Annotated in this window: 51 protein-coding genes (2 of these 51 cut by a window edge); 36 read left to right on the top strand and 15 right to left on the bottom strand. The window is 66.1% G+C overall.

From position 1 onward, the window contains the following. The 8 genes from carB to DFO47_RS10480 form a co-directional block, all read left to right on the top strand. Positions 1-1328, top strand: partial view of a carbamoyl-phosphate synthase large subunit gene (gene carB, locus DFO47_RS10515; protein WP_133831590.1) — the final stretch only. Its footprint begins 1996 nt before the window's first position; 1328 of the gene's 3324 nt are visible here — the last part of the coding sequence; its start codon lies off the left edge, out of view; its stop codon occupies positions 1326-1328. Further along, positions 1321-2181: an orotidine-5'-phosphate decarboxylase gene (pyrF, locus tag DFO47_RS10510; RefSeq protein WP_018761419.1), complete on the top strand. Its 861-nt coding sequence runs from the start codon at positions 1321-1323 to the stop codon at positions 2179-2181. Before carB ends, pyrF begins: the two co-directional genes overlap by 8 nt. A 111-nt stretch (positions 2182-2292) precedes the next feature. Beyond that, positions 2293-2610, top strand: coding sequence for an integration host factor, actinobacterial type (gene mihF, locus DFO47_RS10505; RefSeq protein ID WP_026264488.1), 318 nt, complete (start codon positions 2293-2295; stop codon positions 2608-2610). A gap of 46 nt (positions 2611-2656) precedes the next feature. Beyond that, positions 2657-3250: a guanylate kinase gene (gene gmk / locus DFO47_RS10500; protein WP_018761417.1), complete on the top strand. Its 594-nt coding sequence runs from the start codon at positions 2657-2659 to the stop codon at positions 3248-3250. A gap of 16 nt (positions 3251-3266) precedes the next feature. Then, complete coding sequence (gene rpoZ / locus DFO47_RS10495; protein WP_026264487.1) at positions 3267-3527, top strand: DNA-directed RNA polymerase subunit omega; 261 nt, start codon at positions 3267-3269, stop codon at positions 3525-3527. Between the two features lie 38 nt (positions 3528-3565). Continuing rightward, on the top strand, positions 3566-4804 hold the full coding sequence (gene coaBC, locus DFO47_RS10490) for a bifunctional phosphopantothenoylcysteine decarboxylase/phosphopantothenate--cysteine ligase CoaBC (RefSeq protein ID WP_133831589.1): 1239 nt from the start codon (positions 3566-3568) through the stop codon (positions 4802-4804). Positions 4805-4880: 76 nt separating this feature from the next. Then, a complete protein-coding gene (gene metK, locus DFO47_RS10485) occupies positions 4881-6116 on the top strand; it encodes a methionine adenosyltransferase (protein WP_018761414.1) in 1236 nt (411 codons plus the stop codon). A gap of 90 nt (positions 6117-6206) precedes the next feature. After that, positions 6207-8279 (top strand): primosomal protein N', encoded by a 2073-nt coding sequence (locus tag DFO47_RS10480; protein ID WP_133831588.1) that lies wholly within the window; start codon positions 6207-6209, stop codon positions 8277-8279. Positions 8280-8335: 56 nt separating this feature from the next. On the opposite strand, the gene DFO47_RS10475 is transcribed toward DFO47_RS10480, so the two are convergent. The 4 genes from DFO47_RS10475 to DFO47_RS10460 are packed head-to-tail and all read right to left on the bottom strand — an operon-like array spanning position 8336 to position 12201. Continuing rightward, positions 8336-9412: a glycosyltransferase family 1 protein gene (locus DFO47_RS10475; RefSeq protein ID WP_133831587.1), complete on the bottom strand. Its 1077-nt coding sequence runs from the start codon at positions 9410-9412 to the stop codon at positions 8336-8338. Beyond that, a complete protein-coding gene (locus DFO47_RS10470; protein WP_133831586.1) occupies positions 9409-10338 on the bottom strand; it encodes an alpha/beta hydrolase in 930 nt (309 codons plus the stop codon). The genes DFO47_RS10475 and DFO47_RS10470 overlap by 4 nt, the downstream gene beginning before the upstream one ends. Positions 10339-10346: 8 nt before the next feature. Continuing rightward, positions 10347-11216 carry an aldo/keto reductase gene (locus tag DFO47_RS10465; protein WP_109044556.1) on the bottom strand — a complete coding sequence of 290 codons (870 nt, stop codon included), beginning with the start codon at positions 11214-11216 and terminating at the stop codon, positions 10347-10349. Positions 11217-11235: 19 nt separating this feature from the next. Continuing rightward, positions 11236-12201 (bottom strand): sugar-binding domain-containing protein, encoded by a 966-nt coding sequence (locus DFO47_RS10460; RefSeq protein ID WP_026264485.1) that lies wholly within the window; start codon positions 12199-12201, stop codon positions 11236-11238. 126 nt (positions 12202-12327) lie between these two features. On the opposite strand from DFO47_RS10460, the gene DFO47_RS10455 reads away from it, so the two are divergent. From DFO47_RS10455 to holA, 8 genes are all read left to right on the top strand, one after another. Then, positions 12328-14154, top strand: a complete 1827-nt coding sequence (locus DFO47_RS10455; protein ID WP_208294392.1) for a glycerol-3-phosphate dehydrogenase/oxidase — start codon at positions 12328-12330, stop codon at positions 14152-14154. 89 nt (positions 14155-14243) lie between these two features. Further along, the gene (locus tag DFO47_RS10450) at positions 14244-14993 is read left to right on the top strand and encodes an MIP/aquaporin family protein (protein ID WP_026264481.1); all 750 of its coding nucleotides are present in this window, start codon (positions 14244-14246) and stop codon (positions 14991-14993) included. A gap of 40 nt (positions 14994-15033) precedes the next feature. Beyond that, positions 15034-16548, top strand: a complete 1515-nt coding sequence (gene glpK, locus DFO47_RS10445; protein WP_109044557.1) for a glycerol kinase GlpK — start codon at positions 15034-15036, stop codon at positions 16546-16548. Between the two features lie 355 nt (positions 16549-16903). Further along, positions 16904-19426, top strand: a complete 2523-nt coding sequence (leuS, locus tag DFO47_RS10440; RefSeq protein ID WP_133831585.1) for a leucine--tRNA ligase — start codon at positions 16904-16906, stop codon at positions 19424-19426. Between the two features lie 86 nt (positions 19427-19512). Beyond that, positions 19513-20502: a DegV family protein gene (locus DFO47_RS10435; protein WP_133831584.1), complete on the top strand. Its 990-nt coding sequence runs from the start codon at positions 19513-19515 to the stop codon at positions 20500-20502. 48 nt (positions 20503-20550) lie between these two features. Continuing rightward, on the top strand, positions 20551-21453 hold the full coding sequence (locus DFO47_RS10430) for a helix-hairpin-helix domain-containing protein (protein ID WP_243835431.1): 903 nt from the start codon (positions 20551-20553) through the stop codon (positions 21451-21453). Between the two features lie 538 nt (positions 21454-21991). Then, positions 21992-23521 carry a ComEC/Rec2 family competence protein gene (locus DFO47_RS10425; protein WP_133831583.1) on the top strand — a complete coding sequence of 510 codons (1530 nt, stop codon included), beginning with the start codon at positions 21992-21994 and terminating at the stop codon, positions 23519-23521. Beyond that, positions 23455-24471 (top strand): DNA polymerase III subunit delta, encoded by a 1017-nt coding sequence (holA, locus tag DFO47_RS10420; protein WP_133831582.1) that lies wholly within the window; start codon positions 23455-23457, stop codon positions 24469-24471. The genes DFO47_RS10425 and holA overlap by 67 nt, the downstream gene beginning before the upstream one ends. A 166-nt stretch (positions 24472-24637) precedes the next feature. Here the strand turns inward: holA and rpsT are convergent, their stop codons facing one another. Together rpsT and DFO47_RS10410 are read right to left on the bottom strand one after the other, a co-directional pair. Next, on the bottom strand, positions 24638-24898 hold the full coding sequence (rpsT, locus tag DFO47_RS10415; protein ID WP_018761400.1) for a 30S ribosomal protein S20: 261 nt from the start codon (positions 24896-24898) through the stop codon (positions 24638-24640). 169 nt (positions 24899-25067) lie between these two features. Continuing rightward, on the bottom strand, positions 25068-25559 hold the full coding sequence (locus tag DFO47_RS10410; protein ID WP_018761399.1) for a type II toxin-antitoxin system PemK/MazF family toxin: 492 nt from the start codon (positions 25557-25559) through the stop codon (positions 25068-25070). A 178-nt stretch (positions 25560-25737) separates the two neighbouring features. Here DFO47_RS10410 and lepA point away from each other — a divergent pair, with 178 nt between their 5' ends. Together lepA and hemW are read left to right on the top strand one after the other, a co-directional pair. Next, positions 25738-27594, top strand: a complete 1857-nt coding sequence (lepA, locus tag DFO47_RS10405) for a translation elongation factor 4 (protein WP_026264477.1) — start codon at positions 25738-25740, stop codon at positions 27592-27594. A gap of 25 nt (positions 27595-27619) precedes the next feature. Continuing rightward, positions 27620-28849, top strand: coding sequence for a radical SAM family heme chaperone HemW (hemW, locus tag DFO47_RS10400; RefSeq protein ID WP_018761397.1), 1230 nt, complete (start codon positions 27620-27622; stop codon positions 28847-28849). Between the two features lie 69 nt (positions 28850-28918). On the opposite strand, the gene DFO47_RS10395 is transcribed toward hemW, so the two are convergent. Together DFO47_RS10395 and DFO47_RS10390 are read right to left on the bottom strand one after the other, a co-directional pair. After that, positions 28919-29329, bottom strand: a complete 411-nt coding sequence (locus DFO47_RS10395; RefSeq protein WP_018761396.1) for a DUF4870 domain-containing protein — start codon at positions 29327-29329, stop codon at positions 28919-28921. 119 nt (positions 29330-29448) lie between these two features. Continuing rightward, complete coding sequence (locus DFO47_RS10390) at positions 29449-30300, bottom strand: DUF3097 domain-containing protein (protein WP_133831581.1); 852 nt, start codon at positions 30298-30300, stop codon at positions 29449-29451. Between the two features lie 173 nt (positions 30301-30473). On the opposite strand from DFO47_RS10390, the gene hrcA reads away from it, so the two are divergent. From hrcA to DFO47_RS10375, 3 genes are all read left to right on the top strand, one after another. Continuing rightward, on the top strand, positions 30474-31487 hold the full coding sequence (gene hrcA, locus DFO47_RS10385) for a heat-inducible transcriptional repressor HrcA (RefSeq protein WP_109044563.1): 1014 nt from the start codon (positions 30474-30476) through the stop codon (positions 31485-31487). Between the two features lie 84 nt (positions 31488-31571). Beyond that, entirely contained in the window at positions 31572-32699 is a 1128-nt protein-coding gene (dnaJ, locus tag DFO47_RS10380) for a molecular chaperone DnaJ (RefSeq protein ID WP_109044564.1), read from the top strand. Between the two features lie 2 nt (positions 32700-32701). Continuing rightward, positions 32702-33478, top strand: coding sequence for a 16S rRNA (uracil(1498)-N(3))-methyltransferase (locus tag DFO47_RS10375; RefSeq protein ID WP_133831580.1), 777 nt, complete (start codon positions 32702-32704; stop codon positions 33476-33478). Here the strand turns inward: DFO47_RS10375 and DFO47_RS10370 are convergent. Continuing rightward, entirely contained in the window at positions 33465-34385 is a 921-nt protein-coding gene (locus DFO47_RS10370; RefSeq protein ID WP_133831579.1) for a GerMN domain-containing protein, read from the bottom strand. The genes DFO47_RS10375 and DFO47_RS10370 overlap by 14 nt on opposite strands. A gap of 383 nt (positions 34386-34768) precedes the next feature. Between DFO47_RS10370 and DFO47_RS10365 the strand changes: the two genes are divergently transcribed. The 5 genes from DFO47_RS10365 (at position 34769) to DFO47_RS10345 (ending at position 40281) form a co-directional block, all read left to right on the top strand. After that, positions 34769-35857: a PhoH family protein gene (locus DFO47_RS10365; RefSeq protein ID WP_026264475.1), complete on the top strand. Its 1089-nt coding sequence runs from the start codon at positions 34769-34771 to the stop codon at positions 35855-35857. Further along, positions 35854-36327 carry an rRNA maturation RNase YbeY gene (ybeY, locus tag DFO47_RS10360; protein WP_133831578.1) on the top strand — a complete coding sequence of 158 codons (474 nt, stop codon included), beginning with the start codon at positions 35854-35856 and terminating at the stop codon, positions 36325-36327. The genes DFO47_RS10365 and ybeY overlap by 4 nt, the downstream gene beginning before the upstream one ends. After that, positions 36324-37655, top strand: coding sequence for a hemolysin family protein (locus tag DFO47_RS10355; protein WP_018761388.1), 1332 nt, complete (start codon positions 36324-36326; stop codon positions 37653-37655). Before ybeY ends, DFO47_RS10355 begins: the two co-directional genes overlap by 4 nt. After that, positions 37639-38598: a GTPase Era gene (gene era, locus DFO47_RS10350; RefSeq protein ID WP_018761387.1), complete on the top strand. Its 960-nt coding sequence runs from the start codon at positions 37639-37641 to the stop codon at positions 38596-38598. Before DFO47_RS10355 ends, era begins: the two co-directional genes overlap by 17 nt. A 96-nt stretch (positions 38599-38694) precedes the next feature. Beyond that, entirely contained in the window at positions 38695-40281 is a 1587-nt protein-coding gene (locus DFO47_RS10345; protein ID WP_133831577.1) for an LCP family protein, read from the top strand. A 103-nt stretch (positions 40282-40384) separates the two neighbouring features. On the opposite strand, the gene DFO47_RS10340 is transcribed toward DFO47_RS10345, so the two are convergent. Further along, positions 40385-42337, bottom strand: coding sequence for a M13-type metalloendopeptidase (locus tag DFO47_RS10340; protein WP_133831576.1), 1953 nt, complete (start codon positions 42335-42337; stop codon positions 40385-40387). Positions 42338-42589: 252 nt separating this feature from the next. On the opposite strand from DFO47_RS10340, the gene leuA reads away from it, so the two are divergent. The 3 genes from leuA (at position 42590) to DFO47_RS10325 (ending at position 46018) form a co-directional block, all read left to right on the top strand. Further along, positions 42590-44329, top strand: coding sequence for a 2-isopropylmalate synthase (gene leuA, locus DFO47_RS10335; protein ID WP_018761384.1), 1740 nt, complete (start codon positions 42590-42592; stop codon positions 44327-44329). 85 nt (positions 44330-44414) lie between these two features. Beyond that, complete coding sequence (gene recO / locus DFO47_RS10330; RefSeq protein WP_018761383.1) at positions 44415-45167, top strand: DNA repair protein RecO; 753 nt, start codon at positions 44415-44417, stop codon at positions 45165-45167. A 2-nt stretch (positions 45168-45169) separates the two neighbouring features. Beyond that, complete coding sequence (locus DFO47_RS10325) at positions 45170-46018, top strand: isoprenyl transferase (RefSeq protein ID WP_133831575.1); 849 nt, start codon at positions 45170-45172, stop codon at positions 46016-46018. Here the strand turns inward: DFO47_RS10325 and DFO47_RS10320 are convergent. Next, entirely contained in the window at positions 46009-46968 is a 960-nt protein-coding gene (locus tag DFO47_RS10320) for an alpha/beta hydrolase (RefSeq protein ID WP_133831574.1), read from the bottom strand. The two genes, DFO47_RS10325 and DFO47_RS10320, sit on opposite strands and share 10 nt — an antisense overlap. 93 nt (positions 46969-47061) lie before the next feature. Here DFO47_RS10320 and DFO47_RS10315 point away from each other — a divergent pair, with 93 nt between their 5' ends. Beyond that, positions 47062-48132 carry a quinone-dependent dihydroorotate dehydrogenase gene (locus DFO47_RS10315; RefSeq protein ID WP_133831573.1) on the top strand — a complete coding sequence of 357 codons (1071 nt, stop codon included), beginning with the start codon at positions 47062-47064 and terminating at the stop codon, positions 48130-48132. A 71-nt stretch (positions 48133-48203) separates the two neighbouring features. Here the strand turns inward: DFO47_RS10315 and DFO47_RS10310 are convergent, their stop codons facing one another. Next, positions 48204-48806, bottom strand: a complete 603-nt coding sequence (locus DFO47_RS10310) for a DUF3043 domain-containing protein (protein ID WP_018761379.1) — start codon at positions 48804-48806, stop codon at positions 48204-48206. Between the two features lie 93 nt (positions 48807-48899). On the opposite strand from DFO47_RS10310, the gene DFO47_RS10305 reads away from it, so the two are divergent. The 5 genes from DFO47_RS10305 (at position 48900) to DFO47_RS10285 (ending at position 54082) form a co-directional block, all read left to right on the top strand. Then, on the top strand, positions 48900-50339 hold the full coding sequence (locus DFO47_RS10305) for a dipeptidase (protein WP_133831572.1): 1440 nt from the start codon (positions 48900-48902) through the stop codon (positions 50337-50339). Between the two features lie 158 nt (positions 50340-50497). Continuing rightward, positions 50498-50887 (top strand): iron-sulfur cluster assembly accessory protein, encoded by a 390-nt coding sequence (locus DFO47_RS10300; protein ID WP_133831571.1) that lies wholly within the window; start codon positions 50498-50500, stop codon positions 50885-50887. 186 nt (positions 50888-51073) lie between these two features. Then, positions 51074-51946, top strand: a complete 873-nt coding sequence (coxB, locus tag DFO47_RS10295; RefSeq protein ID WP_026264471.1) for a cytochrome c oxidase subunit II — start codon at positions 51074-51076, stop codon at positions 51944-51946. Positions 51947-51956: 10 nt separating this feature from the next. Next, complete coding sequence (ctaD, locus tag DFO47_RS10290; RefSeq protein ID WP_018761375.1) at positions 51957-53684, top strand: cytochrome c oxidase subunit I; 1728 nt, start codon at positions 51957-51959, stop codon at positions 53682-53684. Beyond that, positions 53681-54082 carry a cytochrome c oxidase subunit 4 gene (locus DFO47_RS10285; protein ID WP_018761374.1) on the top strand — a complete coding sequence of 134 codons (402 nt, stop codon included), beginning with the start codon at positions 53681-53683 and terminating at the stop codon, positions 54080-54082. Before ctaD ends, DFO47_RS10285 begins: the two co-directional genes overlap by 4 nt. A gap of 63 nt (positions 54083-54145) precedes the next feature. Here DFO47_RS10285 and DFO47_RS10280 read toward each other — a convergent pair whose 3' ends face one another. After that, the gene (locus tag DFO47_RS10280) at positions 54146-54448 is read right to left on the bottom strand and encodes an HPr family phosphocarrier protein (RefSeq protein WP_166651706.1); all 303 of its coding nucleotides are present in this window, start codon (positions 54446-54448) and stop codon (positions 54146-54148) included. A 160-nt stretch (positions 54449-54608) separates the two neighbouring features. Here DFO47_RS10280 and DFO47_RS10275 point away from each other — a divergent pair, with 160 nt between their 5' ends. Beyond that, positions 54609-55379 (top strand): GntR family transcriptional regulator, encoded by a 771-nt coding sequence (locus DFO47_RS10275; protein ID WP_018761372.1) that lies wholly within the window; start codon positions 54609-54611, stop codon positions 55377-55379. Between the two features lie 108 nt (positions 55380-55487). On the opposite strand, the gene DFO47_RS10270 is transcribed toward DFO47_RS10275, so the two are convergent. Together DFO47_RS10270 and DFO47_RS10265 are read right to left on the bottom strand one after the other, a co-directional pair. Beyond that, a complete protein-coding gene (locus DFO47_RS10270; protein ID WP_133831570.1) occupies positions 55488-57158 on the bottom strand; it encodes a ubiquinol-cytochrome c reductase cytochrome b subunit in 1671 nt (556 codons plus the stop codon). Further along, positions 57136-57671 carry the 3' portion of a Rieske 2Fe-2S domain-containing protein gene (locus tag DFO47_RS10265; RefSeq protein ID WP_026264469.1) on the bottom strand. The gene runs 535 nt beyond the window's last position, so only the last 536 of its 1071 coding nucleotides appear in the window; its start codon lies beyond the right edge, outside the window; its stop codon occupies positions 57136-57138. The genes DFO47_RS10270 and DFO47_RS10265 overlap by 23 nt, the downstream gene beginning before the upstream one ends.

Here is a 57671-nt window from a genome sequence, read left to right as displayed (position 1 = left end):
CCATCGACCTCGCCGAGCACCGTGGCGCCTTCTCCCGCGTGCTGGACAAGGCCGGCTTGGTGGCGCCGAAGAACGGTACGGCCGTCTCCTTCGAGGACGCCAAGAAGATTGCCGATGAGATTGGCTACCCCGTCCTGGTCCGCCCGTCCTACGTGCTGGGCGGCCGCGGCATGGAAATCGTCTACGACGAGCCGAACCTCTCGCGCTACATCGCCAACGCCACCGAGATCACCCCGGACCACCCGGTCCTGATCGACCGGTTCCTGGAAGACGCCGTCGAGATCGACGTCGATGCCCTCTTCGACGGCACCGACATGTACCTGGGCGGCATCATGGAACACATCGAGGAAGCCGGCATCCACTCCGGTGACTCCGCCTGCGTCCTGCCGCCCATCACCCTGGGCAGCAACGTCATTGAACGGGTCCGCGTGGCCACCCGCGCCATCGCCGAGGGCGTGGGCGTGCGCGGACTGATCAACATCCAGTTCGCGCTGGCCTCGGACGTCCTGTACGTCCTGGAAGCCAATCCGCGCGCCTCCCGGACCGTGCCGTTCGTGTCCAAGGCCACCGGCGTCCAGATGGCCAAGGCCGCCGCGCTGATCGGCACCGGCGTGACCATCAACCAGCTGCGCAGCGCCTACAAGATGCTGCCCGAAACCGGCGATGGATCCACCCTCCCGCTGGACGCGCCCGTGGCCGTCAAGGAAGCCGTGCTGCCGTTCAGCCGGTTCCGGACGGTCGAGGGCAAGGTGGTGGACTCCCTGCTCGGGCCCGAGATGCGTTCCACCGGCGAAGTCATGGGCATCGACAAGCACTTCGACACCGCCTTCGCCAAGAGCCAGGCGGGCGCGAACAACGCCCTGCCCACCGAAGGCAAGGTCTTCGTGTCCGTGGCCAACCGGGACAAGCGCTCGGTGATCATGGGCGTCAAGCGGCTCTCGGACCTCGGTTTCGAGATCGTCTCCACCGGTGGCACCGCCGATGTCCTGCGCCGCAACGGCATCCAGGCCACCCCGGTACGCAAGGTGGCCGAGGGCAGCAGCGCCGAAGGGGAAGGCACCATCGCCGACCTCATCGTCGCGGGAGAGATCGACATGGTCTTCAACACACCGTCCGGCGGCGAAGCCCGCAGCGACGGCTACGAGCTCCGGGCCGCGGCCACGTCCATCGGCATTCCGTGCATCACCACGGTGGCCGAGTTCAACGCCGCCGTCCAGGCCATCGAAGCCATGCGCACCTACGAGTGGTCCGTCACCAGCTTGCAGGAGCACGCGGCTGCCCTCGCCGAGTCGCAGCAGAAGGCGAAGGCGGCCCTGCAGCATGCCTGAGCAGGTACCGGGCGCCGGCCGGGAGTCTTTTGGCTCCCGGCTGGGCGCCGCCATGGCATCCCGCGGTCCGCTCTGCGTGGGCATCGACCCGCACCCGGCGCTGCTGGAAAGCTGGGGCCTGGACGACGACGCCGCCGGGCTGAGACGGTTTTCGCTGACGGTCCTTGAGGCCGTGGCTCCGCTCGCTGCCGCGGTGAAGCCCCAGGTGGCCCTTTACGAACGGCATGGATCCGCCGGTATTGCCGTGCTGGAAGAGGTCCTGGCCGGGGCCCGCGAGCAGTCGGTGCTCAGCATCGCCGATGCCAAGCGCGGGGACATCGGATCCACCATGGCCGCCTACGCCGACGCGTGGCTCCGTGACGGCTCCCCGCTGGCGGCGGACTCGGTCACCCTCAGCCCCTACCTGGGGTTCGAGTCCTTGCGGCCGGCGCTGGACCTTGCCGCGGACACAGGCCGGGGCGTGTTCGTCCTCGCCCTGACGTCCAACCCGGAAGGCGCCTCCGTCCAGCACGTTGGCGGCAGCGATTCGGTGGCGCGCAGGATCACCACCGCCGCAGCCGCGGAGAACGCCCGCTACGCAGGAAACCTGGGGTCCGTGGGCCTGGTGGTGGGCGCCACCGTTGGCACAGCGCTGACGGACCTCGAGCTGGACCTCGCAGCAGTCCGCGGCCCCATCCTGGCGCCAGGCCTTGGCGCCCAGGGAGCTACCCCTGCCGACCTCCGGGCCACGTTCGGCGCCGCGTACCCGCTGGTCCTGGGAACCTCCAGCCGGGACATCCTCTCGGCGGGACCCCGGCCGGGCGGATTGCGGGAAGCTGCCCAGCGCACCTTGGACGGGCTGCGGGGACAATAGTCCGCCAATTCCCCGGATGCATTGCTTCAGGCTGCACCAAAGGGTATTTTCAGGACAGGTCCAAGGGCGGCCGCCCTTGGATGAAATCCGCCGACTCCGGGGGTGTCCGTGATGGTCCTGCGACCTTTATCTGCGACTGAACGGGCCGAGGCCCTGGGCAAGGCGGCGGCGGCAAGGGCCACCCGGGCAGCGGCCAAGGAAAGCCTTCGAAACGGGGACAGGTCCGCGGCGGACATCATTGGCTCAGCCCTTGAGGACGACGCCCTGGCCCGGATGAAGGTGTCCGAACTCCTCGAAGCCCTTCCCGGCATCGGAAAGGTGCGGGCCGCGGCCATCATGCAGCAGTTGGGCATTGCGGCCTCCCGCCGGGTCCGCGGGCTGGGCGTCCACCAGCGGCGGGCGCTGGTAGATTTTATAGACGAGCATTAGCGCAGGCCGGCCGCCTGCGCTTCCCCACCTCCAGCAAAAGGAATACGTGAGCAAGAAACCCGGACTGACAGTCCTCGCAGGTCCGACGGCTGTTGGCAAAGGCACCGTGTCCACCTACATCCGGGACAACTACCCCGAAGTCTGGCTTTCCGTCTCGGCCACCACCCGCGCCCCCCGGCCCGGGGAAGAGGATGGCGTCCACTACTTCTTCAAGTCCAAGGAAGAATTCGAGCAGCTCATCGCCGACGGTGAACTGCTGGAATGGGCCGTGGTCCACGGCCAGAACACCTACGGCACGTTGAAGAGCACCGTGAACCGGGCGATCGCCGAGGGCCGCTCAGTCCTGCTGGAGATCGACCTGCAGGGCGCCCGCCAGGTCAAGGCGGCAGTCCCGGACGCGCAGTTCGTCTTCCTGGCGCCGCCGACGTGGGACGAGATGGTCCGCCGGCTGGTGGGCCGGGGGACCGAAACCCCCGAGGAACAGCAGCGCCGGCTGGAAACCGCTAAACTGGAACTTGCTGCTGAACCGGAGTTCGACCACACCGTCATCAATGATGACGTCCGCCGGGCAGCGGACGAGCTTGTTTCACTCATGGGGCTGACCCCGCATCCACATCTGCCGGAACCGTCAGCCCGCTAGGAATTTGGAGAAATTCGTGTCTACGAACCTTGAAGGCATCATCAACCCGCCGATCGACGATCTGCTGAAGGTAGCGGATTCCAAGTACGGCCTGGTGATCTTCGGTGCCAAGCGTGCTCGTCAGATCAACGCCTACTACGCCCAGCTGCACGAGGGCCTGTTCGAGTATGTCGGCCCCCTGGTCGATACCAAGCTGAACGAGAAGTCGCTCTCGATCGCCCTGCGCGAGATCAACGAAGGCAAGCTGGTTTCCACGCCGATCGAAGCCGCAGAGTAGTCCTGCAACCGAACTGACTTGCTGTTGACGGAGGTCACGTGCGCATAGTCCTCGGAGTCGGGGGAGGGATTGCCGCCTACAAGGTGGCGTCGCTCCTCCGGCTTTTTACTGAAGCCGGCCATGACGTCACGGTGATCCCCACCGAGGCGTCCACCCGGTTCGTCGGTACGGCCACCTGGGAGGCGCTGTCCGGCAACCCGGTCAGCAACAGCGTTTTCGATGACGTGCACCTGGTCAACCACGTACGGCTGGGCCACGAGGCCGACCTCGTGGTCGTCGCACCCGCCACGGCCGACCTCCTTGCCAAGGCAGCCACCGGCCAGGCCGGCGACCTCCTGACCAACACGCTGCTTATGGCCCACGGCCCGGTGCTCTTTGCCCCGGCCATGCACACGGAGATGTGGCAACATGCCGCCACGCGCGCCAACGTGGAAACTCTCCGCGGGCGTGGTGCTGCAGTCCTTGAACCCGCCTCCGGCAGGCTGACAGGGGCAGACTCGGGACCGGGCAGGCTCCCGGAACCCCAGGCCATCTTCGACGCCGCCATGGCGCTGGTGCAGGGCCGGTCCGATTACCAGCTTCCGCTGGCGGGACGCACCGTCACCATCAGCGTCGGCGGAACCCGGGAACCCCTGGACCCGGTCAGGTTCCTCGGCAACCGGTCCTCCGGCAAGCAGGGCGTCGCGCTGGCCGTTGCCGCGCGGAATGCCGGGGCCACCGTGCGCTTGCTGGCAGCCCACATGGAGGTCCCGGCGCCGGCAGGGGTTGAGGTGCAACGTGTGGAGACGGCCCTGGAGCTCCGTGAGGCCGCACTGGCTGCAGCAGCCGATTCCGACGTGATCATCATGTCCGCTGCCGTGGCCGATTTCCGGCCCGCAGAAGTCTCGGACACCAAAATCAAGAAGCGGGACGACACCGCCGACCCCGTCATCACCCTGGTCCGCAACCCGGACATCCTGCAGGAACTCGTGGAGAAGCGCAACGCATCCCGTGCCGGAAGCGGCCAGCTCGTCGTCGGCTTCGCCGCCGAAACGGGAGACAGCCAGGGCGACGTCCTGGCTTACGCCCAAGCCAAACTGCAGCGCAAGGGCTGCGACCTGCTGGTGGTCAACCACGTGGGGATGGACAAGGTCTTTGGCCAGGACTCCAACGCGGTGGTCATCCTCTCCCGGGCCGGCTCCGAACCACAGGAGGCGTCCGGGACCAAAACCGAGGTTTCGGAAGCCATCATCAGGCGCATCAGCTTTGAACTGAACCACGTTTCGCCCCGCGCCTGAAGTGTTTCAGGCCACGTTTGCTTAGCACAGGGACATCTCCCGCCTGGCAAGCAACACCAACCAGTAAGGTAGTTGAGTGACTTTACCGCTGCACCTTCCCCAGGCCCACGGGGCCACGCCCGCCGCACTCCGGCTCTTCACGTCCGAGTCGGTCACCGAGGGCCATCCGGACAAGATCTGCGACCAGATCAGCGACGCCATCCTGGACGCGCTGCTGGCAGCCGACCCCGAGTCGCGCGTGGCCGTGGAAACCATGGCCACCACGGGTCTGGTGCACGTGGCAGGCGAAGTCACCACCGACGCCTACGTCGAGATCCCGCAGATCGTCCGTGAGACCATCCTGGGAATCGGCTACGATTCCTCGGCCAACGGCTTCGACGGCGCCCGGTGCGGCGTCTCCGTCTCCATCGGACAGCAGTCCAACGACATTGCCGGCGGTGTGTTCAACTCACTCGAGGCGCGCGAGGGCCGCCAGGAGGACGATTACGACCTCCAGGGCGCAGGGGACCAGGGCCTGATGTTCGGCTACGCCAGCGACGAGACCCCTTCCTACATGCCGACGCCGATCTGGCTCGCCCACCGGCTGTCCGAACGACTCACCGAGGTCCGCAAGACGGGCCAGCTGGCCTACCTCCGCCCGGACGGCAAGACCCAGGTGACCGTTGGCTACGACAAAGACGTCCCCGTCTCCGTGGAGACAGTAGTGATCTCCAGCCAGCACGCCGACGGCGCAAGCCTCGAGCAGCTCCGCGCGGACCTCGCCGCCATCGTGATCGAACCCGTTCTTGCCGGCGCCAACCTGGACCTCTCGCGCACCGCCAACATCCTCAACCCGGCCGGTGAGTTCGTTATCGGCGGACCGGTTGGGGACGCCGGACTCACCGGCCGCAAAATCATCGTGGACACCTACGGCGGCATGGCCCGCCACGGCGGTGGCGCCTTCTCCGGCAAGGACCCGTCCAAGGTGGACCGCTCTGCTGCCTACGCCATGCGCTGGGTTGCCAAGAACGTGGTGGCCGCAGGACTGGCCAAGCGCGCCGAGATCCAGATCGCGTACGCTATCGGCCAGGCCCGGCCCGTGGGAACGTACGTGGAGACGTTCGGCACCGAGACCGTGGACCCGGCCAGGATCAGCGCCGCCATCGCCGAGATCTTCGACCTCCGCCCGCGCGCCATCATTGACGCCCTTGACCTGAAGCGGCCCATCTACGCAAAGACCGCCGCGCACGGGCACTTCGGCCGCGACGATCCTGACTTCACCTGGGAACGCCTGGACCGGGTGGATGACCTGAAGGCATTCTTCAACGCCTGACAGTCCCCGTGAGGCGTCCGGAAGACCAATGTCAGTGCCCGGTGCTTGGCTGTCCTTGTCCAACCCGGTAGCTGAACGGAGGTAACCGCCATGGTTGCTGACAGTTCCGTCCAGCCATCGTTGCTGCAGGGATTTCCGGTTCGGACTCCGTCCGCCGGAGCCATGGCAGCACAGCTGCCGGTGGCGCGGGTTCTCGTGGAGTCCTCCCTCCCGCACCTGGACCGGCCTTTCGACTACGCCGTCCCGGCCTCCCTTGACCGGGAGGCCCGGCCCGGGGTGCGGGTCAAGGTCAAGTTCAACGGCCAGGACCTCAACGGCTTCCTCCTCGAACGGATGGCGGAGTCCGACGCCGGACATGCCCTGGTGCCCCTGGCCAAGGTCGTTTCACCGGTTCCGGTCCTCACGCCCGCCGTCCGGGACCTGGCCACCGCAGTCGCCGCCCGGTACGCCGGTACCGTCAGCGATGTCCTCCGCCTCGCCGTTCCACCCCGCGTCGCCAGGCTGGAGAAGGAATACCCGGGCGCCTACGCGGAAGCGGAAGTCGGAACCACTCCCGCCGCCGCCGGCCCCTCAGCCTGGGCGGACTACCGCACCGGTGCGGCCTTCCTGCGGCACCTGGCCGCCGGTGGAGCGCCGCGCGCGGTGGTCAACCCGCTCCAAGGCTACGGACCCGCCGGGTGGCCGCACCTCCTCGCCGAAGCCGCTGCCGCCGCCTACACCTCGGGCCGCGGCGCCCTGCTGGTGGTGCCGGACTACCGCGACCTTGACCGCCTCGAGGCAGCACTCAAGGACGTGCTGCCGGATGACGCCGTGGCACGGCTCACCGCAGACGACGGCCCCACGCCCCGGTACCGCAACTACCTTCGCCTGCTGGCCGGCACCGCCAAAGTGGCCATCGGCACCCGGTCTGCCGCCTTCGCACCGGTACCGGACCTCGGCCTGGTCGCCTGCTGGGACGACGGGGACGACCTCCACATCGAGCAACGCGCGCCCTACCCGCACGCCCGGGAAGTCCTGCTCCTGCGGGCGGAACAGGAAGGCGCCGCCTGCCTCCTGGCCGGGCACTCGCGCAGCACGGAGGTCCAGCGGCTGGTGGAGTCCGGGTGGGCCATCCCCGTGAGCACCCCGCGTAACACCCTGCGGGCCACCGTTCCGCGGGTCGTCAGCACCGCCGACACCTTCGAGCAGGCCCGCGACCCGCTCGCAACGGTCGCCCGGCTTCCGCACGCGGCCTGGCAGGCCGCCAAGGAAGGCCTGGAGCGCGGACCTGTCCTGGTGCAGGTGGCCAGGTCCGGCTACGCGCCGTCACTGGTCTGCGAAACGTGCCGCGAGCCGGCACGCTGCGGAACCTGCCAGGGGCCGTTGGCGCTGGCAGGCACGTCGGCGCTTCCCCAGTGCCGCTGGTGTTCGACGCCGGCACCGGACTGGAGCTGCACCCACTGCGGCGGCCGGCGGCTCCGGAAAGGGGCCACCGGGGTCCTGCGTACTGCGGAGGAGCTGGGGAGGGCTTTTCCCGGCAAAACCGTCGTTACCTCCTCCGGTGACCAGGTAAAGGCCAGGGTGGGGGAGGCAAAGGCCCTGGTGGTGGCCACGGTGGGGGCGGAGCCGGTCGCGGCCGGCGGCTATGCAGCGGCCCTGCTCCTGGACGGCGACTCCCTGCTGCGGCGGGAAACCCTCCGCGCCGGCGAGGACACGGTCAGGCGGTGGCTGAACGCCGCGGCACTGGTGCGCCCTGCCCCGGACGGCGGACTGGTGGTGGTGACGGCCACGGACACCGCTGCCACAGGCGCCCTGCTCCGTTGGGATCCTGCCGGCTATGCCCAGCGGGAGCTGGCCCTGAGGATGGAACTCCAGTTGCCCCCGGCGGTCCGGATCGCATCTGTCACCGGGCCGCGACCCGCCGTCGAACACTTCACGGCCGCCGTGGAGGCCGGGCTCGGCAGCGCCGGAATAACGGTGCGCACCGCAGGCCCGGCGCCGCTGGTGCTGACCGCTCCGCCGTCCGGGAGGCGCTCGGCCGAGGACGTCCGGACCCTGCTGTTCTTCCCGTATGGCCAGGCGGCCGCCGTCGTCCGTGTCCTGCGGGCCACCCGGGCAGCCGCGGCCGCCAAGCGGACCGTGGAGCCGGTACAGTTGCGCCTGGACGGCGTGGACGTCCTGTAACGGGTTGGCAGCACGGTGCTTGTTGCCTCGCCTGCGTCACCGGACTGGAGACGCGCTCAGCGCCGCCTGTTCGCCACCACTTCGTGTGCCGCATCCACCAGTTGCCTCGCCGATTCGTCCCAGCTGAATTCGGCGGCCCGCGCCACGGAACGCCGGGACATGTCCTGCCAATGCCCGTCATCCTGCAACTGCGCCACCGCGTGCGCGAACTGTTCGGGGGAGCCCGGGTCCACGTACAGGGCTGCGTCCGCGCCCACCTCGCGGAAGATCGGGATGTCGCTGGCGATCACCGGCGTCCCCACAGCCATGGCTTCCACCAGGGGGAGCCCGTAGCCCTCGGCCCTGGACAGGCTTACCAGTGCGGTGGCCCGCCGCAGCAGCCCGTCATATTCCTCGTCGGTGACGCCGTTGTGGAACACCACGGCGGCGCCCGGCGGCACCAGGCCTTCGAGTTCCGCGCGCCGTTGTGGACTGATCCGGCTCAGCAGGTGCAGGGTGTAGCCGGGCAGCCCGGACATGCCGGCCACCATGGTTTCCACATTCTTGTAGGGCATGAACGAGCCCATGTAGATGAGCGTCGTGTCCGCGCCGTCACCCGGGGTGCGGTGGACCTGGGCCGGCTGGGGGGCGTTGGCGATGATGCGCACCGGCCGGCGGGTCAGGCGGTACTTGGCGATGAGCGCCTCCGTGGTCCGGCTGATGGTGGCCACCGTGTCGGCCCGGTTCAGCAGCAGCCGCTGGGGCCAGAACGCCTTGTGGTAGAGGCGCCAGAGCAGCCTGACCGGGGCCGGCAGGAATCCCGGGGGAGCGGGGTGCTCGTAGTAGATGAGGTCGTGCAGCGTCAGGATCAGGCCGTACTTCCTGCCCCAGGTGCCCATGGTCTGCATGGGGCACACCACCACATCGGCGCCGAGGCCGTTGACCCTGCGGGCCACGAACAGCTCCAGCGGTGAGAGCGGACTGTTGATCAGCGTGTACGGAACATCCGGCAGGAGGGCGAGCTGGCGGACGTCGGAGACCAGCATGGAGACGTCTGCGATTTTCGCCGTGGCGGCGATCAGGCTGGCCCCGTAGCGGCTGATGCCGTCATGGTGGTCGGTGCGGGTAAAGCGGGCGTCGATAACTATCTTCACGCGGGATGATCCTTCAGGAAGCTGCGGATGTGGCGGGCGGCGGGCTCCGGCGTTTCGTAATGGATCAGGTGTCCGACGCCGGGAATCACCTTCAGCTCCCCGTCCGGCAGCAGTGCCAGGAGGCGCTGCTGGCTGGGAAGCGTGGCTATTTCGTCCCTTTCGCCGGCCACCAGCAGCACGGGGAGGTCCAGCCGGCCGGCCACCTGGGCCACGTGGTTGCTGACCGACGCCGTGAAGGACTCCAGCAGGCTGTCGCGGTCGGCGAAGGAACTGAAGTACGCGTGGTGCTGGCCGTGGATGAATGCCCGCAGTTCCTTGTCGCGTGTCTTGGCCATGGTCTCGCTCATGACGCGCACAATCAGCCGGTTGCGCAACAGGGCCAGCCCCGGTTTGCGGGGGAGCCTTGCCGCCAGCCGGTAGTACAGGACTGCCAGCCGCGTCATCACGCCTTTGGGCCCCTCCAGCGCCGGGGCAGCAATGGGGTTGATGAGGATCAGGGGGCGGACTGCGCCGGGGTGGCCGGCCACAAAGTGCGCTGCCACGATCGAACCGAAAGAGTGGCCCAGCAGGACGGTGTCCGGTCCCAGCCCACGGGCCGCCATGAAGTCGCTGACGAACTGTCCGTAGCGTTCCACCGAATGCTCGTCCTGCCCGAAGGCGTCGGACCTGCCAAAGCCCGGCAGGTCGGGCATGATGATGCGCATGTCCGGCAATTGGTCCGCGACGCGCAGGAGCCCGTGATGGTCGCCCCGGAAACCGTGGATCACCAGGATGGTGCGGGTTTCCGGTGTTTCCTTCAGCGGCTCGTAGGTCCAGAACGCCACGCTGCCGCCGTCGAGGGTTACGGTGCCGGCCGAAGTCCGCGCTGCCAGTGCGGCACTCACGTATGCCGGCGCAGGGGAGGTCCCCGGGTTCACGGTATCCATGCCCGCGCCTAGTTGACGTTGTCCGGGTGCGAACCGGTGCGCTGCCCACGGTCCAACGCAGTAATCGCGGCGAGGTCCCGTTCGGAAAGCTCGAACCCGAAGACGTCCAGGTTCTCCCGGATGCGGGCCTCCGAACTTGCCTTGGGGATGGCAATGTTGCCCAGCTGCATGTGCCAGCGCAGGATTACCTGCGCCGGGGTCCTGCCGTGCTCGGCGGCGCAGGCTTCGATGACCGGATCCGCAAGCACCTGGCCGCGGCCCAGCGGGCTCCATGCTTCGGTCCGGATACCCAGGTCAGCGTGCTTGCTGCGCAGTTCTTCCTGCTGCAGCCAGGGGTGCAGTTCGATCTGGTTCACGGCAGGAACCACTTCGGCGCTTTGCAGGAGCCGGTCAAGGTGGGCGGGCTGGAAGTTGCTGACGCCGATGGCGCGGACGCGGCCTTCGCGGTAGAGGGTCTCCAGTGCGCGGTACGTTTCCGGGAACAGCCCGCGCCGCGGGCATGGCCAATGGATCAGGTACATGTCCACGTAGTCCAGGCCCAGGTTGACCATGGAGTCGTCGAAAGCACGCAGCGTGGAGTCGTAGCCGTGATGGTCGTTCCATACCTTGGTGGTGATGAAAACGTCCTCCCGGGTCAGGGAAGGGGACAGCTCCCCGGACCCGCCGCTTCCGGTTCCGTCGCCAAGCTGGGAACTGATGCCGCGCGCGACGCCTGTCTCGTTTCCGTACATGGCCGCGGTGTCGAAGTGGCGGTAGCCTGCCGCGAGCGCCGTGGCCACCAGGCCTTCTGCGTCCGCCGCCGGCACCTTATACAGCCCAAAGCCAAGCTGGTCGATCAGCACGCCGTTGTTCAGGCTGAGCCGGGGTGAGGTTCTCATGGAAACGACTCTACCCACTTCAGCTTGTCAGGCCCTCGTAATCGACCAGCCGGCGGGCGGTGGCTTCGTCCAGGATCAGGTCCGTGGCCAGCCTCGCGGCCAAGGCCCCGCGGAGGCCGTTGATCTTGGAGACACCTGAGACCACGCAGATCCTCCGGCGCACCTGGCGCAACTGGGCAAGTGCCGGCCCGGTGGAGCGTTCGTTCAGGACGATCCCGTTGGAGGAACCGTCGGCCCGGAAGAACACGGTGGCTACGTCGCCCACCACGTCCGAGTTGGCCAGCGCGTTCAGGTCCTCCTCGTCGAGGTATCCGCCCGCGTAGACGTGGCTGGGGTAGTCGGCGTGCACCGAACCGACACCGAAGATGGCAATGCTCATCTTGGCCTGGAGTTCCAGGACGCGCTGCACGCTGCGTTCATTCCACATGGCCGTCTTGGTGGCGGCGTGGTCGAAGAAGGCCGGGACGGGAAACTGCTCCACCCGTGCGCCGTAGGCGCTGCCAAACCTTCGCATGATGTCACTGGCGTAGGTAATGCCCGTGGTGTGCATGTTTCCTGCGCCGTTGAGCTGGACGATAACGCTGTCGTGGGTGATCTTCCGGGTGAGGTGCCGGCTGACCGCGCTGAGGGTGGATCCCCAGGCAACGCCGATGATGGCATTGGAGTCCACCAGGGGACCGATGGTGCGTGCGGCCTGCATGGCCACGCGGTCCAGGGTTTCGGCTTCGTTGAGCGTCCCCAGGACCGGTACAACGTGCACGTCAAGGTTGTACCTGCGCCGGATCATGCCTTCCAACTCCGGGCCGGTATCGAGCGGATTGCGGATCTGGATCTGCACCAGCCCCGATTCCCTGGCGGCGGACAGGAGGCGTGAAACGGTGGACCGGGAGGTACGCAGTTCGCGTGCGATCGCATCCATGGTGAGGTCCTGCAGATAGTACATTTGTGCAGCTCGGAGGGCATCTGCGTCCCTGGAGAGAGTCATCTCATTTCCCATCTGCACGTTTGTGCATAGTGCTTGACTCCATTTTCCATATCTCCAAAGAATAGAGCAGAACGGCGGCACGCCACGGTGGCAGCCGCATCACTCAAAGCCCCAAGGGAGTTTGTTTTGGGACCCAAGGAACCAACTGTCCAACTGTCTGCCGGCGCGCCCCGGGCCGGAGCCGAACGCTCATCGGTACACAGCCTCCGGCGCAGGCCGCACGCCAAAGTACTCGTGGTGGGCGGCGGCATTAACGGGGTAGGTACGTTCCGCGACCTGGCTTTGCAGGGCGTCGACGTCGCGCTCGTGGAACGCGGAGATTACTGCCAAGGGGCCAGCGGCGCATCCTCGCACATGATCCACGGCGGGATCCGCTACCTCGAAAACGGCGAGTTCCGCCTGGTGCGCGAATCCGTGGTGGAACGCAACCGGCTGCTGAAGATCGCGCCGCATTACGTCAAGCCGCTGCAGACCACCATTCCCATCTTCAGCACGTTTTCGGGCATCCTGTCCGCGCCTATGCGCTTCCTGACCCACAAGCAGCAGGGCAAGCCGAAGGAGCGCGGTGCGTTCCTTATCAAAGTCGGGCTGAGCCTCTACGACTCGTTCTCCCGCGACGGCGGCACCGTGCCGCGGCACCAGTTCCGCACGCACAAGGCCGCCCTCAAGGAGTTGCCCGCCCTCCGTCCGGACGTCAAATACACTGCCACCTACTTTGATGCCTCCGTGCACAACCCGGAGCGGCTCACCCTCGACGTCCTGCAGGACGGCGTGAAGGCCGGCCGCCCCGCGGGGACGGAGCAGGCCCACAACGAACAGGGCAACACGGCGCGTGCCAGCAACTACCTGTCCCTGCAGTCCATGTCTCCGGCACCCAACCCCGGGACCGGGCGGGGCAGCACCGTCCGGCTCCGTGACGAACTCACCGGCGAGGAGTTCGATTTCACGGCGGACGTCATCGTAAACACCACCGGCGCGTGGGTGGACCTCACCAACGGAGCCATGGGTGCCGCGTCATCCTTCATGGGCGGCACCAAGGGCTCGCACATCGTGCTTGACCACCCGGGCCTCCTTGCCGCGTGCCGGGGCCGCGAAATCTTCTTTGAGCACACTGACGGCCGGATCGTCCTGATCTACCCGATGGGTGACCGGGTCCTGGTGGGTACCACCGACGTCGACGCCGACATGTCCGAGGACGCCGTCTGCACCGACGACGAGATTGCGTATTTCTTCGACCTGATCGGGCACGTTTTCCCCTCGATCGACGTGACACCTGAACACATCGTGTATACGTTCTCCGGGGTCCGTCCCCTGCCACGCCATGACGCCACCCAGCCTGGCTTCGTCTCCCGCGACTACCGCATCGAACGCCGCACCTCCGGACAGGACGCGGGCTCCGCCGTCGTCCTGAGCCTGGTAGGCGGCAAGTGGACAACGTTCCGCGCCCTCGCAGAGCACCTCGCCAACGACGTCCTCGCTGAACTCGGCATGCAGCGCAAGGTTTCAACCGCGCAGCTGCCCATCGGCGGCGGTGCCGGATTCCCCGCTGACGACAACGGCGTCCAGCAGTGGATCAAGGCGCACATGTCGGCCGGCCGGGACGCGGACCGCACGGCGGGCCTGCTGACCCGCTACGGAACGCGGGCCGAAGACGTGATCGGGTACCTCGACGCCGCCCCTGACCAGGCGCTGCGTTCCACCCGTGAGCTCAGCGTCCGGGAACTGGAATACATGGCGGCACACGAACAGGTGGGCCATCTGGTGGATGTCCTGATCCGGCGCACCTCCCTGGCCTTCCGGGGACTCGTCACCGGCGAGCTGCTCAACGAGCTCGCCGAGGTGCTCTCCGGACCGCTCAATTGGGACGCTGCGACGCGGACCGCAGAGATCAAGCACGCCCAGGACGTGCTGCAGCGTTTCCACCGGGTGGAAACGCACAGCCTGGTCTCCTGAGGCCGGGCGGGGCCGGGGGAGCGAGTCACCCCGGCCCAACGGCCCTCCACCCGCGGAGGGCCGACAACTAAAAACAGAAGGAGTCAAAGATGTCTCTAGGAATAGTTTTCCTCTCCGAAGTCTTTGGTACCGGCATGCTGACCCTCTTGGGTTGCGGCGTCGTTGCCAACGTGGCTTTGCGGGGAACAAAAGGCAACAACGGCGGGTTCCTCATGGTCACATGGGGGTGGGGAATAGCCGTCTTCGCGGGTGTCTTCGTTGCCGCCAAGTCGGGCGCGCACCTGAATCCCGCCGTCACGCTCGGCCTGTTGCTTAACGGCAAAGCCGAGTACGCTCCGGGAGTCACCGTGGATTTCGCCTCCACCCTGACCTACTTTGGCGGCGAAATGCTGGGCGCGTTCCTCGGCGCCGTGGTCTGCTGGCTGGCATACAAGCAGCACTTCGACGACGAACCTGAGCCCGCCGGCAAGCTCGGCGTGTTTTCCACCGGGCCGGCCATCCGGTCCACGCCCTGGAACGTCATTACCGAGGTCATTGGCACCTTCGTGCTGGTGCTGGTCATCCTGACCCTCGGCGGAACCCCCTCCGGGCTCGGCCCGCTCGCCGTTGCCCTGCTCGTGGTAGGCATCGGTGTTTCCCTCGGCGGCCCGACGGGCTACGCCATCAACCCCGCGAGGGACCTTGGACCCCGCATCGCCCACGCATTGCTTCCCATTAAGGGCAAGGGCTCCAGCGACTGGGCTTACTCCTGGGTGCCCGTCGTCGGACCCTTGATCGGCGGCGCACTCGGTGGCCTCGTGGCCCGCGTTGTCCCCATCATCGTCACAGCAGCATCCTGAACCCACCCGACAGATCAACAAACCGGACAAGGACGTCATCATGAACCAGTACGTAATCGCTATCGATCAGGGCACCACCAGCACCCGCGCCATCATCTTCGATCACAGCGGCGCCATTGTCTCCTCCGGCCAGATGGAACACGAACAGATCTTTCCGCAAGCCGGCTGGGTGGAGCACGACGCCACGGAAATCTGGAACAACACCCGTGAGGTCATCGGCTCCGCGCTTTCCAAGGCGAACCTGACTCGGCACGATATTGCCGCCGTCGGCATCACCAACCAGCGCGAAACCGCCGTGGTGTGGGACAAGACCACTGGCAAGCCGGTCTACAACGCCATCGTGTGGCAGGACACCCGGACCCAGGACATCGTCGATGAACTGTCCAAGGACGGCGGCGGAGACCGGTTCAAGCAAAAAGTGGGGCTCCCGCTGGCAACCTACTTCTCCGGGACCAAGATCAAATGGATCCTGGACAACGTCGACGGCGCCCGCGAAAAGGCAGAGGCCGGGGACCTGGTGTTCGGCAACACCGACGCCTGGGTCCTGTGGAACCTGACAGGCGGCGTGGACGGCGGCGTTCACGTCACCGATGTCACCAACGCGTCCCGCACGCTGTTCATGGACCTTGACACCCTCCAGTGGGATGACGAAATCCTTGGCATCTTCGGCGTGCCGCGCAGCATGATGCCGGAAATCAAGTCCTCCTCCGAGGTCTACGGCGAGGTCCACGGATCCCAGCTGCTCCGCGAGACACCGGTAGCAGGGATCCTGGGCGACCAGCAGGCGGCAACCTTCGGGCAGGCAGCCTTCGACACCGGCGAAGCCAAGAACACCTACGGCACCGGCTGCTTCCTGATCTTCAACACCGGCGAGGAGATCGTCCACTCCAAGAACGGGCTTCTCACCACCGTTGGCTATAAGCTCGGCGACGCCAAGCCGCACTACGCCCTCGAAGGATCCATCGCCGTCACGGGTTCCCTCATCCAGTGGCTGCGGGACAACCTGGGCATGATCAGCAGCGCGCCGGAGGTGGAGACCCTGGCCGCGGCCGTAAAGGACAACGGCGGCGTGTACATCGTCCCCGCGTTTTCCGGTCTCTTCGCTCCCTACTGGCGCTCGGATGCACGTGGCGCGATCGTCGGCCTGACCCGCTTCGTCAACAAGAACCACATCGCCCGGGCTGCCCTGGAAGCCACCGCGTTCCAGACCCGCGAAGTGCTCGACGCCGTCAACGCGGACTCCGGCGTGCCGCTGAGCGAGCTGAAGGTCGACGGCGGCATGGTCGCCAACGATGCCCTCATGCAGTTCCAGGCGGACATCCTGGGCGTTCCGGTGATCCGGCCCAAGGTCGTGGAAACCACGGCGTTGGGCGCCGCCTACGCGGCCGGCCTCGCCGTCGGCTTCTGGAAGGACCTGGGCGAACTGTCCGCCAACTGGTCCGAGGACAAGCGGTGGGAGCCGCAAATGGACAAGGCGGAGCAGGAGCGCCAGCTGCGCCTCTGGAAGAAGGCCGTGACCAAGTCCATGGACTGGGTTGACGAGGACGTGAAGTAGGCCGACGAGCCGATGCCTTCACTGTTGAGGGGGCCCCGCCCGCTTCGCGGACGCCCGAAGCCGCTCCCGGGCCCCCTCAACAGTTCGGCATTTCCGGGCCGGCCGATTCAGCCGCTCGTGGCGACTTACATAACGCTGGCAAGCCGTGCGCTAAAGTGGTGGTATGCGTGCGATCCTCCTTCTTAGCTAGCCGCCCGGCATCCCGGCCAGACTCCCGGATTGCCGAGCGGCAGCCCCTCCGTGTGAGGGGCTTTTGTGTGTCCGGGACGAAGTGCGGGCCCGGAGCAGGGGACCGAAGGATCAGGCGCGACCCGTCCTGATCGGACAAGATCGAAAAGAATAGAAGAGGCCAGCAGTGGGCGTTCAGCCGGAGACAGAGACCGGAACAGCAACAGTATCGGCAGGGCCCGAAGAGGGCACCTACAGTTTCACCGCCATGGAGGCCAAATGGCCCCAGGTGTGGGAGGACCTCAAGGTCTTCACCCCGGTGGACGACGGGTCCCGGGAACGCCGCTACGTGCTTGACATGTTCCCGTACCCCTCGGGCGACCTGCACATGGGTCACGCCGAAGCGTTCGCCATGGGCGATGTGGTGGCCCGCTACCTCCGCCAAAAGGGCTACGACGTCCTGCACCCGATCGGGTGGGACTCGTTCGGCCTGCCCGCGGAAAACGCAGCCATCAAGCGCAACGCCCACCCCAGTGAGTGGACGTACGCCAACATCGACACCCAGGCAGCCTCATTCAAGCGGTACGCGATCTCCGCCGACTGGTCGCGCCGCCTGCATACGTCCGACCCCGAGTATTACCGCTGGACGCAGTGGCTGTTCAAGCGCTTCTACGAGCGCGGCCTGGCCTACCGCAAGGACTCGCCGGTTAACTGGTGCCCCAAGGACCAGACCGTGCTGGCCAACGAACAGGTGGTCAACGGTGCCTGCGAGCGCTGCGGCACCACCGTCACCAAGAAGTCCCTGAACCAGTGGTACTTCAAGATCACCGACTACGCCGACCGGCTGCTGGACGACATGGACGAGCTCCGCGGGCACTGGCCCGAGCGCGTGCTGGCCATGCAGAAGAACTGGATCGGCCGGTCCGAGGGCGCCCACGTCACCTTCGTGGTGGAGGCCGACGGCGGCAAGCCCGCCAAGGACGTCACGGTCTTCACCACCCGTCCGGACACGCTGTACGGGGCAACGTTCTTCGTGGTGGCCGCTGACGCGCCGCTCGCCGTCGAACTCGTCACCGACGAACACGCCGCCGCCCTGGAGGACTACCGGGAGAAGGTCAAGGCCCTCTCGGAAATAGAACGGCAGTCAACGGAACGGGAGAAAACCGGTGTCTTCACCGGCCGGTACGCCATCAACCCGCTGAACGGGGAGAAACTCCCGGTCTGGGCCGCCGACTACGTCCTGGCCGACTACGGCACCGGCGCGATCATGGCCGTGCCCGCCCACGACCAGCGCGACCTGGACTTCGCCAAGACCTTTAACCTGCCTGTCCGGGCGGTCCTGGACACCGGCGAGGAGGATCCGGCCGTGTCCGGCACGGCGACTGCCGGCGAGGGCACCCTGATCAATTCCGGGGCCCTGGACGGGCTGCCCAAGGCCGAGGCCATCCCGGCCGCAATCAAGATCCTCGAAGAGCAGGGCACCGGCGAGAAGTTCGTCAACTTCCGGCTCCGCGACTGGCTGCTGAGCCGCCAGCGGTTCTGGGGCACCCCGATCCCCATCATCCACTGCCCGTCCTGCGGGGAAGTGCCCGTTCCGGACGAGCAGCTGCCGGTGACTCTGCCGTCCGACCTCCGTGGCGAGGACCTGTCGCCGAAGGGCACGTCCCCGCTGGCGGCCGCCGAAGCGTGGGTCAATGTCGAGTGCCCCTCCTGCCACGGCCCGGCAAAGCGCGACACGGACACCATGGACACTTTCGTGGACTCGTCCTGGTACTTCCTGCGCTTCGTCTCGCCCCAGTTCACCGAGGGCCCCTTCGACCCGCAGAAGATCAACGACTGGATGCCTGTTGGCCAGTACGTCGGCGGCGTGGAGCACGCCATCCTGCACCTGTTGTATGCCCGGTTCTTCACCAAGGTCATCCACGACCTGGGCATGATCGACGCCGACGAACCGTTCAGTGCCCTCCTCAACCAGGGGCAGGTGCTCAACGGCGGCAAGGCCATGAGCAAGTCCTTGGGCAACGGCGTGGACCTCGGTGAACAGCTGGACAAGTACGGTGTGGACGCCGTCCGCCTGACCATGGTGTTCGCCTCCCCGCCCGAGGACGATGTGGACTGGGCCGACGTGTCGCCGTCGGGTTCGGCCAAGTTCCTGGCCCGCGCCTGGCGCCTCGCACAGGATGTTGCCAGCGACCCAGGGGTGGACGCCGCAGCCGGTGACCGTACCCTGCGCTCGGTAACGCACCGCACCATCGCCGACGCCGCCGAACTGCTGGATGCCAACAAGTTCAACGTGGTGGTGGCCAAGCTGATGGAACTGGTCAACGCCACCCGCAAGACCATCGATTCCGGGGCCGGCGCCGCGGACCCGGCCGTCCGGGAGGCCGCAGAGGCTGTAGCCGTGATCCTCAGCCTGTTCGCACCGTACACGGCCGAGGACATGTGGAACCTGCTGGGCCACCCGGTATCGGTGGCCAATGCGGGCTGGCCGGCACACGATCCCGCCCTCCTGGTCCAGGACACGGTCACCGCCGTTGTCCAGGTGCAGGGCAAGGTGCGCGACCGCCTGGAGGTGTCCCCGGACGTTTCCGAGGACCAATTGCGTGAGCTGGCCCTGGCCTCCGAAAATGTCCAGCGTGCCCTCGACGGCCGCGGCATCCGGACTGTGATTGTCCGTGCGCCTAAGCTGGTCAACATCGTTCCGGCCTGACCGCTGCACCCGCAGTATCCACCGGCCGTCGGATATTTTCCGGCGGCCGGTGCCGCCTGAGCCGGACACCGTATCCAGGAGGCCCCTTGCCTGACAGTAACGCCGCCGCCTGGCCATGGGTACGGTCCCGGCTCTCGGCGCTCAGGCCCTCTGCCCGTCCCGGGACCACGCGGCAGGGCCCCGGCGCCGCGGTCCGCACCGCCGTCGTCACAGACTCTGCAGCCGCCCTGCCGGCCAGCTATCTGGCGGGGCTTCCGCACGACGGAATCCTCACCGTAGTGCCGATGCCCGTCATGGTGGGCGCGGAGATCTATGGCGAAGGCGAAGACGACATCCTGGAAACCATCGCCGTGGCCCTCGCTTCGGGAACCGCCGTCAAAACGTCCCGGCCTTCACCCGGGCAGTTCGAGCAGGCGTACCGCGCGGCCCAACAGCGCGACTTCGAGGCGGTGGTGTCAGTCCACATCTCCGGTGAACTCTCCGGTACGGCGGACGCCGCAAGGCTCGCTGCGGCACGGGTTGGAATCCCGGTCGAGGTGGTGGACACGGAAACTGTCGGCATGGCCCAGGGAATGGCCGTCCAAGCTGCAGTCGCAGCCGCGGCAGCCGGTGCAGGCTGCGCCGACGTCGCCGCGGCCGCCCACGCCCAGGCAACCCGGACCAGGGTCTACTTCTACGTTCCCAGCCTGGAACAGCTGCGCCGCGGCGGCCGGATCGGCGCCGCAGCGTCGCTGGTGGGCACCATGCTCGCCATCAAACCCATCCTGGCGGTCGACGGCGGCAGGATCGTTCCGCTGGAACGCGTGCGTTCCGCCGCGCGAGCCGTGGCCCGGCTGGAAGAGATCGTTGCGGCAGAAGCGGTGCCCCGCCCGGGAGAAACCGTGCGCCTGGCCGTACACCACTTTGGAAACCAGGCGGAAGCGGACGGCCTGGCCGCCAGGCTGGCAGCGACTTTGCCCGACTGCCCTCCTGCCCAGATCAGCGCCCTGCCCGCTGTCCTTGCGGCCCACGCCGGGCTCGGAGTGCTTGCCGTCATCGTCGGCAGGGGAACCGGCGGCGCCAGCCTTTCCACATAGGAGCCTCGCTCCCTGTCGACCGGTGGCAGGGCTCCCTAGGGTGGAGCTATGTCACGCCGGGATGCTGGAGCAGCAGGTCAGCAGGCGCGGCATGCGAGGGACCGGCTCCAGTCCACGCTGGGCGGGGGACGCCCGGGCCTCCTGCTGGACGGTCCGGGCCCGGGTGGCTTTGAGTACCATGGCCCGGGACAACCGGACGAGGCCGGCATGGGAACCGCCGCGGATGGCAGGAAAGATGCGGGCCTGCGCCTCCGGTGGCGGATGGGACTGCGCGTTGCCGCGCTGCTCACCGCGCTGGCGTTGGCTGCCGGAGCCTGGTTCTGGTGGCAGGCGGGAGCCGGCGCCCCCGAAATCCTGCCACTGGGCGGCACAGGCATTTCCGGCGGTAGCCATGCGTCCTCCAAGGACCCGGTTGCCGGTGCAGCAGAGGGCCGCCCGGACTCGCCAGCGGATTCCGGCCAGGCCCAGGGGGAGCCCGTGTCCGGCGGCGGCCAGGTGGTGGTGCATGTGACCGGGGCCGTGGGCAGCCCCGGGGTCATCCGTTTGCGGCAGGGCAGCCGCGTTGACGACGCCATTGTTGCAGCGGGCGGTCCTGCAGCCGATGCTGACGTGGACCGGCTGAATCTCGCACTTGTCCTGGAAGATGGACAGAAGATCCAGGTCCCGAAGGTGGGGGAGCCGCTTCCGTCCGTCCAAGGGACAGGAAGCGCTGGTGGCCCGGACACCGCCGGTCCGGTTGCCGGATCAGGCCAGCCCGGCGGGAAGATCAACCTCAACACCGCAAGTGTGGCGGAACTGGACACCCTTCCCAAGGTCGGCCCCGTGCTCGCGCAGCGGATCGTCGACTGGCGAAAAGACCATGGCCCCTTCAAGAGTGTTGAGGAACTGGACGCGGTGGATGGCGTCGGGCCCAAGATGCTTGAGTCCCTGCTGCCCCTGGTGACGGTCTGAGATGGCGCCGCGTGGTGGTGACACCGGGCCTGGATTGCCTGAGCAGGACCGCCATGCCCGGGGCCCGCAGCAGAACTCATGGAGCAAATTCGTGGAGTCAGCGGTCCGGGGAGAAGCACCCGGGCGGCCAGGGAACGGGCAGGGTCCGGTGCCCTCAAGAACCGCGGGACACTCACGAACGGTTCCGCTTGGTTCACGTCAACGCCGGCTCCTCCAGGGCTGCCTGATATGGTGCGCCGGCTTTGTGCGCAAGCACGCGGCGGAAGCGCCGGACGCCCCGGCAGCGGCGGATTCTGCTGTTACTGCGCCCCGGCGCCGCACCGATCTCCGTCTCGCCCTTCCGGCAGCACTGGTGTGGGGAGGCGCCGTGGCCGGGATCTGGTTGCCGCCTCCGTCCCTGGGATTGCTGTGCGCCGTCTTGGCGGCCGTTGCGGCAGCGTTCATTTCCGGCGCCGCCAGAGGCAGCCGCAGGGGAACACGTGAACCCGTCCAAGGGCCGCGGGCCACACCAAGCCGGAAGGCCCGGGCCAGGAGTTTCATGGCTGCTGTCGGGGTCTCCCTGATGCTTGCCGCTGCCGCTGCCGCGCAGTCGGCGGCGGGCTCAGCACAGCGCTTCGACGGACCCCTGGCAGAGGCGATCGCAGCAGGCAGGTCGGTCGTCGCCATCGTGGAGGTCGCCGGAAGTCCACGGGCGGTGACGGGACCAGGGGGAGCGGCGGAACGGTGGTCGGTGCCGGTGGTGACCCAGGAAGTCTCGACCGGCGGGGCGCGAATTCGCACGCATGCCCCGCTGGTTGTCATGGGCGGACAGGACTGGGGCTCGTTGGTCCCGGGACAAACGGTGCGTGCGGCCGGTACGTTGCGGCCGGCCGAACCGGGACGCACGGAAGCGGGAAGCCTCGCGGCCTCCACTGCGCCTGCGGCGACAACGGCCGGTCCAGTCCTGCAGGAGGCTGCACGGGAGCTTCGGGACCGGTTCGTGTCGGCCGCGTCCTTCCTGGAGCCGGACGCCCGCGGTCTCCTGCCGGGAATGGTCACCGGAGACACCAGCGCCCTGGACCAGGGATTGGGGAACGCCATGAAAGCGGTGGGCATGACACACCTGACCGCGGTGAGCGGGGCAAACTGCAGCCTGGTGCTGGGGGCTTTGCTGGTGTTGTGCCGGCGGTTCCGGTTGCCCCGTGCGCCCGCTGCGGGAGTGGCCCTTGCCGGGTTGGCGCTGTTCGTGGTCCTTGTGGGTCCGGATGCCAGCGTCCTGCGTGCGGCCCTGATGGGAGCCATCGGGGTTGCAAGCCTCGCCGGGGGACGCTCGGGACGTGGGCTGAGCTTCCTCTGCCTGGCCGTCATCGGTCTCCTGCTGTCAGATCCAGCACTTGGCACCAGTTTCGGCTTTCTTCTATCAGTGCTGGCTACGCTGGGCATCATCCTCCTGGGCCGGCCGATCATCGACTGGATTCCCGTGGTGGTGCCGAGGTGGCTGGCCGCTTCGGTAGCCGTCCCGCTGTCCGCCCAGCTGCTGTGCGGGCCCGTCATCGTCCTGTTGCAGCCACAGTTCGCCACATATGCCCTGCCGGCCAACGTGGTGGCCGCGCCCCTGGTTGCGCCTGTGACCCTGCTGGGGACCGCCGCAGTGCCCCTGGTGTCCCTCATTCCTTGCGCCGCCACGGTCCTGATTGCCGTGGCGGGGGCCTTCAGTTCAGGGGTGGCCGCCACCGCGAGGTTCGCGGCGCAGCTGCCCGGCTCCGCTTTGCCATGGCCGGAAGGGGTACCCGGCCTGCTCTCCATGCTGCTGCTGTCAGTCCTCACGTTCGCCGTGGTGTGGGCGGCTGCCCGGCCACGGCACCTCATCCGTCGGATCCAGGAGGCGCACACGGGGACTGAAGCGTTGATCGAACTGCTCGAGATCCGGATGCATCGGGTCCGCGCTGCGGGCAGCTTGGAGCCCGGGCGCGGACATGGCAGGCTGGGATACTGCACTAAAACCTCCGGAAGGGACCTTCGATGGCCGCTGCGCAAAAGCGTGAAACCCGCTCTCCGGCGTCGAACGCTGCCTCCTGGCGGGACGTGACCCCGGCGCAGATCGTGCTGGTCACCGGGCCGGAGGAATACCTTGGCATCCGGGCCATGGACAGGGTCCGGGCGCAAGTCCGGGCTGCGGCGCCGGACGTGGAACTCAGCCGCATCAACGCCGCCGGTTATGAGCCGGGGGCCCTGACCATGCAGGTCAGCCCCTCGCTGTTCGGCGAGAGCAAACTCATTGAAGTCGAATCTGTGGAAGCCATGAACGAAGCCTTCCTGGCCGACGCGCTGGCTTACGTGCAGCACCCCGAGCCGGATGCCGTCGTCGTGCTTCGACACGCCGGCGGCGCCCGCGGAAAAAAGCTGCTCGACGCCGTCAAGAAGGGCGGCTGGCCCGTCGTTGACTGCCAGCCCTTGAAGAAGGACGCTGACAAAATCTCTTTCGTCACCTCGGAATTCAAGGCGGCGGGACGCCGAATCAACCAGGACGCCGTCCAGGCGCTGGTGAACGCCGTGGGTGCAGACCTGTCCGAACTCGCTGCCGCCTGCAGCCAGCTGATCGCTGACGCCACCACTACCGTCACGTCCGAGACTGTGGACCGGTACTACGGAGGGCGCATCGAAGCCACGGCCTTCAAGGTGGCGGACGCCGCCATGGCGGGAAACGCGCCGCTGGCGCTGTCCACCCTCCGCCACGCCCTCGCCACGGGCGCGGATCCGGTACCCCTTGTTGCCGCCCTCGCCGCAAAGCTGCGGACGGTGGCGCGGGTGGCCGGCGCATCAGGATCGTCCGTCCAGATTGCGGCGGAACTCGGAATGCAGCCTTGGCTGGTTGAACAGGCCCAGCGGGACGTCCGCCGCTGGACCCCCGAGGGCCTGGTGCGCTCCATCCAGGCCACGGCAGAGGCTGATGCCCAAGTGAAGGGCCTGTCACGGGATCCGGTTTACGCCGTAGAACATGCCGTGACGGTGATCGCCATGTCGGTCCAGGGCAGGTAACGCCGGCAGACGCGACTGCCGGCGAGGCGCCCGGGGCATCCTGCTGCCGGCGTCCAGGGTCGGCTGCGTACCACTGTGCCCGCTGCCTGGCAGGCCGCCGCTTAAACGCGTGTGGCCGGCACCTTCCGGTACCGGCCACACCATCAGTTCGCGGGAACTGGAAACCTTAGAGTGCGTTGACCTTCTTGGAGATCGCCGACTTGCGGTTCGCTGCGTTGTTCTTGTGCAGAACACCCTTGCTGACAGCCTTGTCCAGCTTACGGCTGGCAGAAACGAGCGCAGTAGTAGCAGCTTCCTTGTCAGCGGACTCAACGGCGGTGTTGACGGCGCGGATGGCCGTCTTCAGCTCAGACTTGACTGCGTTGTTGCGCAGGCGTGCCTTCTCGTTGGTCAGGATGCGCTTCTTCTGGGACTTGATATTCGCCACGTGTGAACTCTCTTTGTAATGCGGAAATGGTCTAGAGGGCTTTCCGGCTGGCCTTGACTGAGCGGCGTGGGGATACCTATGGCGGCCAACCATCAGTGACCGTCGACCTGCACGGACACACAGCAATAAAGAATAGCAGGTCAGGGACGGGACTGGCCATTTCCGGTGCCTATGTCCAACCGTGCCGCCGGCGCAGCCCGGAGGCAACTTTCTCAAAACGCGCCTTGTCCAGGACGGCGCCCTCCCGCCGAACGCTGTCCGGCCTGATCTGCAGGACCCGGTCCAGCCGGACCTCGCTGGCCCTGCCCTGCTTGTCCCAGGCGCCGGAGCCCAGGTCCACGTAGAGGTCGGAGGCCGTACCCGGCGCCACCCGGTCCCTGCTGGTCATCATCAGTCCGAGGAGATATGTCCCATGATGTCCCACCAGCAGCACGGGGCGGTCCTTGCCCCTGCTGTGGTCCTCCTCGTAAGGGACCCAGGTCCACACCACCTCACCGGGGTCCGGATCGCCGTCGGGCCGGGGTGCATACCGCACGGCAGACCGGCCGGTGAAGTCACCCGGATAGGCGGACTTGGGAGCACCCTCGACGGGGCCTCGCAACTGCAGCATGCGCAGGCCGCGGCGGACGGCGTTAGCCACGGAGCGGAGGTCGATAGCCATGCTGAAACCCTATCGCCCTGCGCGGCCGGCGGAACGCCCCCACTGTGGCGCGGCAGGATGCGGTGCCGCGGCCCGGGACGTGGGACACTGGGAGTTCAAGATCTGCGGCCATACCGCCCGGCACCTTCGGGGTTGCCTGCCGGCTGGCTGCGAACAATGCCAACAGTAAGGACCCTGCGTGTCTCCCATGGCCCGCACCGCACCGGTGCCCGCCGCGACAGATCCGGCCATTATTCGGAACTTTTGCATCATCGCGCATATTGACCACGGCAAGTCCACGCTGGCTGACCGGATGCTGCAGTCCACCGGGGTTGTCCAGGCGCGCGACATGAAGGCCCAGTACCTGGACCGGATGGACATCGAGCGTGAGCGGGGCATCACCATCAAGTCCCAGGCCGTGCGCATGCCATGGGAAGTGGACGGGGTCAGCTACGCACTGAACATGATCGATACGCCCGGCCACGTGGACTTCACCTATGAGGTCTCCAGATCGCTGGCCGCCTGCGAGGGGGCAATCCTCCTGGTGGACGCAGCGCAGGGTATCGAGGCGCAGACACTGGCAAATCTGTACCTGGCCATGGAGAACAACCTCACCATCATCCCGGTGCTGAACAAGATCGACCTTCCGGCAGCGCAGCCGGAGAAATACGCAGCCGAACTCGCCAACCTCATCGGCGGCGATCCGGAGGACGTCCTGCGCGTGTCCGGCAAGACCGGCGTCGGTGTGGAGGCGCTCTTGGACAAGATTGTCCGCGACCTCCCCGCCCCGACGGGCGACCCGGATGCACCGGCCCGTGCCATGATCTTCGATTCCGTCTATGACACCTACCGTGGCGTCGTCACCTACGTCCGCGTCGTGGACGGCATGCTCCACCCCCGTGAGCGCATCCAGATGATGTCCACCAGGGCATCGCACGAGCTGCTGGAAATCGGGGTCAGCTCCCCGGAACCCACGCCGTCAAAGGGCCTCGGCGTCGGTGAAGTGGGTTACCTCATCACCGGCGTTAAGGACGTGCGCCAGTCCAAGGTGGGCGACACCGTCACCAACCTGGCCAAGCCGGCCGCAAAGTCACTGCCCGGCTACGCCGACGCCAAGCCCATGGTGTTCTCCGGCCTGTATCCGCTGGACGGGGCCGACTATCCGGTACTCCGCGACGCCCTTGAGAAACTCATGCTCAACGACGCAGCCCTGGTGTACGAACCGGAAACCTCCGCAGCCCTTGGTTTCGGTTTCCGTGTCGGATTCCTCGGCCTGCTCCACCTTGAGATCACCCGCGAACGCCTGGAACGCGAATACAACCTGGCACTCATCTCCACCGCACCGAACGTTGAGTACGAGGTCACCCTGGAGGACAAGAAGGTGGTCCAGGTGACCAACCCCAGCGAGTACCCCACAGGCAAGGTAGCGGAGGTGCGCGAACCCATGGTGTCCGCCACCATCCTGGCCCCCAACGAGTTCGTCGGCGCCATCATGGAACTCTGCCAGGCCCGCCGCGGCGTGCTGGGCGGGATGGACTACCTGTCCGAGGACCGGGTGGAGATCAGGTACCGCCTCCCGCTGGCCGAGATCGTGTTCGACTTCTTCGACATCCTGAAGTCCAAGACCCGCGGCTACGGGTCCCTGGACTGGAAGGCCGACGGTGACCAGGCAGCCGACCTGGTCAAGGTCGACATCATGCTCCAGGGCGAACAGGTGGACGCGTTCAGTGCCATCACGCACAGGGACAAGGCGTACGCGTACGGCGTGATGATGACCGGCAAGCTGCGCGAACTCATCCCGCGGCAGCAGTTCGAGGTGCCCATCCAGGCGGCCATCGGCTCCAGGATCATCGCCCGTGAAAGCATCCGCGCCATCCGCAAGGACGTCCTGGCCAAGTGCTACGGCGGCGACATCTCCCGTAAGCGCAAGCTGCTGGAAAAGCAAAAAGAAGGCAAGAAGCGCATGAAGATGGTGGGCACGGTGGAAGTTCCGCAGGAAGCGTTCATCGCCGCCCTCACCACTGACGATTCAAAGGACAAGGCCAAGAAGAAGTGACCACCGCGCAGCGGGGGACCCGCTGATGCCCAGCGTTCTTCCCCTTGGCGACCCGGCGCCGTCGGACGGCCTGCTGCCTGCTCAGGCAGCGGACGGTGCGGCGGCCCGGGCTTTCGGCTTGTACGTCCACATCCCGTTCTGTGCCGTGCGCTGCGGGTACTGCGACTTCAACACGTACACGGCCACGGAACTCGGCGGCGGAGCTTCCCAGGATGCCTATGCGGGCACGGCCGTCTCGGAAGTGGGGCTGGCCGCGCGGGTACTGCAGCGTTCAGGCGTCCCGGCACGCAAGCTCAGCACCGTTTTCTTCGGCGGTGGCACGCCTACGCTCCTGCCGGCCGGCGACCTCGCCATGATTCTTCGTGCCGCCATCGACCAGTGGGGAATCGAAGAGGACGCGGAAGTCACCACGGAGGCCAATCCCGACTCCGTCACGCCCGAATCCCTGGCCATCCTCAAGGAAGCCGGTTTCACCCGGGTGTCGTTCGGCATGCAATCCGCTGTCCCGCACGTCTTGAAGGTCCTGGACCGCACCCACACCCCGAGCCGGGTTCCGCAGGTGGTCCGGTGGGCCCGGGAGGCGGGACTTGCCGTCAGCCTGGACCTGATATACGGCACGCCCGGTGAATCCCTTGCCGACTGGCGGTACTCGCTCGAAACAGCCTTGTCCTACGAGCCCGATCACATCAGCGCCTATGCGCTGATCGTCGAGGAGGGCACCAAGCTCGCCGCACAGATGCGGCGCGGCGAGGTCCCGGGAATCGACGACGACGACCACGCCGACAAGTACGAGCTCGCCGACCAGCTGATCACCGAAGCCGGGCTGGGCTGGTACGAGGTCAGCAATTGGGCCCGGACCCCGGACCAGGCCTGCAGGCACAACCTGGCCTACTGGCGGGGCGACGACTGGTGGGGGATAGGGCCTGGCGCACACTCACACGTGGGCGGCGTGCGCTGGTGGAACGTCAAGCACCCTGTGGCCTACGCCAACCGGCTCGCGCAGGGCTATTCGCCGGCTGCGGGCCGCGAAACCCTGGATTCGGACACCAGGCGACTGGAGCGGGTGATGCTGGAGGCGCGGCTGCAGTCAGGGCTCGACGTCTCGACGCTCAGCACCTTGGGCCGCCATGAGGTGGCGGGCCTGATCGCGGACGAACTGGTGGAACCGGCCGCGGCGTTCCACGGACGGCTGGTCCTCACCCTGAAGGGCCGGCTCCTGGCGGACGCCGTGGTCCGCAGGATCCTGCCCGACTAACCGCAGCACGAACCCGGCCGGGCTTGCGGGGGCTTGATTGCGCTGGGAGCCGCTGGGAGCCGCTGGGGACTATTTGATCCAGCGCAGGTTGTACGGGTAGCGGTGCGGCTGGCCCCGGTTGACGTGGATCCCTGCGGCCACCGAGAAGCAGGTCAGCGCCACCCAGATCAGCGTGGCGATCACGGCGAAGATGTTGCCCACGTAGGGAATGAACACCAGGATGTTGGCCAGGACCGCGGCGATGGTGGGCGGCAGGCTGAAGTTCAGCGCTTCCTTCGACTCCTGCGCGGTGAACGGTCCGCGGTCCCGGAAGATCAGGTAGATCAGCAGGGACGGAATGCACCCCAGGATCCCGCCGAAGTGGGCCAGCGTGGCCCATTGGCGGTCTTCGCTGGCCGTGAGCGGCAGCGCATTGGCGGGGACGCCATGGTACTCGGAACGGCCTTGGCCATCCCTGTGATCACGTGCGTTTTCTGCCACAGTCTGTTTTCCTTCTGGGGTGCAAGTGGTGCTGACGACTAATAAGGACTCGGTGACATGCTGTGAAAAGCAAGGCATCGCAGTATCCAGAATACTGGGTCGCGGGGCGGGAGCGGCTTTCAGGGCACGGTGAGGAAGTCGATCACTTCCTCAACCCGCCCCAGCAGCGACGGTTCCAGGTCGGCGTACGTGCGGACGGCGCCGAGGAGCTTTTGCCACCCCAGCCCGACATCTTCCTTGGTGGAGTGCGGCCAGCCAAAGGCCTTCAGGATGCCGGTCTTCCAGTCCTGACCGCGGGGAATCGCCGGCCATTGCTGGATGCCCAGCACCGCGGGGCGGATGGCCTGCCACACATCCACGTAGGGGTGGCCGACGATCAGGACATTTCCGGCGGCACCAGGGGAGGCCATCACAGCCTCGGCGATGCGCGATTCCTTTGAATCGGGCACCAGGTGGTCCACGAGGACCCCAAGGCGGCGCCCAGGTCCCGGCCTGAAGTCCGCCACGGCGGCCGTGAGGTCGTCGATGCCGTGCAGGGGTTCGACGACGATGCCTTCCACCCGAAGGTCGTCTCCCCACACCTTCTCCACCAGTTCAGCGTCATGCTTGCCTTCCACCCAGATCCGGCTCGCCTTTGCGACCTGGGCGCGCTGCCCTGCCACCCGAACCGACCCGGACGCGGTCCGCCCTGCGGCGGGACCGGCCCCAGCGCGGGCGGGCGCCGGCGGCATCAGGCGGATCGGCTGTCCTTCCAGGAGGAAGCCGAAGCCCAGCCGGAAGGACCGCGATTTTCCGCGCCGGTCCTCGAGGGCAACCACGTGCATTCCGCCGGACTTCTCCACCCGGGTGACAGCCCCAACCCAGCCGGACTGGACTTCCTCAAGCACCATGCCGCGCTCCACGGGAACCTCCGGCAGTTCGGTCCGGGCAGGGGCGGAAATCCCGCGGGGGCCCCAGTTCTGGTAGTCCATGGATTCGATCCGCCTCGCATTAGGTCCTCACCCCCGGAGTTTCGCCCGGAGCGGTACCAATGCTAACAACGGGCCGAGGCATAATAGACTGTTAGCACTGAGGCATGTCGAGTGCTAACCCCTGGGCGGCACCGGACGGGGCACGCGCCCCGGACCGTGGATGGAGGTGGAGAGTGAGCGAGCCACGCAAACTGGAAGTGCTGCGGGCGATCGTGGAGGACTACGTCCACTCCCGCGAGCCGGTCGGCTCAAAGGCGCTGGTGGAGCGCCATCATCTCGGTGTGTCCAGCGCCACGATCCGCAACGACATGGCGGCGCTGGAGGATGAGGGCCTGATCACCGCGCCGCACACCAGCGCAGGGCGGATACCCACGGACAAGGGCTACCGCCTGTTCGTGGACCAGATCTCGGCGGTCAAGCCACTGTCGGCCGCAGAGCGGCGGGCCATCCAATCACTCCTGGAAGGAGCGGACGACCTCGACGACGTCCTGGACCGCACGGTCCGCCTCCTGTCCCAGCTGACCAACCAGGTGGCAGTGGTCCAGTACCCGCACTTGAGCAGGGCCCTGGTCCGCCACATCGAATTCGTGCTGCTGGCACCGCGCAAAGTACTCGTGGTGCTGATTGCCAACAGCGGCAAAGTCGAGCAGCGCGTGATCGACGTCGGCCAGGACCTCGGTGACGAGGCGCTGGCGGAGTTGCGGACCCGGTTCCTCGGGGCCTTGGGCGGCACGTCGCTGAGCCACCTCGCGCAGGCCTTGCCCGCCGTCGTCGCCGCCGCGCCGCACCCTCAGCGCCAGGCCGCGCACGCACTCGCGCTTGGGCTGGAGGTTTTGGCCCAGAGCAGCCGGGAAGACCGGATGGTCATGGCCGGAACGGCCAACCTGGCCCGGTCCAACGTAGACTTTCCACTCAGCATCGGCCCGGTGCTCGAAGCACTCGAGGAGCAGGTGGTGATGCTGCGGCTGCTGAGCGAAATGGCACAGGACCACCGCGGCGTGGCCGTCAGCATCGGACGGGAGAACCCTTACGACGGCCTCGCGGAGGCATCGGTGGTGGCCACAGGCTACGGCCCTGACAGCGCCGCGAAGGTAGGGATCCTTGGCCCCACACGGATGGACTACCCCACCACCATGGCCGCCGTCAGGGCCGTGGCCCGCTACCTTTCCAGGATTTTGGGGCCCTGATCCTCCGTTGCCGGACCACGTCCGGCAACGGGACCGGACACCGGGCCCAACGGCACGCAGTACAACAAGGAAGAGATACGAACTTTGAGCAGCCACTATGACGTCCTTGGAGTCTCCCCCGAAGCTACGGGCGAAGAGATCAAAAAGGCCTACCGCAAACTGGCCCGCACCCTCCACCCGGACGTAAACCCCGGGGCGGACGCGTCGGAACGCTTCAAGGCAGTCACTCACGCCTACGAGGTCCTCTCCGACCCCCAGAAGCGCCGCATCTACGACACCACCGGCAATGAGAACGGAACGGACAACGGCTTCGGCGGTGCGGGCTACGCGGGCCAAGGGTTCGCGTTCCAGGACATCTTCGACACCTTCTTCGGCGCCGGCGGTACGTCCGGTCCGGCGTCCCGGGTGCGCAGGGGCCAGGACGCGCTCATCAGCGTCCGGATCGACCTCCGCGACGCCGTCTTTGGCGTCAACAAGAAGCTCGAAGTGGACACCGCCGTCGTCTGCCCCACCTGCGACGGATCGTGCTGCCGCCCCGGCACGCACCCCGAGCGCTGCGATATCTGCGGCGGCAGCGGCCAGGTCCAGCGTGCCGTCCGCTCCATTCTTGGCCAGGTCATGACGGCGGCCCCCTGCGGCACCTGCGAAGGCTTCGGCACGGTCATCAAGGATCCCTGCAACGAATGCAGCGGCCAGGGCCGCATCCGCAGCCGCCGCTCACTGACCATCAAGGTCCCTGCCGGTGTTGCCACCGGGACCCGCATCCAGCTCTCCGGGCAAGGCGAAGCCGGCCCCGCCGGTGGCCCCGCAGGCGACCTCTACGTGGAGATCCGGGTCAACAACGACGCCACCTATGTCCGCGAAGGCGATGACCTGCACGCCACTTTGCACATCCCCATGACAGCGGCTGCCCTCGGCACGGACGTCAGCCTGGAAACCTTCGACGGCAGCCAGGAGATCGACGTCAAGCCCGGCACCCAGTCCGGCGAGGTCATTACCCTCCGCGGTCTGGGCGTCACCCACCTGAGGGGCTACGGGCGCGGAGACCTGAAGGTCCACCTCCAAGTGGACACTCCCGCCAAACTCGACGCCGCGCAAGAGGACCTGCTGCGCCAGCTGGCCAAGCTCCGTGGGGAACAGATCACCGAGGGTAAACTCGCTGCCAGCGGCGGGATGTTCGCCAAGCTCCGGGACCGGCTCGGTAACCTGTAGCGGTGAGCAACCCCGTATTCTTTGCCAGCCCCGGCTCGCTGGACGGCCTGGCGCCCGGCCAGGTCTTTGTCCTGGAAGGCCCTGAAGCCCGGCACGCAGTCACCGTGAAGCGCTTGTTGCCGGGGGAGGCCGTGGACATCGTGGACGGCGCCGGCGCCCGCATGACCGGCAAGGTGGCATCAGCATCGTCCTCCGCACTGGAAGTGGAGTGCGGGACCGTGGTGGCCGAAGACAGGCCCGAGGTCCGGCTGGTGCTGGCGCAAGCGCTGGCCAAGGGCGACAGGGACGAACTGGCCATTGAGACGGCAACGGAACTGGGCATCGATGCCGTCATACCCTGGCAGTCGGAACGGTCCATCGTCCGCTGGAAGGGGGACCGGGCCGCCAAGGCCCATGCCAAGTGGCAGTCGGCGGTTGCCGCTGCCGCCAAGCAGGCCCGCCGCGCCTGGATTCCCGAGGTCCGTGACGCCGTTGAAACGTCCGGGCTCTGCAACGCCGTGGCCGCCGCGGACCTGGCCGTGATCTTGCACGAAGACGCTGTCAGGCCCCTGCGCACCGTCCTGGAAGGATGGCAGGGGAGCGCGGGCACCGGGCCCCGCGAGATCCTGCTGATTGTTGGCCCCGAAGGCGGCATCAGTCCCCGCGAGGTGACGAAGCTCTGTAACAACGGCGCGGTGACGGCCCTGCTGGGGCACCACGTCCTGCGGTCCTCCACTGCCGGCCCGGCCGCCGTCGTGCTGGCCAGCGATATCCTGGGACGCTGGGCTACCGCACCCTAAAGGACCGGGTGTCCTCGTTCCGGTCCGGTTCTCCACCGGATCCGGCCTGCGCCATGTGGAGTTCATAGTCACCGGCCGGCAGGTTAAGGGCCAGTGTGAAGACCCCCGCCTGGCCCTGCTCCGCGGCCGCCGTCGTTTCGCCGCTCAGGAAAGGCGTCTTGCCGCCACCGTTGTCCGCAACCTGCAGGATTTGCCAGTGGAGCTTGGCTCCCGGCGACGTGCTGCGGCCCGTGATCTTCACGGTTCCTGCCGGGACTTCGGTATTTTCCTGCGGATCAATGATCCAGACCGGCGCCACCAGGCCGGCAGCACGGGTCATCAGGGCGCCCAGCTGGACCTTCCCGAAAGCGACGTAGTCGGTGTGCCCGTCCACGAGGATCCGGACCCGGACCTGCTGGCTGGTGTCGATCAGCCCCGAACTGGCGGCCGCCGCGGTGGCTGTATAAATCAGTTGCTGGATGGCGCGGGCAGCCATGTCAGCGTCGAGGTTGCTGTTGAACGCGTCAGCCGAAACGTCCACCGTAATGACGTCTTTGCCTGAAATCGAGGTGGCCAACTTATCCGGATTCTGCCACGGCGTGAAGAAATCGGGGTCGAGCGGCTTCTCCGACATCATGGCCCGCAACGCACGCGTTACCGGGTTGTCTTGCTCCGGGACGTCGCGGAATTCGCGGTACAGGAAAATGTTGCCGCCGCTGCGGCCGATCCAATACACGGGCGCCTTGTTGGAGGATTGGGTGGTCTCCAGCGGAGCGCTGGTGGACGGTGCGTCCGGCATGGTCCCGCCGGATGCCGGGACCGAGGCGAGGGTGCCGGTGGGCGATGGGCCGCCCTCAGCGGTGCAGCCTGCCAGTATGGGAACAAGCACCAGGACGCCTGCCAGGACCGCCGGGCGCAAGGGGCCCATCGTTCGGCCTGCCCTTTTGGGCACAGAGGTATCCGGCACTGTCCTGCCCTTGTCCTTTCGTGGCGTGGCGGGCCGATCCCCTGGCGGCCTGGAGTCCCAGCAGTTGCTGGATTTCCAGCATTGCACAGCGGTGCAGCCCAGCAGCGGTTCTGTGGCCCTCACGCCCCAACTGCAACGGGAACGATATGAGGCCGATATGAAGTTGATACCAAACGGCCGTGCCTGTGTGATGGGCAGCAGCCGGCCGTGCCCGCAGACGCCTGCTGCTGGCGTAAGATGATGGGATCGCTGGGCAAGGAGCACCGTGCAACGGGCGCCCCTTTCCGGCACGGAAAATTGGATTGAAGAACTTCGAGGGGACCACAGGCCTGCGGGCCAGCACCATGACTGAATCAGCGAATGGTAAGCGCCGGCTCAACACAGGCGACGGCAGCCCGGGGGAGTTTCCCCACTCACTGCCGGGCACCAGGACCGAAGTTGTCCTGTTTGAGAACTCGGACCAGATGGTTCAATCACTTGGCAGCCACGATGAGGCGTTGCGGTTCATCGAAGTCCAGTTCCCGGACGTCAACTTCCACGTGCGCGGCAACGAGCTCTCCATCAGCGGACCGGCCAGCGACGTCCCCCGGATCATGCGGCTCCTCCAGGAGGTCCGTGGCCTCGTGGCCCGCGGCACGGTGATCACCCCTGCTGTGCTGCAGCAGCTCGTGGCGCTCCTGCGCACCCAGTCACTGCAGAACCCGGTGGACGTCCTCACCCATGACATCCTCTCCAGCCGCGGCAGGACCATCCGGCCCAAAACGCTGAACCAGAAGAACTACGTCGACGCGATCGACGCCAATACGGTGATTTTCGGGATCGGGCCCGCGGGCACCGGCAAGACCTACCTGGCGATGGCCAAAGCCGTCCAGGCCCTGCAGCAAAAAGAGGTCAGCCGCATCATCCTCACCCGCCCTGCGGTTGAGGCAGGGGAACGCCTTGGCTTCCTGCCCGGAACGCTGAGTGACAAGATCGATCCATACCTTCGGCCGCTTTACGATGCATTGCACGACATGATGGATCCCGAGTCCATCCCTCGGCTGATGGCCGCCGGGACCATCGAGGTGGCACCACTGGCTTACATGCGCGGCCGGACACTCAACGACGCCTTCATCATCCTCGACGAGGCGCAGAACACCACGCCGGAACAGATGAAGATGTTCCTCACCCGTCTCGGGTTCGGCTCCAAGATGGTGGTCACCGGAGACGTCACCCAGGTGGACCTGCCGTTTGGAACGCGTTCGGGGCTGCGGATCGTGGAGGAAATCCTGCAGGGCATCGAGGACGTGAACTTCTCCGTCCTTGACGCCGCGGACGTGGTCCGTCACCGCTTGGTCGGCGACATCGTCAACGCCTACAGCGTCTGGGACGAAGCCCAGCGGAACCGCGTCAAGCACTCAGTCAACAGGGAAAAGCGGGGGGAACACGCGTGAGCATCGAGGTGAACAACGAGTCCGGCGTCCACGTCGAAGAAGCCGAACTCGTTGCACTATCGCGGTACATCTTTGAACAGCTCTACATCCATCCCCAGGCCGAGCTGTCCATCCTCCTGGTGGACGAACCGGCCATGGAAAAGCTGCACATTGAACTGATGGACGAACCTGGCGCCACGGATGTGCTCTCGGTCCCCATGGACGAACTCACGCCCGGAACCCCGGGTCGGCCCACGCCCCAGGGCATGCTGGGCGATATCGCAATTTGCCCGCAGGTGGCGAAGGTCCAGGCCAAGAACGCCGGCCACTCGCTGCAGGACGAAATGCTGCTCCTGGCCACCCACGGAATCCTCCACCTGCTGGGCTACGACCATGCGGAACCGGAGGAAAAAGCGGAGATGTTCGGCCTGCAGCGCGAACTCCTGACCGGATTCACCGGCAAAGAAGCACCCGCCGAGACGACCCAGTGACGCAACTGCTCCTCGTCGCGGTGGCACTGGTCTTCCTTGCCGTCGCGGCACTGCTGACAGCGGCCGAAGCCGCCTTCAGTTTCCTTCCCCGGCACGACGCGGAAGCGGCACTGCACAAAAGCCGCGGCACGGCCATGCGCCGCATCCTCGCGGAGCCGGTGGCACATACCCGGGCCCTCCGGTTCTGGCGTGTCTGGTTCGAGATGGCCTCGGCCGTGGCAGTGGCCGTCCTGGTGGCCAGCCTCCTGGACAACGTCTGGCTGGCAGGCCTCGTAGCCACCGGCATCATGGCCGTTCTCGGGTTCGTGATCGTAGGTGTCTCACCCCGACAGCTCGGGAGACTGCACTCCACGACCGTGGTGCGGTTCACCGCCCCGATGGTCCGTTTCCTCACCAGTGTGCTGGGCCCCATTCCCGGCTGGCTCGTGGCCCTCGGCAGTTCCGCTGCCCCGGGAGCACCGGGCGGGGACGACGCATTCTTCAGTGAGCAGGAATTCCGTGAGCTCTTGGACCGGGCCAGTGAATCGGACATGATCGAGGACACCGAGGCGGAAATGATCCAGTCGGTCTTCGACTTCGGCGACACCCTGGTCAGGGCCGTGATGGTGCCGCGGACCGACATCGTCAGCATCGACGCCGGTTCCAGCCTCCACCAGGCGATGTCACTGTTCCTCCGCTCCGGATATTCACGGATCCCCGTGATCAGCGAAAACACCGACCACATCCTGGGCATCATCTACCTCAAGGACGTCGCAGCGGTCATCCACCAGCTGGAAACCGGTGAGGAGCCACCCGTCGTTGAGGCGTTGGCCCGGGAAGTGCGCTACGTGCCCGAGTCCAAACCCGTCAGTGACCTCCTGCGCGAATTGCAGAAGGAATCCACCCACGTGGCAATCGTGATCGACGAGTACGGCGGTACCGCAGGCCTGGTCACGCTGGAAGACCTGATCGAGGAAATCGTCGGCGAGATCGTGGACGAATACGACACCGAAAGTGCCGAGGCTGTGGCGCTGGGTGACGGCTCCTACCGGGTCAGCGCCAGGATGGGCATCGACGATCTCGGCGAACTTTTCGACCTGGAGCTCGACGACGACGAGGTGGACACCGTCGGTGGCTTGCTGGCCAAGGCACTTGGCCGTGTCCCGATCGTAGGCAGCAGCGTGGAAGTACAGGGAGTGTCCCTTCGCGCTGAGCGGCTGGAAGGCCGGCGCAACAGGGTCAGCCACATCATTGCGGCGCCCGTACCAAGAGTAGAGACTGACTTTGAAGGCCTCCTGGAAGAGGCCGAAACAACCCAGCAGGGAGTTCCACGTGAGCAAGAAAAATAAGGACGCGGCGCCGGACGATTTCGGCGGCTTCCGCGCAGGGTTTTCGATCCTCGTCGGCAGGCCGAACGCCGGCAAGTCCACCCTGACCAACGCGCTGGTGGGCAAGAAGGTGGCCATCACCTCGGCCAAACCGCAGACCACGCGGCACACCATCAGGGGCATCGTCCACCGTGAAGACGCCCAGCTGATCCTTGTGGACACCCCTGGACTGCACCGGCCACGCACCCTGCTGGGCAAGCGCCTCAACGACCTCGTCGCCGACACCCTGTCCGAAGTTGACGCCATCGGATTCTGCCTGCCGGCCAACGAGAAGATCGGCCCCGGTGACAAGTTCATCGCCACACAGCTTGCCGCCGTCGGGCGCAAACCCGTCATCGCCATCGTCACCAAAGCTGACCTGGTGGACAAGCAGGCTCTGACTGAGCAGCTCCTCGCCGTTGCGGCCCTGGGCCGCGAGGTGATGGGGGAGGACGGCTGGAAAGACATCGTGCCCGTCTCAGCCGCTGACGGTTTCCAGGTGGAAACCGTGGCCGACGTGCTGATCAGCCACATGCCGCCGTCGCCTCCGCTGTACCCGGACGGTGAGCTCACGGACGAGCCCGAGGCCGTAATGGTGGCCGAACTGATCCGCGAGGCGGCGCTGGAAGGCGTCCGGGATGAGCTTCCCCACTCCCTGGCTGTCGTCGTCGAGGAGATCGTCCCCCGGGAAGACCGTCCCGATGACAACCCGCTGCTGGACGTCCGGGTCAACCTTTACGTGGAACGGCCCTCGCAGAAGGCCATCATTATCGGCAAGGGCGGCAGCCGATTGCGTGAAGTGGGCACCAACGCCCGAAAGGGTATCGAAGCGCTCTTGGGAACCCGCATCTACCTCGACCTCCATGTCAAGGTAGCCAAGGACTGGCAGCGCGACCCGAAGCAACTGGTCAAACTGGGTTTCTGAGCAGCCCCCAGGGCGCCCAATGGAGCCGTCCTGCCGCATCTCCAGACTGGGCCACTAAAATGGACCGGACTTTGTACTAAGAGGAAGGTTCACCACGTGGGTCGAGGCCGCGACGAACGCGACAACGAGGCTGACCTCTCAGCCGGACCGGGACCGGTATCCCGGCACGCGGACGGCGGTGCCGCAGGGGCGGCGCGCCACCTGGGGCCGCTGCGCACCATGCCCCTGTGGCTGAAGATCCTCACCGGCGTGGTGGCCGCAGTCCTGGTGGGCGGGATCGCTTTTGCCGGCTTCTGGTTCTTCCGGCTGCAGGGCAACATTTCCAAGGCCCCATTGAACGCCGGCGGTGGCAGTACCGAATCGCCTGCCAATGATGCCACGGGCCGGATGCAGATCCTGATTCTCGGCTCGGACACCCGGGACGGGAAGAACTCCCAGTACGGGTCCGCTGACGATTCCACCGGCTATGGCAAGTCGGACGTGATGATGCTGATGGACATCTCCGAGGACAACAAGCGCGTCAACGTCATCAGCTTCCCGCGTGACCTCCTGGTCGACATCCCGCAGTGCACCGACCAGAAGACCAAAAAGGTCTACCCTGCCCGCAGTGGCGTGATGATCAATGAGGCCATGGGTGAGGCCGGCATCGGATGTGCCGTGGATACCGTCAACAAACTCACCGGCATGCAGGTGGACCACTTCATGATGGCCGACTTCAACGCCGTCAAAGAGCTCTCCAACGCCGTCGGTGGCGTGGAGGTATGCATCAGCGACGCCGTCTTCGACCCCGACTCGGGACTTCGCCTCCCCGCCGGGACATCGTCCGTCCAGGGCGAGATGGCCCTGTCCTACCTCCGGACCCGGCACGCGTTCGCCGACGGCGGCGATCTGGGCCGGATCAAGGCCCAGCAGGGGTTCCTGTCGTCGCTGACCCGCAAGATCAAGGACGAGGGGACGCTGTCCGACCCCGCCAGGATGCTCAAGATCGCCGACGTCGTCACCCAAAACCTGACAGTGGACGATGGCCTGGCCTCCGTTCCGGCCCTCCTCACCATCGGCAACCGGTTGAAGAACATCGACATCGGCAAGGTTGCGTTCGTGGCCGTGCCCACCACGCCGGCACCCACCGACCCCAACCGCCTGGTGATCGCCGAACCTGCGGGCGCCCAGCTTTTCTCCGCGCTCCGGAAGAACGTCGACCTGACCGACCCGACGGCACCCACCACCACGGCACCGGCCCCTGGCGAGTCTGCCACGCCAACGCCCTCGCCGACGGAGACAGCGGCGCCGGTACCCCCCTACAACAAGGCGATCCAGCCCGTCACCGTTGCCAATGGCAGTGGCGTCCCCGGCAGGGCGCAGGAACTTGTGCAGGCCCTGGTCAGCGGCGGCTTCGCCGCAACGTCGCAGTTCCAGGCACAGCCGGTGGCCAAGACGGCCGTTTACTACGGCCCCAACTTCGCCGACGTGGCCACCGACGTCGCCGCCCTGCTGGGCATTCCAGCCGAGCAGGTAATTCCGCTGCCGGCCATCCAGGGCGTACAGGTGTACGTGGGCAGTGACTTCACCACCGGCACTGCCTTCGGTTCCGGCGCGCCCGCGCTGCCGTCTGACATCGTCAACCAGACCGCAGGGGACAAGGTCTGCCAGCAGGCCAACCCTGCACTGATCGTCCGGCAGTAGCAGGCAGCGCCTTGCCCGGAGCAGGCGAAGGCTCCCGTAAACGAACAGCAGGCCCCGCCGGTACCGGCGGGGCCTGCTGTTTGCCCGGAATCCCGCGCGGCCGCTACCAGATGCTGACGCGGTCAGCGGCGGGCATCCACATGCCATCAGCCTCCGTCACGTCGAATGCCTCATGGAATGCGTCAAGGTTCTTGGCGATCGCGTTGGTGCGGAATTCGTTCGGGGAATGCGGGTCCGTGGCCAGGCGACGGACGGCTTCCTCCTGGCGGATGACCTGGCGCCAGCCCGCGGCCCAGGAGGCGAAGAAGCGCTGTTGCCCGGTGAAGCCGTCCAGGACGTCGGGTTCCTTACCGTCCAGGCTGATCAGGTAAGCCTTGTAGGCGATGGTGAGCCCTGCCAGGTCGCCGATGTTCTCGCCCAGCGTGAGCCTGCCGTTGACGTGGTGGCCGGGTGCCGCGGTGGGGGACAGGGCGTCATACTGCGCCACGAGCCGGGCCGTCAGGGCCTCGAATGCCTGGCGGTCCTCGTCCGTCCACCAGTTGCGGAGCGCCCCGCCGCCGTCGAACTGGGAACCCTGGTCATCGAAACCGTGGCCGATCTCGTGCCCGATCACCGCACCAATGCCACCATAGTTGACGGCGTCGTCGGCGTCGGCCGTGAAGAAGGGCGGCTGCAGGATGGCTGCCGGGAACACAATTTCGTTCATCATCGGGTGGTAGTAGGCGTTGACCGTCTGCGGCGTCATCAGCCACTTGTTGCGGTCCACGGGTTTGCCCACCTCATCCAGGTGCCGGTCCACATCGGCGTTGTGGGCGCGCTCCACGTTGCCCAGCAGGTCATCGGGCTTGATTTCGACGGCTGAGTAGTCGATCCACTCGTCCGGGAAGCCGATCTTGGCACGGAAGGCCGAAAGCTTGCGGAGGGCCTCCGCCTTGGTGTCCTCACCCATCCAGGCGACATCGTTGATGCTCCGGCGGTAGGCCTCGGTCAGGTTTGCCACCAGGGTCTGCATCCGGGCCTTGTGGGTTTCGGGGAAATGCCGTGCCACATAAATCTGGCCCACGGCCTCGCCCAGACCGGATTCGACCACCGCGACCCCCCGCTTCCAACGGTCCTTGTTCCGCGGGGTGCCGCTGAGCGTGGTGCCGTAGAACGCGAAGTTGGCGTCCACGAACGGCGAGGACAAGTAGGGTGCGGCGGCGCTGACGACGCGCATCGCCAGCCATTCCTGCCACGTGGAAAGCGGCACTTCGTCCAGGAGCGCGGTGGCCCCCGAAAAGAAGTCAGGCGTGCTCACCACGATTTCGGCCCGTTTGGCCGGCTCAATCCCGGCTGCCTCAAACCAGGTACCCAAAAGCGGGAAGAGCGCAGCGGCTTCATCTGCCGTTTTCAGGTTGTAGGTCTTCTGCGGATCCCGCAGGGTGACGTTGTCCCAGTGGTGGGCGGCGAGTTTCGTTTCCAGCTGGACCACCCGGTCAGCCGCACCATTCGGATCAGCCACGCCGGCCAGTTCGAACATCTTCCCCACGTGTCCGGTGTATGCCGAGACAATGGGAGCGAACTTCTCTTCGCGGTAGTAGGACTCGTCGGGCAGGCCCAGGCCGCCCTGGCCGGTGTAGAGCAGGACCCGGTCCGGATTACCCGCGTCCGGTGCCGGGTAGATGTAGAAGAGGCCGCCGACGTCGGCGCGGAAGAGCCGGCCGGCCAGCGCCATGAGCTCTTCGACTGACGCGGTGGCGAAGACTTCGGCCAGCCGGGCCCGGATGGGTTCCAGGCCTTTGCCCTCAACAGTTGCCTCGTCCATGAAGCTGTTGTAGAGGTCGCCGATCTTCCGTTCGATGCCCGTGGCATCCGCGCCCTTGGCCGCCGCTTCCTCGATAATGTCCCGGACGGCGATCTCGGACCCGTCACGGAGGGCAGTGAACGTACCTTCCAGGGGCCGGTCGTCGGGAATCTCGGTGGCTTTCAACCAGGCGCCGTTCACATGTTGGTACAGGTCATCCTGCGGCCGGACTGTGTGATCAATGGTGGACAGATCGATCCCCGAAATGGGCACTGAAACTCCTTTTTGCTGCGACGCCGCTGCCGGGCGAACACGGAGGCGTCTGCATGCTGGACTTTACGGACGGTAGTGCCCTTTCATCTTACGCACCCGTGTTACGCTCAAAGTGTGCGTGCAGAGCTCCTTCTCCTTAGCTGCCGCGGCGAGGCCACAGACGCTATCTAGCGCACGGCCCACCCTCGCTGCGGAGTTTGTGTTGCCCGGCCACCCTTTCACTGAAGATCGATAGAAAAGGCCACGAACATCATGCGTAACGCACAAAAGCCCTCCGGAATGCCTGCCCACCGGTACACCCCGTTCCAGGACCAGATCAAGGTCGAACTGCCGGACCGCACCTGGCCGGACAAGGTCATCACCAAAGCCCCGCGCTGGTGCGCGGTGGACCTGCGGGACGGCAACCAGGCCCTGATCGATCCCATGAGCCCGGCGCGCAAGATGAAGATGTTCGACCTGCTGGTCCGCATGGGCTACAAGGAAATCGAGGTCGGTTTCCCGTCCGCGTCGCAGACGGACTTCGACTTTGTCCGCCAGCTCATTGAGGGAAACCATATTCCTGACGATGTCACCATCCAGGTCCTGACCCAGGCCCGCGAGCACCTGATCGAGCGGACCTACGAGTCCCTGGTGGGCGCCAAGCAGGCCATCGTGCACCTGTACAACTCCACGTCGGTCCTGCAGCGCCGTGTGGTGTTCAACCAGGACGAGGACGGAATCCTGGACATCGCCCTGCAGGGTGCGAGGCTTTGCAAAAAGTATGAGGAAACGCTCGTTGACACGCACGTGACCTACGAGTATTCGCCGGAGTCTTTCACCGGCACGGAACTTGAGTACGCCGTCCGCGTTTGCAACGCCGTCGCCGATGTGTTCGAGGCGTCCGCCGACCGCCAGGTCATCATCAACCTCCCCGCCACGGTTGAAATGGCGACGCCCAACGTCTACGCCGACTCCATTGAGTGGATGAGCCGCCACCTGCACCCGCGCGAGGGAATCATCCTGTCCCTGCACCCGCACAACGACCGCGGCACCGGTGTCGCCGCCGCGGAGCTGGGATACATGGCCGGCGCCGACCGCATCGAAGGCTGCCTCTTCGGCAACGGCGAGCGGACCGGCAACGTGGACCTGGTGACGCTGGGCTTGAACCTGTTCGTCCAGGGGATCGATCCCATGATCGATTTCTCCAATATTGACGACGTCCGCCGGACCGTGGAGTACTGCAACCAGCTGCCCGTCCCGGAGCGGTCCCCCTACGGCGGCGACCTGGTGTTCACCGCATTCTCCGGCTCCCACCAGGACGCCATCAAGAAGGGTTTCGAAGCCCTGGAGCGCGATGCCGCTGCGGCCGGAAAGGCCGTGGACGACTTCACCTGGCAGGTGCCGTACCTGCCGGTGGACCCCAAGGACCTGGGCCGCAGCTACGAAGCCGTGATCCGCGTCAATTCCCAGTCCGGCAAGGGCGGCGTTGCCTACCTGCTCAAGAACGAGCACAGCCTGGACCTGCCGCGCCGTGCCCAGATTGAGTTCTCCGGCGTCATCCAGCGCCGCACCGACACTGTCGGCGGGGAGGTCAGCGGGGCCCAGCTCTGGCAGATCTTCCAGGACGAGTACCTGCCCTCCGGCCAGGCCGACGGACAGTGGGGCCGCTACTCGCTGGGTGCCGTCAAGACGGAAACAGATGACGACGGCGGCATGACGCTTCACGCCTCGCTCACCATTGATGGCGCGCAGGTCCGGCGCACCGGTACCGGCAACGGTCCGATCGCCGCGTTGCTGAGCATCCTGCACGATGACGGCGTGGACGTCCGGGTGCTGGACTACAGCGAACATGCCTTGTCCGAAGGCGGCAACGCCATGGCCGCCGCGTACGTCGAGTGCGCAGTGGGGGAGCGGGTCCTGTGGGGTGTCGGCATCGACGCCAATACCAGCATGTCGTCGCTGAAGGCGGTCATTTCGGCCGTCAACCGCGCCATCCGCGACGCCCAAGCCTGACGCCTGCGAGGTTGTGCCGCCGGTTCCGCCGGCGGCACAACCGCGTCCTGGCGACCTACGGCCGGGCAGGATGGGAAGATAGAGCGTGGTCCAACAATCTTTTGCCTCCCGGGCGTACCGGGACGACGCCGTGGTGCTCCGCACCCACAAGCTTGGCGAGGCGGACCGGATCATCACGCTCCTGACGAAGCACCACGGGCAGGTCCGCGCGGTGGCCAAGGGCGTACGCCGCACCAGCAGCCGGTTCGGTGCCCGGCTTGAACCGTTCATGGTGGCTGACCTGCAACTGGTGTCCGGGCGAACCCTTGATATCGTCACCCAGGCGGTGGCCAAGGGTGCCTACGGCGGCAGCATCGCAGCGGACTACGGGCGGTACACGGTGGCCGCCGCCATGACCGAGACGGCGGAGAAGCTGACAGACGTCGACGGCGAGGCCGGCACGGCGCAGTACAACCTGCTCGTGGGTGCCCTGGCTGCGTTGAGCCGGGATGAACATGCTGCCGGCCTGATTCTGGACTCCTACCTCCTGCGTGCGTTGTCCACTGGTGGATGGGCGCCGAGCTTCACTGATTGTTCCCGCTGCGGCGCGCCGGGGCCGCATTCGGCATTTTCGGCGCCCCTTGGCGGCATGGTGTGTGCCCGGTGCCGGCCCCCCGGGTCCCCTGCCCCGGCGCCCGAGACCGTCGGCCTGCTCGCTGCCCTGCTGACCGGTGACTGGACGACGGCGGACGCATCGTTGGCCCAGCACCGCAAGGAAGCGGCGGGCCTGGTGGCGGCGTACCTGCAATGGCATTTGGAACGAGTCCTGAAATCCCTCAAACACGTGGAGCGTACCTGACAGTGGCCCTGGGTAAGAAGAACAATGCAGCCCGCAGGCGGACCCATCCGGTAACGGCACCCTACCCGCATCCTTCAGGCGAGGTGGCGCCCAAGATCCCGGCGGAATTCATTCCCCGGCACGTGGCTATCGTGATGGACGGCAACGGTCGCTGGGCCAACCAGCGGGGCCTTCCCCGGATCGAAGGGCACAAGGCGGGGGAGCCGGCCCTCCTTGACGTCATGGCCGGTGCCATCGAACTCGGGATCGAGTACGTCAGTGTTTACGCATTCTCTACGGAAAACTGGCGCAGGTCTCCGGAAGAAGTCCGCTTCCTGATGGGATTTAACAAGGATGTGCTGCGCAGGCAGCGTAACCAGCTGGACGAGTGGGGCGTTCGGATCCGCTGGGCAGGCCGGCGGCCACGGCTGTGGGGGTCCGTGATCCGCGAACTGGAGGAAGCCGAGGAGTTCACGGCGGCCAACAGCACCTGTAATTTGACCATGTGTGTTAATTACGGCGGACGTGCTGAGATCACGGACGCGGTGTCGGCGATAGCCGCGGATGTGGCCGCGGGACGGCTCAAACCGGGTTCCATCACTGAACGGACCATCCAGAAGTACCTCGACGAGCCGGACCTGCCGGACGTGGATCTCTTCCTGCGCAGTTCGGGTGAGCAAAGGCTGTCCAACTTCCTGCTCTGGCAGTCCGCCTACGCCGAGTTCGTCTTCATGGACACGCTCTGGCCGGACGTGGACCGGCGCACCCTGTGGGCCGCCGTCGAAGAATATGCGCGCCGGGACCGCCGCTACGGTGGGGCTGTCGACGCCGCCGCACCGGCCGGGTCAGAAGCGGAACAGCCTCAGCCGTAAGCCCGCAGCCAGCGTGCCAGCCGCGCGTAGGCGTCGGTTCGGACCGCCTCAGGGGACAGGAAGACGTCGTGCAGCGCGCCGTCGATTCGTTCCACGGTCACAGTGGTGCCCAGGGTCAGGGCGCGCGCGCCGATGATTGCCACATCCAGGACCGCATCGGTCCGCCGCATGTCCTCCGACCAGAGGAGCCCGTTGGCGCTTCCCGCGGACAGCAGCACCAGGATGGGCACCTGGATCCCCAGTCCCCGTGCCACCCGGGCGTGGCCGGCGAGGACAGCCCTCAGCCAGCCGGCACGCACCGGGAACGCCATGCGTGGGCGGTACCGCTCGTCAAGCGGCCACTCGCCGTCGGCCGCACTGCTGATGGTGCGCCAGTAGTGGCCCCGCTGGGGAAGTCGGAGCACCGCCTGGGGCCGGAACCGGGCCACCGGCCCCACCATGCCTGACGCGGCGCGGCGTACCAGTGCACTCCCGTGCATCTCCAGCCAGGGGCTGTTGAGGATCAGTTGCGACACGGCGCCAGGGTGGCGGCTCGTCCAGAGTGCCGCCACCAGCCCGCCCGTGGAGTGGCCCATCAGTGCCATGGGCCCGGGCCCGCCGGCACGGGCGATGAGCCTGCACGCCTCCTGTATTTCCGCGTCATAGGCGGCCAGGTCGCCAACATAGCCGCCCGGGAAATCCGGCCGCAGGCTGCGCCCGTGGTTGTGCATGTCCAGCGCGTAGAAGTCGTACCCGGCCCGCGCCCAAAAATAGGCCAGGTCTGCGTTGAAGAAATAGTCGCTCCACCCGTGAAGGAACAGCACTGACCGTCGCGGGCCATCCGCAGCGGCCACATCGCCGGCCGGCCGGAGCCGGACCAAGGTTGCCGTCCGCTCCACGCCGTCGGCACTGGTCGCCACGAAGGAACAGGACTCGAAGTCCCCGCCCAGGATGTCCCGCTGCCAGTGCATGCCATCATGCTAATCCGGCGCTGCGGGTACGGCCGCCTGCCAGGGCGCTTCTCCGTTTTGGTGTGGGACGCCACGAGACGGGAAACTGGAGGCATGCGCGTTTATCCCACTTTCTTCAAGCTGGCCTTTTCATGGATGGACGCCGAGCGCGCCCACAAAATCGGATTCAAGGGGATCCGGCTCGCGCATGCCACAGGCGCGGGAAGGGTCCTGCAGAAGCTCACGGCTCCCGCGCCGTCACTGCGGACCACCGCGTTTGGCGTGACTTTCCCCTCGCCCTTCGGCCTTGCCGCGGGGTTCGATAAGGAAGGGCTTGGCATCGAAGCCCTCAGCGAGCTTGGATTCGGCCACGTGGAGGTGGGAACCATCACCGGCCAGGCACAGCCCGGCAATGAGAAGCCCCGGCTTTTCCGCCTGGTCCAGGACAGGGCCGTGATCAACCGGATGGGATTCAACAACGACGGCGCCGCAGCCGTCGCGCCCCGGCTCAAGGCCGCGCGCGCAGCGCTTCAGCGCCGGTACCCGGACGTTCGTCCCGTCATCGGTGTGAACATCGGCAAAACGAAGGTGGTGGAGCTGGCCGACGCCGTGGACGACTACCTCGTCAGCGCACGCAGCCTGGCCCCCGCCGCCGACTATCTGGTGGTCAACGTCAGTTCACCCAACACTCCGGGGCTGCGGCTGCTCCAGGACGTGGAAACGCTCCGCCCGCTCCTGGTCGCCGTGGGGCAGGAAGCCGACCGGGCCGCCGGGCGGCACGTACCGCTGCTGGTGAAGATCGCCCCGGACCTGAGCGATGAGGACATCGACGACGTTGCCCGGCTTGCATTGGACCTGAAATTGGACGGCATCATCGCCACCAACACAACGATCGCCCGTACGGGGCTTTCCTCGGCGGCCGGCGACGTGGATAAGTGCGGAGCCGGCGGACTGTCCGGGGCTCCCCTGAAACAACGCTCACTGGAGGTCTTGAAGCGGCTCAAAGACGCCACTGATGATGCGCTGGCTTTGGTGTCAGTTGGTGGCGTGGAGTCCGCCCAGGACGTCCAGGACAGGCTCGACGCAGGGGCCACCCTGGTGCAGGGATACACCGCGTTCCTGTATGAAGGACCGTTCTGGGCCGCACGGATCAACAGGCAGCTGGCGAAGCGCCGGCACCGCTGACCCTCAGCGTTAAACGCAGGAACCCCGGTGGGCTGACCACCGGGGTTCCTGCGTTTAAGTGGTCCCGCGCGTCAGGACGGGTACTGTCCGCGGCCAACCTGCGGTTTGGGCAGGCGCAGCTTGCGGAACTGCAGGGAGCGCATGGAGCCGTACCAGACGGTTCCGCGTTCCACCTCACCAAACTTCTGGGCCAGGTTCTTCCGGAGCTTGCGGGAGAGGATGAAAACGTCAACGAAGACGGCCAGGAACATCACCCAGAACGCGCCGAGCACGTAGACCATCATGTCGCTTGAGGCCGGAACCACCAAGGACACCAGGACGAAGAGCAGCGCGCCGAACATCAGGTATTCGCCGAGATTGAAGCGCGCATCCACGAAATCCCGGGCAAAACGCTTTTGCGGCCCCTTGTCCCGCAGCGGGAGGAACCTCTCATCTCCGGTGTCCAGCGCGCGGCGCATCTTCAAGCGCTGGTCCTGGACAGCCTGGCGTTCGGCGGCCTTGGACGCCTTGCGGTCCTCCGGCACCAGCGGACGCTTACGGGCAGCTTCCTGGGCCTTCCGGGTGGGGGTCGGGGCACCCTTGCCCACCGCGCTGTTCTGCCGGGCTGCCGCTTCCGCTGCCTGCTGGTCTACTGTTTCCTGCGCCGAGGGCGCTTCTTTTCTACGTCCGAACACCTGACAAGAATACCTTGCGGGAACACGCCCGCCGCCTGTCCGCCCGGCTGCAGGCGGCCTGCGGCCTAATGTGACGGGGGTAATGTTTTGGCCATGACTTCATCACCTGCGGCGACCCCGCACACCACTGCAGATACATCAGGACAGGGCGCTGCCGGCTGGACGGACGATCTCCGTTCGGCGGTGGACCGGTCCTTCGACCAGACCGTCGCCCGGCTCAAGGATCTGGTGGCCATTCCAGGCATTGCCTGGCCCAGTTTTGACCGCACCCCGCTCGAACGCAGCGCGGACGCCGTCGCCGCCCTGGTCCGTGAAGCAGGATTGCCCGAGGTCCAGGTCCTGACCGTTAACAAAGAGGACGGCACCCCCGGCGGCCCCGCCGTCGTCGCCCGCCGCCCTGCGGCGGAAGGGAAGCCGACCATCCTGCTCTACGCCCACCACGACGTCCAGCCTGTGGGTGACGAAGCCCTGTGGGAGACCGCGCCATTCACCGCCGTCGAAAAGGACGGCCGGCTGTACGGGCGCGGCGCCGCCGACGACAAAGCCGGCATCATGGCGCACATTGCCGCCTATGCCGCCGTCTCCGAGGTCTTTTCCGACTCCCTCGGACTCGGCGTGACCTTCTTCATCGAAGGCGAGGAGGAAGCCGGCTCGCCAACGTTCCGTTCCTTCCTGGAGGCCAACCGCGAACTGCTGCGCGCTGACGTCATCGTTGTTGCGGATTCCAGCAACTGGAAAGTCGGGATACCGGCGTTGACCACCAGCCTCCGCGGACTGGTTGACGGCGTCATCGAGGTCCAGGTCCTCGAACATGCCGTGCATTCGGGCATGTTCGGCGGCCCCGTCCTCGACGCACCGACCCTGCTGTCCCGCCTGATCGCCACCCTTCACGACGACGACGGGAACGTCGCCATCGAGGGGCTGGTCGCCACCGACACAGCGTCCGTCGAGATGCCCGAGGCCGACTACCGCGCCGATGCGTCGGTCCTGGACGGAGTGCGCCTCGCCGGCACCGGAAGCATCGCCTCACGGCTGTGGACCAAACCCGCGTTGTCAATCATCGGGTTCGACGCGCCCGGCGTCGATGTTGCCTCGAACACCCTGATTCCGCGGGCACGGGCCAAGTTCAGCCTCCGGCTGGCGCCGGGGCAGGCGCCGGCGGAGGCCATGGAAGCGGTGCGCCGCCACGTGGAAGCGAACGCCCCCTTCGGCGCGAAGGTGGTCTTCACGCCGGGGGAGGCCGGGAATCCATTCCGCACCGACACCTCTTCGGCCGCCGCTTCGCTGGCCATGTGGGCCCTGGGCGAGGCCTGGGGAGTTCCCGCCGTCGAAACCGGGATAGGCGGTTCCATCCCGTTCATCGCCGACCTGACGGAGGTCTACCCCGACGTGCAGATCCTGGTGACGGGTGTGGAGGACCCTGATTCCCGCGCCCACAGCGCCAACGAATCCCTGCACATCGGGGACTTCCGCAACGCCGTCCTGGCTGAAGCCTTGATGCTGGCCCGGCTCAACAGCGAAGGCCTCGCCTAGGCGGCGCTCCCAGGGAACAACCGGCAGGTTTTGACGGTTACGTCAGGAGTTAGAGCTACAGGACTGCCGCGCGTAGCATGTAGCTATAGCCCATACCGTATCCGTAGGGGCAGGCGCCGTCAGACGGCGCCGCCAGACCGTCCTAAGAAGGTAGGCCAATGAGCACCGCAACCAACGAAAACAGCACCGCGACCACCGCTGCGGCCAGTGAAGAACTGCCCGTTCACGAGGTTGACCTGACCGACGTCGCTGCAGGCAAGGTGCGCAGCCTCCTCGAGCAGGAAGGCCGCACGGACCTGCGGCTCCGCGTGGCTGTGCAGCCCGGCGGCTGCTCGGGGCTGATCTACCAGCTCTACTTCGACGAGCGGCTCCTCGACGGCGACGCCGTCCGTGACTTCGACGGAGTTGAGGTCGTCGTGGACAAGATGAGCGTTCCGTACCTCAGCGGAGCCAGCATCGACTTCGAGGACACCATCTCGAAGCAGGGCTTCACCATCGACAACCCGAACGCCGGAGGCTCCTGCGCCTGCGGTGATTCGTTCCACTAACCCGGTTATTTCGCCCGATGTCCGCGCCGAGCCTTCCGCCGTCCAAAACGGCACGGAGGCTCGGCGCTGACATGTGGGCGAAACGCCCGGCAGAGCGGTAAGCTCTACACCGAGTAGTAAAACTTTTAGTGTGCCCGGAGCGCCCATGGCAGCCCGGACAACAGCAACAAGTAGGAAGGGCCGTCTGTGAGTTCGCAGAACCGAACCGGCAGCCGACGCAAAACGATCACAACGATCTCAAGCTTGGCTATTGCCGGCGCGTTGGTTTTGACCGGATGTTCGCCAGAGGTAGAGAAAGGGTGGATGCCCACTGAACGTGGCACCACCAGCAACACCGACCGCATCATGGACCTCTGGGTCAACTCATGGATTGCTGCGCTCGTGGTGGGCACCATTACCTGGGGCCTGATCATCTGGTGCCTGGTGGCCTACCGCCGCCGCAAGGGAACCGTGGGCTTCCCGCGGCAGACCAGCTTCAACCTTCCCCTCGAGGTCTTCTACCTCACTATCCCGATCTTCATGGTCCTGGTGTTCTTCTACTTCACCGACCGTGACCAGCAGGCGATCGATGACCGTTCGCAGCCTGCCGACGTCGTCGTCGACGTCCGCGGCAAGCAGTGGGCGTGGGACTTCAACTACAAGTCCGGCGACGTCATCCAGGAAGACCTCCACGAGGCCGGTGTCCAGGCCCACCTGACCGGCAACAACATCGACATGGAACAGCTTCCGACGCTGTACCTGCCGGTCAACAAGTCCGTTGACCTCGAACTCAATTCCCGCGATGTCATCCACTCCTTCTGGGTTCCCGCCTTCCTGCAGAAGCGCGACATGATCCCCGGCAAGACCAACTACATCCGGTTCACCCCCACTAAAGAGGGCACCTACGACGGCAAGTGTGCCGAACTCTGCGGCGAGTACCACTCCGAAATGCTGTTCCGCGTCAAGGTGGTGTCGGAAACCGAATTCCAGGCACACATGGACCAGCTCAAGGCTGAAGGCAACACCGGCCTGCTTGGTGCTGAGTACGACCGCAACCCGAACCTGAACGAAACCAAGTAAGGGGAGCGACGTGGCTACGTACACCCAATCCGCACCCGCGGGAGCCCTGTCGGCGCCCGTGGTACCAAAATCCAAGGGACGCATCGTCGTCAACTGGATCACCTCCACAGACCACAAAACCATCGGGTACATGTACCTGATCGCATCGTTTGTGTTCTTCTGCCTCGGCGGCGTGATGGCGCTGCTGATCCGTGCCGAGCTCTTCGAGCCCGGCATGCAGATCCTGCAGACCAAGGAACAGTACAACCAGCTGTTCACCATGCACGGCACGGTCATGCTCCTGATGTTTGCCACCCCGCTCTTCGCCGGGTTCGCCAACGTGATCATGCCGCTGCAGATCGGTGCCCCCGACGTCGCGTTCCCGCGCCTGAACGCCCTCGCGTTCTGGTTCTTCCTCTTCGGCTCCACCATCGCGGTGTCGGGCTTCATCACCCCCCAGGGTGCTGCGTCCTTCGGCTGGTTCGCCTACGCGCCGCTCTCCGACACCACGTTTACCCCTGGCATTGGCGGTGACCTGTGGGTATTCGGCCTGGCACTGTCCGGCTTCGGCACCATCCTCGGCGCGGTCAACTTCATCACCACCATCATCTGCATGCGCGCCCCGGGCATGACCATGTGGCGGATGCCCATCTTCACCTGGAACACCCTGATCACGGCGATCCTGGTGCTCATGGCCTTCCCGCCGCTGGCCGCAGCCCTCTTCGCCCTCGGCGCGGACCGGAAGTTCGGTGCGCACATCTTCGATCCCGCGAACGGCGGTGCAGTCCTCTGGCAGCACCTGTTCTGGTTCTTCGGACACCCCGAGGTATACATCATTGCGCTGCCCTTCTTCGGTATCGTCTCTGAGATCTTCCCTGTGTTCAGCCGCAAGCCGATCTTCGGTTACAAGGGCCTGGTTTACGCAACCATCGCCATTGCTGCCCTCTCCGTGACCGTCTGGGCCCACCACATGTACGTCACCGGTGCAGTCCTGCTGCCGTTCTTCTCGTTCATGACCATGCTCATCGCGGTGCCCACCGGCGTGAAGTTCTTCAACTGGATCGGTACCATGTGGCGGGGATCGCTGACTTTCGAGACCCCCATGCTGTGGAGCATCGGCTTCCTCATCACGTTCCTCTTCGGTGGCCTGACAGGCATCATCCTGGCTTCCCCGCCGCTGGACTTCCACGTATCGGACTCCTACTTCGTGGTTGCGCACTTCCACTATGTGGTGTTCGGCACTGTCGTGTTCGCCATGTTCGCCGGGTTCTACTTCTGGTGGCCCAAGTGGACCGGCAAGATGCTCAACGAACGCCTGGGCAAGATCCACTTCTGGCTGCTGTTCCTGGGCTTCCACGGCACCTTCCTGATCCAGCACTGGCTCGGCGTCATGGGCATGCCCCGCCGCTACGCCGACTACCTGCCTGAGGACAATTTCACCTGGATGAACCAGTTCTCCACGGTGGCATCCTTCGTGCTCGGCGCTTCCCTGATTCCGTTCTTCTGGAACGTCTACATCACGTGGCGGAATGCCGAAAAGGTCCAGGTGGATGATCCTTGGGGCTTCGGAGCGTCGCTGGAGTGGGCCACGTCCTGCCCGCCGCCGCGCCACAACTTCACGTCCCTGCCCCGGATCCGATCAGAGCGTCCTGCTCTGGACCTGCACCACCCGGAACTCCGGCAGGTGCACACCGTCGATTCGCCTGCCCCCGCAGCCGCAGTGCTCGGCAACGCTGACCAGAAGGACACCGCACAGTGAAAATTGAATCCTGGATCTTTGGCTCTGGAGTCTTCTTCTTCGTCCCCGTCGCCCTGGTCTACGGCTTCCTGACCAACTGGAGCGAATGGGTCGGCATCCTGGGCATTCTCCTCGTCGGCGGCCTGGCAGGCATGATCGGCGCCTACCTCGGATTCACCGGTAAGCGGGTTGGGCTGCGGCCTGAAGACCGCAGCGATGCCGAGATCCACGAAGGTGCCGGCGAGCAGGGACACTTCAGCCCCTGGAGCTGGTGGCCCCTGGTTCTCGGGATTGCGTGCGCCACCGGTTTCCTCGGTATGGCAGTCGGTTTCTGGATCGTCTTCATCGCCGGCGGCATTGCCGTCGTGGCCCTCGTCGGCTGGGTCTACGAATACAGCCGCGGTGACCACGCGCACTAGGCCTCTGCAGTAATAACGACGTCGGGCCCCACCTTGCGGTGGGGCCCGACGTTTTTGCATTTCCTAGACGCCCTGGGTGGCCCCCTGGGACTCCAGGAGCCTGCAGAGGTCCCTGAGTGCTTCCAGCGCCCGCCCGTGGTCCTGAGCGCCGTCCAAGGCGTCGTCGCTGACCACCAGTTCCACTTCGCAGCCCTGCCGGAAGTCGGCCGCCATCACCTGGAGCAGGGAACGTGCGTCCACAAGGCCGCCACCTTCCTTTCGAATGGCCAGGGGAAACCCTGTGTCGGTAACGGCACGGACGAACACGGCGGCAGAGCGTGCGTGCAGGCCCTCAGGTGCTGTCACTACGGCCTTCAGTGTTGGCAAAGGGGACTCCTTCGTCACGACGGCCCCATCCGTCGGCGGTCAAATTTTCCTGACTAAATATAGCGGGCGGGCAACCCGCGGCACTAAAAAGGACAGCGGTCACCCACTGGTCTAGACCGTCCTAAAATGAGGGAAGACAACCACGGCAGGAAGAGGGACCATGGCAGCTGGCGCCACCGCTATCACCGGCGAAATTGACCGCACCAGCGGCACCGCGATCTATGTGCAACTCCGCGAGATCCTGAGGGCGTACATAGCCGAATCCTGCCTTCCGGGTTCAGCGCTTCCATCTGAGCGTGACCTTGCCGAACGATTCGGACTTGCCCGGATGACCGTCCGGCAAGCCATCGATGCCTTGGTGGGGGAGGAGGTCATCGAACGTGTAGTCGGGCTGGGAACGTTCGTCCGGCGGCCGAAACTCGACCTTCAGGTTAAGCTGACGTCCTACAGCGAAGAGATGCAGCGCCGCGGCATGGTTCCCGCGGCAAAAGTCCTCAGTTTCGAGCAGATAGGAGCCAGTGCCTTCCTGGCCCGCGAACTCCAGCTCGACGAGGGAACACCGGTGGTACGGTTCCGCCGGCTCCTGCTGGCGGACGGGGAGCCGATGAGTGTCGACGAGAACTTTATTCCTGCCCACCGCGTCCCTGGCCTGCTTGACCACGAACCTCCCACGTCGTTGTACAACGTCCTCAGCGAACAATTCGGCCTGGTGATGGAGTGGGGCGAGGACATGATCGAGGCGACGGCTGCATCGCCCTCCACGGCGCGGCTGCTGAACGTGGAGGTGGGGGCGCCATTGTTGAAGATCCAACGGCATGCGTTTGTGGCGCGCGCCATGGTCGACTATTCCGTTTCGTACTACCGCGCCGACCGGTACAAGCTGTGGGTTCCGTTGCAGCGGCCTGGTGCCCGCAGGACGCGCAACCACTGAAACAGCCCGGGGGAGTACTGCCGGCGGTGTTCAGGGTACAAAGCCCGGACGACAAAACGAAGGGCCCGATCCGGCATGGATCGGGCCCTTCGTTACAGCTGGAGTTTCCTAGTGCGTCAGGCTCTTGGTGCCCTCTGCAGCTTCGACAGCCTCGTGGCCGTGGCCGTGTGCTGCTTCCAGCTCCGCGGGGGTTGCGGGAGCAACGCGGTCCTCGAAGAACCAGCGGGAGAGCAGCGCGCGCCGCTTTTCCTTCCGGGTGACCACGCCGTGCTCGTTCGGCACAGCCGGCTGTACCTGGGGTGATTCGAAACCAACCAGCTTGTACCGCTTGTATTCATCCAGGGGCGCGTGCACCTCGATGAACTCACCGTGCGGAAGCCGAACAATCCGGCCGGTCTCGCGGCCGTGAAGGGCGATTTCGCGGTCCTTGCGCTGCAGGGCCAAAGCCACGCGCTTGGTGACGATGAATGCGATGATCGGGCCGACGAAGAACAGTGCACGCAGCCAGTAGGTGACATCGTTCAGGGAGACACCGAAGTGGGTTGCGATGAGGTCGGAACCTGCGGCCGCCCACATGACGCAGTACCAGACGAAGCCGGCCATGCCGATGGCGGTACGGGTCGGAGCATTCCTCGGACGGTCGAGGACGTGGTGCTCACGGTCGTCCTTGGTCACCCAGCGCTCGATCCACGGGTAGGTGAACATCACGGTGAAGAGGATCCCGGCCGGTACCAGTGCAGGCAGGAGGACGTTGAACGTGAACACGTGACCAAAGAAAATCTGCTCGACGTGCCAGTCGCCAAGCGTCCCGGGCATGAGCCGGAGGGCGCCGTCAACGAACCCGATGTACCAGTCAGGCTGGGTGCCTGCGGATACCGGGGAGGGATCGTAAGGTCCGTAGTTCCAGATGGGGTTGATGGTGAAGAACGCGGCCATCAAAGCGATCACGCCGAAGACGATGAAGAAGAATCCACCGGCCTTCGCGGCGTACACGGGTCCGAGGGGGTAGCCGACGACGTTGTTGTCGTTGCGGCCGGGGCCGGGGTACTGGGTGTGCTTGTGGACCACGACCATGAAGAGGTGCATAACGATCATCAGCAGGATGAGTGCCGGCACCAGCAGGATGTGCAGCATGTACAGGCGGCTGATGATGGCCGTGCCCGGGAATTCTCCGCCGAAGAGGAAGAACGAGATGTACGTGCCGATGACCGGAATCGACTTGATCACGCCGTCGATGATGCGCAGGCCGTTACCGGAGAGCAGGTCGTCGGGAAGCGAGTAGCCGGTGAAGCCGGCGGCCATGGCCAGGATCAGCAGGACACAGCCGACAACCCAGTTCATCTCACGCGGGCGGCGGAACGCGCCGGTAAAGAAGACCCGGAGCATGTGCACGGCCACCGACGCCACGAACAGCAGTGCTGCCCAGTGGTGGACCTGGCGCATGAAGAGTCCGCCACGGACGTCGAACGAGATGTTCAGTGACGAGCTGTACGCCACCGACATTTCCACGCCCTTAAGGGGGACGTAGGACCCGTCGTAGTGGGTCTCCGCCATGGACGGATCGAAGAAGAACGTCAGGAAGGTTCCGGACAGCAGCAGGATGACAAAGGAGTACAGCGCCACTTCGCCGAACATGAATGACCAGTGATCGGGGAAGACCTTGCGGCCGAACTCGCGGAGGATCCCCGAACCGCCGACACGCGAGTCGACGAAGTCGGTGATCCGGCCTGTCTTGGTTTTGGCGACGAAAGCCGGCTCAGCTGTTGATGCTGCGCTCATGCGAATCACGCTCCCAGTAACTTGGTCCTACGGGTTCATGGAAGTCGCTGGTAGCGACGAGGTAGCCCTCGTCATCAACTGCGATCGGCAGCTGGGGGAGAGGACGGCTGGCGGGGCCGAAGATCACCTTGCACTCTTGCGTGAGGTCGAAGGTGGACTGGTGGCACGGGCACAGCAGGTGGTGCGTCTGCTGCTCGTAGAGAGCAACGGGGCAGCCAACGTGGGTGCAGATCTTCGAGTAGGCAACGATGCCGTTGTAACCCCACTCTTCGCGGCCCTTGGACGGGTTCAGCGAGGCGGGATCCAGGCGCATGAGCAACACAACGGACTTTGCCTTCTCGTTGAGCTTGCCTTCCTCGAGTTCGTTGAGTCCCTCGGGGATGACGTGGAACGCCGAGCCGATGGTGACATCCGAAGCCTTGATGGGGGTTCCGTCAGGGTCGCGGGTCAGGCGCTTGCGCTTGCCGTCCTGCGGAGCCCACATGGTATGTGCAAGCTTGTCGTCAGGGCGGG

Source organism: Arthrobacter sp. AG258 (genome assembly GCF_004364695.1).
Taxonomy (GTDB): Bacteria; Actinomycetota; Actinomycetes; order Actinomycetales; family Micrococcaceae; genus Arthrobacter.
This window is presented reverse-complemented; position numbering and strand designations above follow the sequence as displayed.

Excerpts from the sequence above, each read along its gene's own strand:
- pyrF (WP_018761419.1), top strand. The coding sequence starts at position 1,321 with ATGCCTGAGCAGGTACCGGGCGCCGGCCGGGAGTCTTTTGGCTCCCGG.
- mihF (WP_026264488.1), top strand. The coding sequence starts at position 2,293 with ATGGTCCTGCGACCTTTATCTGCGACTGAACGGGCCGAGGCCCTGGGC.
- DFO47_RS10480 (WP_133831588.1), top strand. The coding sequence starts at position 6,207 with ATGGTTGCTGACAGTTCCGTCCAGCCATCGTTGCTGCAGGGATTTCCG.
- DFO47_RS10470 (WP_133831586.1), bottom strand. The coding sequence starts at position 10,338 with ATGGATACCGTGAACCCGGGGACCTCCCCTGCGCCGGCATACGTGAGT.
- DFO47_RS10465 (WP_109044556.1), bottom strand. The coding sequence starts at position 11,216 with ATGAGAACCTCACCCCGGCTCAGCCTGAACAACGGCGTGCTGATCGAC.
- DFO47_RS10460 (WP_026264485.1), bottom strand. The coding sequence starts at position 12,201 with ATGACTCTCTCCAGGGACGCAGATGCCCTCCGAGCTGCACAAATGTAC.
- DFO47_RS10450 (WP_026264481.1), top strand. The coding sequence starts at position 14,244 with ATGTCTCTAGGAATAGTTTTCCTCTCCGAAGTCTTTGGTACCGGCATG.
- glpK (WP_109044557.1), top strand. The coding sequence starts at position 15,034 with ATGAACCAGTACGTAATCGCTATCGATCAGGGCACCACCAGCACCCGC.
- DFO47_RS10430 (WP_243835431.1), top strand. The coding sequence starts at position 20,551 with ATGTCACGCCGGGATGCTGGAGCAGCAGGTCAGCAGGCGCGGCATGCG.
- DFO47_RS10425 (WP_133831583.1), top strand. The coding sequence starts at position 21,992 with ATGGCTGCTGTCGGGGTCTCCCTGATGCTTGCCGCTGCCGCTGCCGCG.
- holA (WP_133831582.1), top strand. The coding sequence starts at position 23,455 with ATGGCCGCTGCGCAAAAGCGTGAAACCCGCTCTCCGGCGTCGAACGCT.
- DFO47_RS10410 (WP_018761399.1), bottom strand. The coding sequence starts at position 25,559 with ATGGCTATCGACCTCCGCTCCGTGGCTAACGCCGTCCGCCGCGGCCTG.
- hemW (WP_018761397.1), top strand. The coding sequence starts at position 27,620 with ATGCCCAGCGTTCTTCCCCTTGGCGACCCGGCGCCGTCGGACGGCCTG.
- DFO47_RS10390 (WP_133831581.1), bottom strand. The coding sequence starts at position 30,300 with ATGGACTACCAGAACTGGGGCCCCCGCGGGATTTCCGCCCCTGCCCGG.
- DFO47_RS10370 (WP_133831579.1), bottom strand. The coding sequence starts at position 34,385 with ATGGGCCCCTTGCGCCCGGCGGTCCTGGCAGGCGTCCTGGTGCTTGTT.
- DFO47_RS10365 (WP_026264475.1), top strand. The coding sequence starts at position 34,769 with ATGACTGAATCAGCGAATGGTAAGCGCCGGCTCAACACAGGCGACGGC.
- leuA (WP_018761384.1), top strand. The coding sequence starts at position 42,590 with ATGCGTAACGCACAAAAGCCCTCCGGAATGCCTGCCCACCGGTACACC.
- DFO47_RS10320 (WP_133831574.1), bottom strand. The coding sequence starts at position 46,968 with ATGCACTGGCAGCGGGACATCCTGGGCGGGGACTTCGAGTCCTGTTCC.
- DFO47_RS10315 (WP_133831573.1), top strand. The coding sequence starts at position 47,062 with ATGCGCGTTTATCCCACTTTCTTCAAGCTGGCCTTTTCATGGATGGAC.
- DFO47_RS10305 (WP_133831572.1), top strand. The coding sequence starts at position 48,900 with ATGACTTCATCACCTGCGGCGACCCCGCACACCACTGCAGATACATCA.
- DFO47_RS10300 (WP_133831571.1), top strand. The coding sequence starts at position 50,498 with ATGAGCACCGCAACCAACGAAAACAGCACCGCGACCACCGCTGCGGCC.
- DFO47_RS10275 (WP_018761372.1), top strand. The coding sequence starts at position 54,609 with ATGGCAGCTGGCGCCACCGCTATCACCGGCGAAATTGACCGCACCAGC.
- DFO47_RS10270 (WP_133831570.1), bottom strand. The coding sequence starts at position 57,158 with ATGAGCGCAGCATCAACAGCTGAGCCGGCTTTCGTCGCCAAAACCAAG.